The following is a 56,970-nucleotide window of genomic DNA, read 5'->3' on the forward strand; positions in this document are numbered from 1 at the left end:
AGCCAGCGCTGCGTGAGGGCAGCTTCGAGGCCTTCGAGGGCCGGCTTGTCCGGAACGTTGATGGGCGCGGTGGTGGGCGTGTCTGTACCCTGTTTATCTTCAGCCATGTGCCAATTGTTCCATGCTTGCCCGGAACGGAGCGGCGTTGCGCCGGCCGCCGGGCGGCAGCGGGCCCGGTTCATCGGGCGACACACTTTTGCGGGCCCCCGTTAGGGTGGTGCCATGACTGACGAATCACAGAACAGGGCAGCCGTAGTGACCGGTGCCAGCACGGGAATCGGCGAGGCGACAGTCCGCGCCCTCCGCGCACAGGGCTGGACGGTTTTCGCCGTGGCCCGCCGCGCTGACCGGCTGGCGGCGCTCCAGGACGCCACCGGCGCCATCGCCGTTCCCGCGGACATCACCGCGGACGACGACGTGTCCCGTCTGGTTGCCCATGTCACCGCTGCCGGGGGCATCGATACCTTGATCAACATCGCAGGCGGCGCCCGGGGGGCGGACCGCATTGCCGACGCGGGCACGGAAGACTGGGAATGGATGTACCAGGTGAACGTGGTGGGCACCATGAAACTCACCCGCGCCTTCTTGCCCATGCTCCGGGCCACGGGGGAGGGAACGGTGCTGAACCTGACGTCCACTGCCGGGCTGGTGGCATACGAGGGTGGTGGCGGTTACAACGCGGCCAAGTTTGCCCAGCACGCCATGACCGGGGCCCTGCGCCTCGAGGAGGCTGAGCACAACGTCCGCGTGATCGAGGTGGCCCCTGGGCTGGTCTACACCGAGGAGTTTGCCCTCAACCGGCTCGGCGACGAGGCTGCCGCAGCCAAGGTCTACCAGGGCGTGGACAAGCCGCTCACCGCCGACGATGTGGCTGACGTGGTCCGGTATGCCGTCAGCGCCCCGCACCATGTGAACCTGGACCAGATCGTCATCCGTCCCGTCGCCCAGGCGGCAAACCACAAACTGATCCGCAAAGGCTGAGCCGACCGCTGTGCTTACAGTGGCCACGGGCGGATCAGGGGGCCGGCAGCACCAGATCCGCCACCAGGCCGGCATGGTCGGTGCCGGGAAGGATGAAGCTCTCGACGTCTGTCACCTTCACCCCGGCACTGACCAGGATGTGGTCCACGGCGACGAACGGTGGCACCTCTGAGTTCACCGGCCAGGTAGGCGCCAGGCCCTTACCCACGGCGTGGGCTGCATCCGTGAGCCCGCCAGCCAGCAAGGCCCGGAACTCACGGTGGTCGGCGCTGGAATTGAAATCGCCCAGCAGTACCGTGGTACCGGCCGGCCCCTGCGCTGGCAAGGTCCCCAGCTGGCGCAGCTCCTGCCGCCAGTTCCAGATGAGCCCAGGGCGCGGTGACTGGACGTGGACGGCGGTCAGCTTCACCGGGGCATCCGTTCCGGGGATTGAGGCCACTGCCCGGCTTTGATGGAATTCCGTTCCCGGGACCCGCCGGCGGGGTTCCATGGCGTACTTCGAAAACAATCCGCTGCCCACCCCCACCCAGTCAACGTCCACTGACCGGTAGGGGAACAGGTCAGCCACACCCGCTTCCACCAGGGCTTCCAGGCCCTGCGGCGCCAGTTCCGGAAGGGCCAGGATGTCTACCTCCCGGTTCCGGGCTTCTGCCAGGAGCCGGGCGGCGTCCACCCCTGACTCGCCGACATTGAGGGTCATCACCCGAAGGCCAGGTCCGGGTCCCGGCCCGGCAATCTGCACCGGGCGGGCCGCCCGGGTTGCCGGGATGGCCCGGGGCAGGACAAGGGCTGACTGGGCCATCAGCAGGGCAGCCAGCAGGAGGGCCAGGACAAGCTGGCCGCCGGCCCGGTGGTGGCGCCTTGTGCCTGTCCACACCGCCAGCAGCGCCAGGCCCAGGGCAGCCGCGGTGAAGGGCAGCGTGGCGGGCAGCGCCGAGACCAGCTGGATCCACGGCGTGCCCACCTCCCAGGGAAAGAGCCGCACCCCCAGGAGGAGCGCGCCCGGCAGGCCAAACAGCACCGCGCCGGCGGCTGCCGTGGCGGATGACCAGCCCAGGACTGCAGGCAGCGGTTTCCCCGGCGAGGGCAGCGGGGACCCAAACGTCTGCATGGCCCAATATTTGTCCACAATTGCCCACGATCCCGGAGAATTGCGGCAATCTTGCGCCAGCGGTCCGGGAAATGGCCACGGATGCGGCAGGAATAGTAGACTGGGCAACGGCTATGACCCGGCAATCACCGGTGAGCTTCCGGAAGAACGCGCAACCGGCCCGGTTCGGGTTGGCAGCGCCGGTAGAACCGGACGGGTAAGCCCGTCACAGCAGTAATGAGTGGCCGGCGCTCCGGCTGTTCCCCAGGGAACAGGCTGCGCCGGTAAGTGAGGTGGTACCGCGGTTCACGCACGGTCTTCAGGCCGTGCGGCAGCCGTCCTCGCATCCTGAACGGAACCGCCCGGCGACTGCCGGCGGCTCGCCACGCTCAACCCAGGATGTCGAGAATGACGAATTACCCCAAGGCCTCAGCCGTCAGCAGCAACGGCAGTGCAGGCGTGTCCGCGTCCGTGAAGTTCCCGGAGGTCGAAGAGCGGATCCTGAAGTACTGGGAGCAGGACGGCACCTTCCAGGCCAGCATCGATGCGCGCAGCGCCGACGTCCCCGGCGGCGCACCGGGCAGCAACGAATTCGTTTTCTACGACGGCCCGCCCTTTGCCAACGGCCTGCCGCACTACGGCCACCTCCTCACCGGGTACGCCAAGGACCTGGTGGGCCGGTACCAGACGCAGCGCGGTAAGAGGGTGGAGCGCCGCTTCGGCTGGGACACCCACGGGCTGCCGGCCGAACTCGAGGCCATGAAACAGCTCGGCATGACCGACAAAACCCAGATCGAAGCCATGGGCATCGACAAGTTCAACGACGCCTGCCGGGCCTCCGTGATGAAGTACGCCGATGAATGGCGCAACTACGTGACCCGCCAGGCCCGCTGGGTGGACTTCGACAACGACTACAAAACGCTCAACGTGGAGTACATGGAGTCTGTCCTTTGGGCCTTCAAGCAGCTGCACGAAAAGGGCCTGACCTACAACGGCTACCGCGTCCTGCCGTACTGCTGGAAAGACGAGACGCCGCTCTCCAACCATGAGCTGCGGATGGACGACGACGTCTACAAAAACCGCCAGGACCAGACCGTCACCGTCACGTTCCCCATCCTTGCGGGGGAGTCCGCCCTTTCCCGCGCGCTCGACGGCGTCCAGGCCCTTGCGTGGACCACCACCCCCTGGACCCTGCCCACCAACGCCGCGCTCGCCGTCGGCCCTGCCATCACGTATGCCGTCCTGCCGGCCGGCCCCAACGGCATCAAGGCCGCCGCTCCGGACGCCCCCGTGTCGGGCAGCTTCCTGCTGGCCGCGGACCTGGTGGGCGCTTACGCCAAGGACCTTGGCTACGAAAACCACGAGGCCGCGCAGGCGGCCGTGGTGTCCACCCACACCGGCGCCGAACTGGCGGGGCTGGCCTACCGGCCGCTGTGGGATGACTTCAGCGACACCGAAAAATACGGCACCGAGAACGCCTGGCGCATCCTGGTGGCGGACTACGTCACCACCACCGACGGCACCGGCATTGTCCACCAGGCTCCTGCCTACGGTGAGGACGACCAGAAAGTCTGCGAAGAGGCCGGCATCCCGGTGGTCCTCTCCGTGGATGAGGGCGCCAAATTCCTGCCCCTGTTCCGCGGCGGCGACCTGGACGCCATCGTGGGCCTGCAGGTTTTCGAAGCCAACAAGCCCATCACCCAGGTGCTGCGCGCCCAGGGCCGCCTGGTCCGCCAGGCCAGCTACGAGCACAGCTACCCGCACTGCTGGCGCTGCCGCAACCCCCTGATCTACCGCGCGGTGTCGTCCTGGTACGTGGAGGTGACCCAGTTCAAGGACCGGATGTCCGACCTGAACCAGGACATCAACTGGATCCCCGGCAACGTCAAGGACGGCCAGTTCGGCAAATGGCTGGCCAACGCCCGTGACTGGTCCATCAGCCGTAACCGCTACTGGGGCAGCCCCATCCCCGTCTGGCAGTCCACGGATCCCGAATACCCGCGCACCGACGTCTACGGCTCCCTCGCCGAGATCGAGGCCGACTTCGGCCGGCTGCCCTTGAACAAGGACGGCCAGGTTGACCTGCACCGCCCGTTCATCGACGAACTGACCCGGCCCAACCCGGACGATCCCCGCACCCCGGAGCAGGGCCAGTCCGTTATGCGCCGTGTTGAGGACGTCCTGGACGTCTGGTTCGACTCCGGCTCCATGCCCTACGGGCAGGTCCACTACCCGTTCGAAAATGAAGCCTGGTTCGACACGCACAACCCTGCCGACTTCATCGTCGAGTACATCGGCCAGACGCGCGGCTGGTTCTACATGCTCCACATCCTTTCCACCGCCCTGTTTGACCGGCCGGCCTTCCGCAACGTCATCAGCCACGGCATTGTGCTCGGCTCGGACGGACAGAAAATGTCCAAGAGCCTGCGGAACTACCCTGACGTGTCAGAGGTCCTGGACCGCGACGGATCCGACGCGATGCGCTGGTTCCTGATGTCCAGCCCCATCCTCCGCGGCGGCAACCTGGTGGTCACCGAGCAGGGAATCCGCGACGGCGTCCGGCAGGTCATCCTGCCCCTCTGGAACGTCTACAGCTTCTTCACGCTCTACACCAACGCAGCAGGCGGCGGCGCCGGCTACGACGCGAAGCTCCGGTACGACGGCTACACCGACACGCTGGACACCTACCTGCTGGCCAACACCGGCGAGCTGGTCCGGAACATGACGTCGCAGCTGGACACCTACGACATCTCCGGTGCCTGCGACGAGCTCCGCAGCTACCTCGACATGCTGACCAACTGGTACGTCCGCCGCAGCCGCCAGCGGTTCTTCGACGAGGACCAGGACGCGTTTGACGCCTTGTTCACCGCCCTGGAAACCGTGTCCCGGGCAGCCGCGTCGCTGCTGCCCCTTGTATCCGAGGAAATCTGGCGGGGCCTCACCGGTGGGCGCTCCGTGCACCTGGCCGACTGGCCGGATGCCGCCCTGTTCCCGGCCAACCCTTCGCTGGTCGAAGCGATGGACCGGGTCCAGCAGATCTGTTCCACCGGCTCATCCCTGCGGAAAGCGGCGAACCTCCGTGTCCGGCTGCCCCTGCAGGAACTGACGGTGGTGGCGCCCGGCGCCGGCGCCCTCGCAGGATTCGCCGGTGTGGTGGCCGATGAACTGAACCTCCGCTCCGTCCGGGTCCTCGACGCTGCCGACGCCTCACCGCAGGAATTCGGAATCGAGCAGAAACTGGTGGTCAACGCCAGGGCAGCCGGTCCACGGCTGGGCAAAAACGTCCAGGTGGCCATCAAGGGCGCCAAGTCCGGCGACTGGTCAGTAGACGCGGCGGGTCTGGTGGTGGCAGGTGGCCTGGCCCTTGAGCCGCACGAGTACACGCTCGAAACCGTGGTGGCAACGGCCGACGGCGGCGCGGCAGCAACTTCGGCCGTGGCGGTCCTGCCCGGCGGCGGTTTTGTGGTGCTGGACACCGAGGTCACGCCGGAACTGGAAGCCGAAGGGCTGGCAAGGGACATGGTCCGCGCCATCCAGCAGGCCCGGAAGGACGCCGGACTTAATGTCAGCGACCGGATCCGGACCGCGGTGTCCGCACCGCAGCGCGTCGTGGATGCGCTGTTGGCCAACGCCGAACTGGTCAAGGGCGAGACCCTCACCGTGGACCTCACGGCAGAACCCGCAGATGTTGACGAACCCGCCGTTGTGGTGGCCAAGGTGGAGGTCTAGGACATGACTGACGAATTTTCCGTAGAGAGCGTTTACGCCGAACTGCTGGGCCGTGCGCCCGAGAACAAGATGGAACCCCGGCTTGCGCCGCTGTTCCGGGCCATGGACGTCCTGGGGGAGCCCAATAAGGCGTACCCGATCATCCATGTGACCGGCACCAACGGCAAAACCTCCACGGCGCGGATGATCGAATCCGTGCTGCGGGCCCACGGCCTGAGCACCGGCCGCTACACCAGCCCCCATCTGACCAAGGTCACCGAACGGATCAGTATCGACGGGCACCCCGTCCCCGATGAGACCTTCGTCCGGATCTGGGACGAAATCAGGCCGTACCTGGAAATCGTGGACGCCGAGTTGGAAGCAGACAACCAGCCGCGGTTGACCTACTTCGAATGCCTCACCATCCTGGGCTTCGCCATCTTCGCCGACCAGCCCGTCAACGTGGCCGTCATCGAAGTTGGCCTGGGCGGCATCACCGACGCCACGAACGTGGGCGACGGCCAAGTCTCCGTGATCACGCCGATCTCACTGGACCACACCGACCTGCTGGGCGACACCACCGGCGACATCGCCCTGGAAAAGGCCGGCATCATCAAGCCCAACGGCTACCTCATCAGCGCCGCCCAGCCGTTGGACGCAGCCCAGGTCCTGCTGGAAAAGGCCCGCGACACCGGCGTTCCGTTCCGGTTCGAGGGCGTGGAGTTCGGCGTTGAGGACCGCACCGTTGCTGTGGGCGGCCAGATGGTCACCGTCCAGGGCATCGCCGGCCGGTACCCGGACCTGCTGGTCCCGCTGCACGGGGCGCACCAGGCGCAGAACGCAGCGGTGGCCGTCGCCGCGCTGGAGGCGTTCTTCGGCGGGGAAAAGGAGCTCGACTTCGAGGTCCTGCAGGAAGGCTTCGCCGCTGTCACGTCGCCGGGCCGGCTGGAAGTGGTGCGCACCGCGCCGACCATCATCGTGGACGCTGCGCACAACCCGGACGGCATCAAGGCGTCCGCCGCTGCCATCCAGGAAGCCTTCACCTTCACCCGGCTGGTTCCGGTGGTGGGTGTGCTCAAGGAAAAGGACGCCGAGGAGATCCTCCGCCAGCTCAAGGAGTCCCTGGGCGGGGAAGCCGAGGAATTCTGCTTCACGCAATCAAACTCCCCGCGTGCGGTTCCCGCAGCCGAACTCGCCGAGCTGGCCATCGAAATGGGCTTCGGTGAAGACAACGTGCATGTGGCCGAAAAGCTGGACGACGCCATCGAATGGGCAGTCGAACGCGCCGAAGCCAACGATGACCTGTCCGGCGCCGTCCTGGTGACCGGCTCCATCACGTTGGTGGCTGAAGCGCGGATCCTGCTCGGGAAGACGGAGGCCTAGCGGTGGCCAAGCTGACCAAGGCGCAGCGCGACTGGCGCCCGGGCATGCCCAAAAAACGCCGGTCCACCAAGGTGATGTTCGCTTCCACGGTCCTGCTCCTGGAAGCGTTTGTGATGTTCTTCGCCACCCTGGCCGTATTCGGCCTGCGGCGGGCGGAGTTCGCCCCCGGCCTCATTTTGGGCGTGGGCATCGGCCTGAGCGTGGTGATGATCCTGGCCTGCGCTGTCCTGCGCAAACCCTGGGGCATCGGATTGGGCTGGGTCCTCCAGCTGGTCCTGATCCTGACGGGAATCTTCGAGCCCGCCATGTTCCTGGTAGGCGTGCTCTTTGCGCTTGCCTGGTGGTACGGGATCCGGACCGGCACCCGGCTGGACCGGGAAGCAGCCCAACGGGCGCGCGACCAGGCCGAATGGGAAACAGCCCACCCGGACCAGGCCGCCGGATCCAGCCCGCCGCAGTCCCCGTAGACTTATCCCGAAACCCCCACCAACGCATTGGAGCAGTTGTGACTACAGAGCGCACCCTCGTCCTGATCAAGCCCGACGGCGTCGCCCGTAACCTGACCGGCGCCGTCCTGGCCCGGATCGAAGCCAAGGGGTACACCCTGCTGGAGCTGAAGAAGGTCGAAGCCACCCGCGAACTCCTGGAGCAGCACTATGAGGAGCACTTGGGCAAGCCCTTCTACGAGCCGCTCGTGGAATTTATGCTCAGCGGGCCCGTTGTGGCGGCCATCTTCGAAGGCCACCGCGTCATTGAGGGCTTCCGCTCACTGGCGGGCACCACCGATCCCACCACCGCGGCCCCCGGCACCATCCGTGGCGACTTCGGCCGGGACTGGGGCCTGAAGGTCCAGCAGAACCTGGTGCACGGCTCCGATTCGCCCGAGTCAGCCGAGCGGGAAATCGCGATCTGGTTCTAAGTCCCCACCTGCCCGTCCCGCGAGATGACACTTAAGGCCAATGTTCCCGAGGAACATTGGCCTTAAGTGTCATCTCGCGCAGGAGAGGACGGGTGCGGTGGGTGAACGCCGGGCTAGTAGCCTGAGGTTCCGGCGAACACCTGGATGAAGGCGAAGAAGATGGTGGCGGCAACCGCCACGTAAAGCAGGGCGGTGATGATCCAGCCGGACTCACCCAGGATCCGTGCGGCACCCGCGGGCAGGCGGATCACACCGTGCGTGACGTTCCTGGCGGTGACCCAGACGGTCAGCGGGATCATGGCAGCCCACACGATCATGCACAGCGGGCACAGGATGTGGATGTCGTACAGGGCCTGGGACCAGAGCCACACCACAAACGCGAAGCCCAGGGTGACGCCTGCCTGCAGGCCCAGCCAGTACCAGCGGGAGAATTTCGCCCCGGACAGCAGTCCCATGCCCGTGGTGATGATCACGGCGAAGGCGACGATACCAATGAACATGTTGGGGAAGCCGAACAGCGAGCTTTGCCACGTGGTCATGACCTGGCCGCAGGAAATCCACGGATTAACATCGCACACCGTGGTGTGGTTGGGATCCTGCAGGACCGCCAGCTTCTCCAGGACCAGGGTCCCTGATGCCAGCCAGCCGATGGCGCCGGTGATGACCAGCAGCCACGCGAACGGCCGGTCGCGGGTCATGGTGGGCATCGACGGGGTGCGGCCGGGTTTGCGGTCCGGATCCCGGTCTGTGGCCTGACCGCCGCTGAGTGGTGAAATGCTGGGCATCGGTATGCGTCCTTTTCGTGGGGGTGCTCCTTGCCCGATTGTAACGCCGCCTGCTGGCAGGCCCCTTCAGGTCCGGCGGACGGACGGACCGGCCTCCGCCATGATTTACCCGGCGTATGAGAGAATGGTCATGGCTGGAAGCCGATCCACATTCGGCACTCCGGTCCGGTGGCTTGTTCCCAAGACCGCCAATGATGCGCAGGGTACGGTTCGGTGCTTCCGGACCAGGTTCCCGCGACGCCATTGAGCGGCACCTGGTTGTCTCGAGGAGAGCAACGGGTTTTCAGAACATCCCGCCGGCCTCCACGGGCTGCCGCACCCCAACGCCGGTGCGAACCTGGAGGTATCCACTTGACTTCTGTCAACGCCCGCGGGTTTTGACAATATATGCCCCAATGGGTGCCGGATGTGGCGGTACGTCAGGGGCAGGAGTTGCCACATATGGAAAATGAACAGGTTTCAGCCGTTACTGAAGATGCTGCGGCAGGCGAAGCCGCCACAGCGCCGAAGAAAGCAACCCGGACCCGCCGCAAGGTTGCCCCCAAGGCCGCGGCAGACACCGCCGACGCCGGCACTGCAGGAGCCGAAGAAGGTGCCACAACGGCCGCCCCGGGTTCCGACACGCCGGCCGCAGCGGAAACCAAGGCTCCGGTCCGCCGGACCCGCGCCCGCAAGAAGCCCGAGGCAGCCGAGCCGCTGCCGGCCTTCGCCGAGGACGCCGCCCCGCTGGCAGACATCCCTGCAGCCGCCGCAGCTGAGCCGGCGCCTGCCGCGACGGAGGCGGAACCGGAAACCAAGCCGGTGCGCCGCCGCCGGGTAGCCACCCGGAAGACTTCCGCACCAGCCACCGAGCCGGCCGCGCCGGCCCCGGCCACCGAATCCGTCGCCCCGCCGGCATCAGCTCCGGCCATCGCGGAGCCGGTTGTGGCGGAGCCCGTCCTCGCGGAGCCCACCCTCGAGGCTCCCGAGGTCACCGAAGAAGCCCTGAACGCGCACGTCTCGGCCGGGCCGGTTCCGGCAGCCGACGCACAGGCTCCCGACGAAACGCCCCTTAGCACCCCTCTCGAAGCCCCCGCTGCGCAGGGCTCCGACGATTCCGCCACGGCATCGCTGTCCGCCTTCGGTTCCCTGTTTATGGAGCCCGGCGCCGGTTCCTCCGTTCTTTTCCAGGCCCCGGACCTCACCACGGTGGTGCGCCCCGCTGCTGCCGTTGAAGAGCCGGATGAGGACGACGCCGAGGACGGCGACCAGGACGATTCCGCCAGCCGCCGCCGGCGCCGCAGCCGCGGCCGCCGGGGACGCAGCCGCCTGGACCGCGACGCCACCGATACCGGCGACGGTGACGATGCCGGCTCCGATGAGCAGGACGAAGACGATTCCGACGCGGCCGGCCAGCTGGACGACGGCGTGACCTCCCGCCGTCGCCGGCGCCGCCGCCGCGGCGACCAGGACCTGGAACTGACCGGAGGCGGCGATGACGACCCGCCCAACACGGTGACCCGCGTCCGCGCCCCCCGTGCAGCCAGCGAGCCCGTGGTCAACAACCGGGTGACGAGCGTTAAGGGCTCCACCCGCCTGGAGGCCAAGAAGCAGCGCCGCCGCGAATCCCGCGACACCGGCCGCCGCCGTACCGTGATCACGGAGGCTGAGTTCCTGGCCCGCCGTGAATCGGTGGACCGTCAGATGATCGTCCGCCAGCGCGACGACAGAATCCAGATCGCGGTCCTCGAGGACGGTGTCCTGGCCGAGCACTTTGTGTCCAAGACCCAACAGGATTCCCTGATCGGCAACGTCTACCTGGGCAAGGTCCAGAACGTCCTGCCCTCCATGGAAGCCGCTTTTGTGGACATCGGACGCGGCCGCAATGCCGTCCTGTACGCCGGCGAGGTCAACTGGGACGCCGTCAACCTTGAAGGCAAGCAGCGCCGCATCGAGAACGCCCTCAAGTCCGGCGACACCGTCCTGGTCCAGGTGACCAAGGACCCCGTGGGCCACAAGGGTGCCCGCCTCACCAGCCAGATCTCCCTGCCGGGCCGTTACCTGGTGTACGTGCCCGGCGGTTCCATGACCGGTATCTCCCGCAAGCTGCCCGACGTCGAACGCAACCGCCTCAAGCGGATCCTTAAGGACCGACTGCCGGAGCACGCCGGTGTCATCGTCCGCACCGCAGCCGAAGGTGCCTCCGAGGAGGAGCTGACGCACGACATCAACCGGTTGCGCGCCCAGTGGGAAGGCATCGAAAGCCAGTCCACTTCCACCAAGATCCTCGCCCCGGAACTGCTGTACGGCGAACCGGACCTCACCATCAAGGTGGTCCGCGACGTCTTCAACGAGGACTTCTCCAAGCTGATCGTCTCCGGCGAGGAAGCCTGGGACACCATCGAGGCGTACGTGACCTACGTTGCCCCGGACCTGGTGGGCCGGTTGGAAAAGTGGACCAAGGACCAGGACATCTTCGCTGCCTGGCGCATCGACGAGCAGATCCACAAGGCCCTGGAGCGCAAGGTTTTCCTGCCCTCCGGCGGTTCCCTGGTGATCGACCGCACCGAAGCCATGACCGTGGTGGACGTCAACACCGGCAAGTTCACCGGCAGCGGCGGCAACCTCGAAGAGACCGTCACGAAGAACAACCTGGAAGCTGCCGAGGAAGTGGTCCGCCAGCTCCGGCTCCGTGACATCGGCGGCATCATCGTCATCGACTTCATCGACATGGTCCTGGAATCCAACCGTGACCTGGTGCTGCGCCGCATGGTGGAATGCTTGGGCCGGGACCGGACCAAGCACCAAGTGGCCGAAGTGACCTCGCTGGGCCTGGTCCAGATGACCCGCAAACGCATGGGCACCGGGCTCCTGGAAGTCTTCGGCGAGCAGTGCGAGGCCTGCGCCGGGCGCGGTGTGGTCACCCACGACGACCCGGTGGAGCACCGCCGCGCCACGATTGTGGCAGCCGAGCACCACGTCCAGCGCGCCGACACCCGGCAGGAACACCGTCCCAACGATTTCCGCAGCCCGGAGCCCCGCCCCGAACGCGTTGACAACAACCAGCAGGGCACACGCCCGGAGCGCAAGCGCCGCCGCGGCCGTGGCGGCCAGCAGCCCGAGCTGGCGCCGGCAGCCCCGGTCCAGGCGCACACCGTGCACCCGGAACCCGTGGACCCGGAGCGGCACGCCAAGGCTGAAGCCACCCGGCTGGCCCTGGCGAACATCGCAGCAGCCGCGCACGCCGCGCACCTGCACGACGACGAAATCGCCGCCGCCAGGCAGGTACCCGCCACGCCCGTGGACGCCGGTTCGCACGACGCCGACGCTCCCGCACGCCCCGGGGCGGTGCTGACCTTCGGGGGAGAGGAAGTTGTCCTTCCGTTTGTTGAGCACGCCAGTGACCAGCAGTCGCAGCCGGCGCTCACGCTGGACCGCCTGGCCGAAGCCTTCGCGCACCTCGGCGAACCGCTGACGGCACCTGCAGCTGCTCCCGCAGCGGCAGCACCCGTTGCAGCTGCGCCGGCTGCAGTCCCCGTTGCTGCGCCCGCCGCAGCCCCGGAAAAGGACTACTCGGACCACACGCTGGAGCAGTCAACGCAGCGCCGGCCGCGCCGCAACCGCAGTGCCAGCCGTGCCCAGGGCGCAGCCAACGAAACCTCGGTGCAGCAGCACCAGAGTGCGCCGTCGGCCACCCCTGCGCACACCCATTCCGCTAAGGCACCGGAGCCCGCGGCGGCTGCCGCCGCCAAGGCACCGGCCGCTGCACCCATCATCCTGGGTGTGGGCGTTCCGGCGTCGGAGCTCTAGGGACCAGGGGCACTGCCCCACCTGCATCGGAGGCCGGGAACCGCACATCAGTGCCGGTTCCGGGGCCTCCGGCGTTTTAAGACAGGCAGCGACTTTCCCGCACCGGTGGCGGAACAGCTAGGCTGGGGACCGACACGGGGTGCCGCGCACAGGGCCGGCTGAGATCCACACCCGTTGAACCTGTCCGGTTAGCACCGGCGAAGGGATGTCTCTTGTCTTCGACCCTTACCGCGCCTGGCGCAGCCACACCTGCTGCTGCCACCACGCCTGCTGCGGACACCTCGGAAGCCATTCGCCGGGTCATTCCCCGGGTGCTCTCCATCGCCGGTTCCGACCCGTCCGGTGGGGCAGGGGTGCAGGCGGACCTTAAAAGCATCGCTGCGCACGGTGGCTATGGAATGGCCGCCATTACGGCCCTCACGGCGCAAAACACCCTGGGGGTGCAGGCTGTCCATATCCCGCCGGCGGACTTCCTGGCCCGGCAGCTTGAAGCTGTCAGCGCGGACATCACCATCGACGCCGTCAAAATCGGCATGCTGGGCGATGCTGACTCCATCCGCACCGTCCGCACCTGGCTCGAGGAGGTGCGGCCCGCCGTTGTGGTCCTTGATCCCGTTATGGTGGCCACCAGCGGCGACAGGCTGCTGCAGGCTCCGGCGGAGACAGCGCTGCGGGAACTGCTGCCGCTGGCGCACCTGATCACCCCCAACCTGGCCGAACTTGCTGTCCTGGTGGACGGCGACGTCCAACAGACCTGGGCGGGGGCACTGGACCAGGGAAGGCTCCTGGCCCTCGCCACCGGGGCCACCATCCTGGTCAAAGGCGGCCACCTGCAGGGACCGGGCTGCCCTGACGCGCTGGTGAACACGGCGGGCCTGCTTGGCCCCGAGGTGGTGGAAGTGCCGGGCGCGAGGGTGGATACCCGGAACAGCCACGGCACCGGGTGCTCGCTGTCCTCTGCCATGGCCACGGTGCAGGCGCGGCTGGGGGACTGGGAAGCCGCGCTGCGCGAAGTTAAGCCGTGGCTGGCCGGTGCCCTTTCGGCGTCGGACCGGCTGGGTGTCGGCGCCGGCAACGGACCGGTCCACCACTTCCACCACCTCACGGCCGTCCCTGCGCCCGGCCGGTTCGAGGCGCTGCTGTGGAAGGAAGCCGCCGCGGACCTGGCAGCCATCTACGAACTGCCGTTCATCCAGGGCCTGGTCTCCGGCACGCTCCCGGAGCGTGAGTTCGCTTACTACCTCTCCCAGGATGCCCTGTACCTTAACGGCTACTCGCGGGTCCTGGCCCGCGCCAGCGCCTTGGCACCCACCGAAGCCGAACAGCTGTTCTGGGCGGGCTCCGCGCAGCAATGCCTTGAGGTCGAGTCGGAGCTGCACCGGACCTGGCTGGCGTCGCGGACCATCCAGCCGGACCTTGGCCCCGTCACCAAGTCCTACGTCGACCACCTGGCCGCGGCCTCGGCGTCGGGCGGTTACGCGGTGCTGGCCGCCGCGGTCCTGCCGTGCTTCTGGCTCTACGCGGAAGTCGGCCGGACGCTCCATGCACAGTTCGTCGCGGCGGGGGAGCCGGCGGGGCACCCCTACGCGGCCTGGCTGCGGACGTACGCCGATGAGGACTTTGCTGCGGCAACCAGGCGGGCGATCGGCATTGTTGATGAAGCCGCCCGCAACTCCTCCGAAGCCGGGCGGGCAGCCATGGTGGACGCCTTCCGGCACTCCTGCCGGCTTGAAATGGAATTCTTCGACGCGCCGCGGCTGCACTCCTGAACGCGGGCCGGCTCCGGTACCGGTACTATGGTGGGGCACGGTACCGCGCCGGTACATGCCTGTGGTTGCTATCACAGGCGACCCGCCGCTGCCAGCCTCATTTGCAGCCGACGACGGAATTAGCGTATTCTTGATCTTCGGTGCTTACGCCAACACTTGGGTTATGACCCCACGGCGTTGAGGCACAGCGAGAAACCAGCCATTTACGAGTTGGATTCCGCACGCAAATTTAGTAATAAACGTCGAGAGAAGTGAGTTCCCAAGTGGTGTACGCGATTGTCCGCGCAGGCGGCCGGCAAGAGAAGGTTTCCGTTGGAGACTTCGTTACCCTGAACCGCGTCGCCGGTGGAGCTGGCAGCACCATTGAGCTGCCCGCGCTGCTCCTGGTGGATGGTGACAAGATCACCACCGCTGCTGCTGACCTGGCCAAGGTGACCGTAACGGCTGAGATCCTTCAGGACCTCCGTGGTCCGAAGATTGTCATCCAGAAGTTCAAGAACAAGACCGGGTACAAGAAGCGCCAGGGTCACCGTCAGGAACTGACCAAGGTCAAGATCACTGGCATCAAGTAACCACCCGGTTACCGTTTCGGTTTTTCAGCAGATTCCCCAGAATTTAGAGGCAGGCATTTCAGATGGCACATAAAAAGGGCGCGAGCTCCACTCGCAACGGCCGTGATTCAAACGCTCAGTACCTGGGCGTCAAGCGCTTCGGTGGCCAGGTTGTTTCGGCCGGCGAGATCATCGTCCGCCAGCGCGGCACCCACTTCCACCCGGGTGCCGGCGTAGGCCGCGGCGGCGACGACACCTTGTTCGCGCTGACCCCGGGAGCCGTTGAATTCGGCACCCGCCGCGGTCGTCGCGTCGTCAACATCGTTGCTGCTGCAGCTGCAGAGTAACACCAAGTTCTGAAGCGGTGGAGCGGGCCTGATGGTCCGCTCCACTGTTCTTTTAACCGCATTACAATCGTTTTGGCGCCCACAGGCTGCCAGGAAACAGCACTGAGGAGATCCACGTGGCCAGCTTTGTAGACCGGGTAGTACTGCACGTATCCGGCGGTACCGGCGGCCACGGGTGTGTTTCCGTCCACCGCGAGAAGTTCAAGCCCCTGGGCGGGCCCGACGGCGGCAACGGCGGCGACGGCGGCAACGTCATCCTCCGCGTCGACCACCAGACCACGACGCTGCTGGACTACCACCACGCACCGCACCGGCACGCCACCAACGGTGGACCCGGCATGGGCGACTGGCGCGGCGGCAAAAACGGCGAAACCCTGATCCTCCCCGTTCCCGACGGCACCGTGGTCAAGTCCAAGGACGGCACCGTCCTGGCCGACCTCGTTGGCGAAGGAACCGAATACGTTGCCGCCGCAGGCGGCCTGGGCGGCCTGGGCAACGCAGCCCTGTCCTCCCAGAAACGCCGCGCACCGGGCTTCGCCCTGCTCGGCATTGAAGGCGAATCCAGCGACGTTGTCCTGGAACTGAAATCCATTGCCGATATCGCCTTGGTGGGCTTCCCGTCCGCCGGCAAGTCCAGCCTCATCGCCGCGATGTCAGCCGCCCGGCCCAAGATCGCCGACTACCCGTTCACCACCCTGATCCCCAACCTCGGTGTGGTCCAGGCCGGCGAAGTCCGCTTCACCATCGCCGACGTTCCCGGCCTGATCGAAGGCGCGTCCGAAGGCAAGGGCCTTGGCCACCACTTCCTGCGCCACGTGGAGCGTTGCGCTGCCCTGGTGCACGTCCTGGACTGCGGCACCCTCGAATCGGACCGCGACCCGCTCTCCGACCTCGCCGTCATCGAAGCCGAGCTCGAAAAGTACGCTGTGGACATGAGCTACGCCGGCCAGGACGGCGAAGTTGTGCCCCTGAACCACCGTCCCCGGCTGGTGGCACTGAACAAGGTGGACCTCCCCGACGGCAAGGACATGGCCGAATTCGTCCGCCCCGAGCTGGAATCCCGCGGCTACCGCGTCTTCGAAATCTCCGCCACGAGCCACGAGGGCCTGCGCCAGCTGGGCTTCGCCATGGCTGAGATCGTCAAGGCCGCCCGCGACTCGCTGGCCGCTGCACCGCCCAAGGTGCAGCCGCCCGTGCTCCGCCCCCGGGCCGTCAACGAATCCGGCTTCAAGATCCGTCGGGAGGAAAAGGCCCTGGAGCCGCTGTTCCGCGTCATTGGCGACAAGCCGGTGCGCTGGGTCAAGCAGACCGACTTCACCAACGAAGAAGCCATCGGCTACCTCGCGGACCGGCTGGCCAAGCTGGGCGTCGAAACCGAACTGTTCAAGCAGGGCGCCAAGCCCGGCGACATGGTGGTCATCGGCGAGGACGACGGCGTTGTCTTCGACTGGGAACCCACCATGATGGCCGGCGCGGAACTCCTGGCCTCCCCGCGCGGCACCGACGTCCGCTTCGCCGACATCGGCGACCGCCCCACCCGCGGCCAGAAGCGCGACGAGCAGCAGGAACGCAAGGACGCCAGGGCCGCCACCAGGGCCGAACTCGAGGCCGAGCGCAAGGCCGGCATCTGGACCGAGTCCGTGAGCAGCCGCCGCGTAGCGAAGCCCCTCAAGGAGAGTGGACTGGGCGCAGACGATGACCAGTAGCGCCCTGCCCGGCGCGGCCCTGGACCGAAGTGTCTTCGCCCAGGCCCGCCGGATCGTGGTCAAGGTGGGTTCCTCGTCGCTCACCAGCATCAAAGGCGGCATCTCCGAGCAGTCCCTGACGGCCCTCGCTGACGCCCTGGCCGCCAAGCGCAATGCAGGCACCGAGATCATCCTGGTCTCCTCCGGCGCCATCGCGGCGGGCCTGGCGCCCCTTGGCCTGGCCAAACGCCCCCGAGACCTGGCCACCCAGCAGGCCGCGGCAAGCGTAGGCCAGGGCCTGCTGATGGCACGCTACACCCAGGCCTTCGGCGCCCACGGCGTCACTGTCAGCCAGGTGCTGCTGACCGCAGAGGACCTGATGCGGCGCAGCCAGCACACCAACGCCTTCCGCGCCCTGAACCGGCTGCTGAACCTCGGCGTGGTGCCGGTGGTCAACGAAAATGACACCGTCGCCACCCACGAGATCCGGTTCGGTGACAATGACCGCCTCGCCGCCCTCGTGGCGCACCTGGTCCGTGCGGACGCGCTGGTCCTGCTGTCCGACGTCGACTCCCTCTATGACGGGCCGCCCGCCCAGGGTGCCACCCGGATTCCCCTGGTCACCGGTCCGCGCGACCTCGAGGCAGTGTCGATCGGCAAAGCCGGCAAGGCCGGGGTGGGAACCGGCGGGATGCTCACCAAGGTGGAGGCCGCCAGCATGGCTGCCGGCTCCGGGATCCACACCCTGGTGACCTCCACACCTAACGCCGCCGCTGCGCTGCGCGGCGAGGACGTTGGCACCTGGTTCACCGTGAACGGCGCGCGCAAACCCGTCAGGCTGCTGTGGCTGGCCCATGTGGCCTCCGTCCAGGGCCGCCTGGTCCTCGACGACGGCGCCGTCCAGGCCGTCCGCCACCGCCACACCTCCCTGCTGCCGGCCGGCATCTCGGCTGTGCAGGGCGACTTCGAGGCCGGCGATGCCGTGGAGATCGCCGGTGCCGACGGCGTTGTCGTGGCCCGCGGCCTGGTGAACTACTCGGCCGTTGAGCTGCCGCGCATGCTGGGCCGGTCCACCCGGGACCTTGGGGAAGAGCTCGGCACAGGCTATGACCGGGAAGTTGTTCATGTTGACGACCTGGTGCTGGTGTAAGCCCCGTCCTCGCCTAAACTTGAAGGATGACTGAGGCCCTGACCCACACAGCTGCTGACACCTCCGAAAACACCGCCGCCGGTTTCCCGGCGGACGCCGTGGCGCCTGCCGCCGCGCCGGTGACGGTTGATGCCCCGCTGTCCGAGGCTGACGTCGAGGCAGCGGTGCATGCCATCGCTGACCGCTCCCGCAAGGCCTCACGCCGGATGGCGATGGCCAACCGGGCGTGGAAGGACCGCGGCCTCGAGGCCATCGGCAAGGCCCTGCAGGACAGCGCCGACGCCATCCTTGCCGCCAACGCCCGCGACGTTGCGGCAGGCAAAACCAACGGTACCTCCGCAGCCATGCTTGACCGGCTCACCCTCACCAGGACCCGCATCGCCGGGCTGGTGTCCGCGCTGGACAACCTTGCCGGCCTGCCCGATCCCGTAGGCAACGTGGTCCGCGGCCAGACCCTTCCCAACGGGCTGCGGCTCCGCCAGGTCAACGTTCCCATGGGTGTGGTGGCGGCCATCTACGAGGCCCGTCCCAACGTCACCGTGGACATCGCCGGCCTGGCGCTCAAAAGCGGCAACGCCGTGATCCTTCGGGGCGGCAGCGCTGCTGAAGCCACCAACGGCGTCCTGGTGCGGGTGCTGCGCGAAGCCCTGGAATCCGTGGGCCTGCCCGCCGACGCCGTCCAGACCGTGGACCAGTACGGCCGCGCCGGGGCCACGGTGCTGATGCGTGCCCGCGGCAGGGTTGATGTCCTGATTCCCCGCGGCGGCCGCGAGCTGATCCAGACCGTGGTCACCAACTCCGCGGTCCCCGTCATCGAAACGGGGGAGGGCAACGTCCACATTTTCATCGACGAGTCCGCCGGCGTGGACATGGCAGTGGAGATCCTGCTGAACGCCAAGACCCAGCGCCCCAGCGTCTGCAACACCGTGGAAACGCTCCTGGTGCACTCTGGCTCCACCGTCCTGCCCGCCGTCGCCGCTGCCCTGCAGGCCGCGGGGGTCCGGCTGCACGCCGACGAGCGGATCCGCGCCGCCCTGCCCGCGTCCATCGAGTCCGTTCCGGCCACGGACGCGGACTGGGGCACGGAGTACATGGACCTGGACCTTGCCGTCGCCATGGTGGACACCCTTGACGACGCCGTCAGCCATATCCGGAAGTGGTCCACGGGCCACACCGAAGCCATCCTGACCAACGACCTCGCCAACGCCGAACGCTTCATCGCCGAGATTGACTCCGCCGCAGTGATCGTCAACGCGTCCACCCGGTTCACCGACGGCGGGGAACTGGGCCTGGGGGCCGAAGTGGGCATCTCCACCCAGAAGCTGCACGCCCGCGGCCCCATGGGACTGACGGAGCTGACCACCACCAAATGGATCGTCCAGGGCGAAGGCCAGGTCCGCGGGTAGCAACGCGGTAATATAGACCAGAAGCCTGCAGCAGCGCGTTTGCCGCTGCCCGAAAACCTTGAGCCTTAGGGGAGAAAATGCTGTTCCAGCAGATCGCCATGTCAGTTGCCGCAGAAGGCGAAGAGCACGAACTCGCTCCGCTGTGGGCCGAGCCGTGGGTCTTCGGCGCGGTCATTTTCGGCATCCTGCTGGTGCTGATGTTCATCACCTTGTCCTACTCCAACCTGGGCAACCGCCACAGCATCACGGAGGAGCACGCGGATCCGCACCGCCAGCACCCCAACAAGCACGATCACGGGCAGGGCCACTAACATTTCCGGCGTTCTCCACCACAGCGGTGCCGCCAAGGGCAGGCTCCGGCTGGGCGTTATGGGCGGGACGTTTGATCCCATCCACCATGGACACCTGGTGGCTGCCAGCGAGGTTGCTGCGCAGTTTAACCTTGATGAAGTGGTGTTTGTGCCCACCGGGCAGCCCTGGCAGAAATCGCACAAGCAGGTCAGTGATTCTGAGCACCGCTACCTGATGACAGTGATTGCCACGGCTTCAAACCCGCGGTTCACGGTCAGCAGGGTGGATGTGGAGCGGCCCGGCCCCACATACACCATCGATACCCTCCGCGACCTGCGGGCCCAGCGCCCGGATGCGGACCTCTTCTTCATCACGGGCGCGGACGCCCTGGCGCAGATCCTGTCCTGGAAGGACATCGACGAACTGTGGTCGCTGGCCCACTTTGTGGGGGTCACGCGGCCCGGGCACGTCCTGGACGGGATGGGCCGCACGGACGTCAGCCTCCTTGAGGTGCCGGCCATGGCGATTTCGTCCACCGATTGCCGCACCCGCGTGGCGGGGAACAACCCCGTGTGGTACCTGGTGCCGGACGGTGTGGTCCAGTACATCGCCAAGTACGGCCTGTATGCGGATGAGCGTACCGCCGTCACCAATCCAACTTCCGAAGCACGTGAACCCGCCAGTACCGAATGAGTCCCTAATGAGTCAGGAACAGCCAACCTTCCGTAGCCGCCGGGAACTCCGCCAGGCAAGGGAAGCTGGACAGGTGTCCGCGCAAGTCGACCAGCTTCCCGCTGCCGGCCAGCCGGATGCTGCGCCGCTGCCTGCCACAAAACAGGCCGAAACCAAGCAACCTGACTCGGCGGCGCCTTCCGTAAAGCAGGGCCAGGGCGGGCAACCGCAGGCAAAGCGGCCCGCCGTGGCCAAGCCCGTTCCGATGAAACCGGCACCCACCAAGGCTGTTCCGGCGCCGGCAGCTCCGGCGAAGCCCGTCCCGGCCAAGCCGGCCGGCCCGGCCGCTTCATCAAAGGCTGCCGCAGCGAAACCCGCACCAGCCAAGCCGCAACCGGCCAAACCCGGCGCGGTGAAGCCTGAAGCGGCCAAGCCTGCTGCCGTGAAGCCTGAAGTGGCCAAGCCTGCTGCGGTGAAGCCTGAAGCGGCCAAGCCCGTTGCCGCCAAGGCTCAACAGGCTGAACAGGCTAAACCGGATCCGGCAAAGCCTGCCCCTGCCAAGCGAGCCGCCAACAAACCTGCTGATGCCGCACCGGAGGATACGTCCACCCAGCGGTCCTCCCAGATCCGTGCCCGCGATCGCGCGGCGCTGCGTACGCTGAAGGAGCAGGAAATAGCAGACGGGCAGCAGGCCGACGGCGGTCCGCTCACCCGCCGCCAAATCCGCCTGCAGCAGCTCAAGGAGCAGGCCCTTACGGCTGCCACGCCAATCGTTCCGGCGCCGGAGCAGGCCTCCGCAGGCCAGCTTGCCAAGCCCGCTGTCCCTGCCGCGCCGGGCACCGAGCCTGGCCCCAAGGGCATGACGGTGGAACAGGCTCTGGCAGCGCGGGCACTGATTGCCGAGCAGGCCAGGAACCAGATCGCCAAGATGGAGCACATTGCTTCACTGGACCCGAAGACCGCGGATCCCGAAGCCGTGGACCCCGCAGTCCTGGCTGAGCAAGTGGCACTTGCTGAGCGGGCGGCCGCGGTCAACCGGCGGGCCGGGGCAAGCAAGCCGGCACCGTCCACCGCAGATAACCTGGCCATGGTGACACCCCTGGAGTTTGTCGAAGTACCTGGCTTCGACCGGCCGGTCATGAAGCGCCCCGCCACGTCCCATGTTCCAGTGGTCACCCGGCCCGGTAGCAAAGCCGCCTCCGGTCCGGGCCGTAAGAACCCGCCCGGACCACGCGCCGGTCGGCCCGCCCCGGACGCCGGCACCAGCCCGTCCCAGGTGATTGCCCGGGCGGAAGCTGCCGCACGGAAAGCTGCGGCCCCCGTTCCAGGCGTTCCAGCCGAAAGCTCCCCAGACGACCTCTTTGCGGACCTGCCACGCATCCCGGCTGCATCCGCGCATGGGCTGGACCCCCTCGACGCTGCCACCGCGGGGCTCGGCAGGGCGCAGCGGAACCGCCTGCTTCAACTTTGCATCCTGGTTTTTGGCATCGTGGCACTCGTCTCGGGCATCGTCCTGATCATCAGCGGCATGTCCCGCTGACCGGCTCCGCCGAACATCACAGCTTTTAATAACAACAAGGAAGTCCCATGACTGCTACAGAATCATCCATCAGCATTGCCCGTACCGCCGCCAAGGCTGCCGCCGACAAGATCGCCCAGGACATCGTGGCTTTGGACGTCAGTGAGCGCCTGGCGCTGGCCGATGTGTTCCTGATCGCCTCGGCACCGAGCGAACGCCAGGTGAACGCCATCGTTGATGGCATCGAAGAGGAACTCGCCAAGCAGGACCTCCGTCCCGTGCGTCGCGAAGGCCGCTCCGGTGGCCGCTGGGTCCTGCTGGACTACGCGGACATCGTCATCCACGTACAGCACGAGGAAGACCGTGTTTTCTACGCCCTGGAGCGCCTGTGGAAGGACTGCCCCGTTGTGGATCTCCAGCTCGGGGATGACACGTCCGCTAAGGCTGCAGTTACGGCCGAGGGCGAATAGTTCCGCACCATCCGGGCGAATATACCCGATTTGGAATTTTCGGAATTGCTGTTCTAAGATATTTGAGTTGCTTCGGGGAAACCCGGGAAAACATCGAAGAACAGCAGTAGTTCGGGGCTGTGGCGCAGCTGGTAGCGCACCTGCATGGCATGCAGGGGGTCAGGGGTTCGAGTCCCCTCAGCTCCACCGAACGGTCCGCCGGAATCATCATGATTCCGGCGGACTTTTTTGTATCCGCGAACGCCATCATGGTCTCCACGACCAGCAGCGATACATCGCCGGCCTCCCGCAACCTCAGCGGGGCATGGCGGGGCCATCGACAGATCACGTCCGTGCCGGGTGCTGGTGGCAGGAAACGGTAAATACGCCCCTGAGTGAACCTCCGATTGGCGCGGAACACCAAAGTGCATTAAGCTGATCAGGTTGCTTCGCGGGTTACCGTTGAGGCGGCAGGTTTTGGGGCTGTGGCGCAGCTGGTAGCGCACCTGCATGGCATGCAGGGGGTCAGGGGTTCGAGTCCCCTCAGCTCCACCAAACAACAAAGGGAACCACCGGCGCCGGTGGTTCCCTTTGTTGTTGCCGGCGGCAGCGACCGGTTCAGAGCCATTCCGTCCGCCGCAGCGGCGGCTCCGCCCCGCCGGGCCGCCGGACCAGCACCTGGTTGACGCCGGTCAGGTTGTTTTCAAAGCCCAGGGCGCTGGACGCCATGTAGAGGCGCCAGATCCTGGCCCGGCCAGGGCCGGCGAGCTCCACCGCACGGTCCCAGCCGGCCTCCAACCGGTTGACCCACGCCCGCAGTGTCAGCGCGTAGTGCCTGCGCAGCGCCTCGACGTCAAGGATCTCGAAGCCGGCGGTCTCCAGCGCCGCCGCCATCTCCGCGAGGCTGATCATTTCCCCGTCAGGAAAGACATACCGGGGGATAAACGAGTCCGGGTCCGGGCTGGTGACCCCGGCGTTCCAGGAAATCGCGTGGTTCAGCAGCCTCCCGCCGGGCTTGAGCAAACCGAACAGCGTGGCCGCATAGCCAGGCGTCCCGGCCCGCCCGACATGCTCCGACATGCCGATTGAGCTGATGGCGTCAAACGGGCCATCCGGAACATCGCGGTAGTCCTGGACCCGGATGTCCACTGCGTCCGCCACGCCCGCATCCGCAGCCCGTTCGCGGGCCCGCTTAGCCTGCTCCGCCGAGAGGGTGACACCCACCACCGTGGCGCCATACCGGCTGGCAGCATGCAGGGCGAAGCTGCCCCAGCCGCAGCCCACGTCCAGCACCCGCATGCCCGGCTGCAGCCCGAGCTTGCGGCACACCAGGTCCACCTTGGCTTCCTGGGCGGCGTCCAGACCTTCAACCAGGCCGTTGCCTGTCCCGTGGCCGTCCGCACCGTCCGCCGGAATCCCCTCCCACACCGCGCAGGAGTACACCATGGACGGGCCCAGGACCAGTTCGTAGAAGTCGTTGCCCACGTCGTAGTGATGGGAGATGGCCGCGGAGTCCCGGCGGCGCGTATGCAGCCGCCCCGTCCGGCGGACCTTCGCCTCCTCGGCTGGCGGCGCAGGGTTGGGCCCCAGGGCGCCGAGCCGGACGGCTGCCCGGACCAAAACCAGCAGTTCCCCTGCCGTGGGTCGGCGGAACGGGCCCGGTTCGGCGAACTTTCCTGCCGAGCTCAGCGCCGTGAAGGCAGCGAAGATATCGCCCGGGGTGTCGATTTCGCCGGCCACGTAAGCGCGGCTGAGCCCCAGCTGGCCTGGCGACCACAAAATCCGCCGGAGCGCGCGCCGGGACCGGAACTCCAGGATCGGTGCACCCAGGGGCCCTGCCTCTGAACCGTCCCACGCGCGCAGGCGCAGCGGAATGCCTTCCGTGCCCAGCACCACCCCCAGTGCTGCGGCAAGCCGGTCAGCATGTCCAGTCCCTGCGGCCACGGCGGTCCTGCCTTCCCGGACGGCCTCCCCGCCGCTGGCCAGTACCCTCGGCAACCGTCATGCACGTCCTTGGGCCAACACTAAGGCCGGTCCCCGCCGTTGTCAGCGCCCCTGGAGCAGGGAATTTTCCGGTGTCGGGACGCGACTATCATGGGGGAGTGAACCCTGCCCTTGCCGACGTTGTGGTCATCGGCGCCGGCCAGGCCGGCCTGTCCGCCGCGTACCACCTGTTGCGGCGCGGCCTGGACCACGTGGTCCTGGACGCCGAAGACGGTCCGGGCGGCGCTTGGCGGCACCGGTGGAAAAGCCTTCGGATGGGCACCGTGAACGGCATCAGCGACCTGCCGGGTGCGGCCAAGCCCCCGGTGGATCCCGCGGAACCGAGTTCGGAGTTCCTGAGCCGCTACTTCGGCGGATATGAGGAGGAACTGGCACTGGCCATCAGGAGGCCCGTCAAAGTCCGTTCCGTCAGCAGGGAAGACAGCAACCCCCTCGGCAGGCTGCGGATCACCACTGACGACGGCGTGTGGTCCGCCCGGGCGGTCATCAACGCCACCGGCACCTGGACAAGGCCGTTCTGGCCCATCTACCCGGGCCAGGCCGGCTTCCGTGGCCGCCAACTGCACGTGGCCGACTACGTGGCGGCGGAGGAATTTTCGGGCCGCCACGTTGCGGTGGTGGGCGGCGGGATTTCAGCGGTGGGCCTGCTCGCCGAAATCTCGCTGGTCACCAGTACCAGTTGGTTCACCCGCCGCCCGCCCGTATGGCGGGACAGCGGCTTCGATGGCCGGGCCGGCCACGACGCCGTGGCGCTCGTGGAAGAGCGGGTGCGGCAGGGCCTGCCGCCGCAAAGCGTTGTGTCGGTGACCGGCCTGCTCTGGACCCCCACCCTCCGTGCCGCAGCCGCCAGGGGAGCCCTGGACCGGCAGCCCATGTTTACGTCCCTAACGCCCGACGGCGTCCGCCTCGCCACCGGGGAGCTGCTGAAGGTGGACGTCATCTTGTGGGCCACCGGCTTCCGCGCCGAACTGGAGCACCTTGCCCCGCTTCACCTGCGGGGACCCGGCGGCGGAATTGCGATGGCCGGAACGCAAGTGGCAGCCGAGCCGCGCGTGCATCTCGTGGGGTATGGGCCGTCGTCGTCCACCATCGGCGCGAACCGGGCGGGCCGGGCGGCAGTGGCAACGCTCCTCAAGCTGCCGCAGCTGGCCGCACCGGCGCAAGGACGGCAGCAATGACCACCGAGGGAGAACCCGAAAACAGCATGGACCAGCCAGCACACATCAGTGATGACCTTTTCGCCGGCCTGCGCCGGCGGCCCGACGTGGAAGCGGCAAACCTCCATGCCTGGGACGCCACCGACCGGCTCCTGCTCGAGACCGCGGCTGCCGAAGGACGCGCGGGCACCCGGATCGCCGTGGTCGGGGACCGCTATGGTGCCCTGACCCTCGGCGCCGGCGCCGTGCTGGAACCGGAGGACCTGCGGGTGCACCAGGACCTGGTGACCGGCGAGCGGGCGCTGCGCCTCAACGCCGGACCCGGTGCCCGGTTTGAGCAGCTCCCCCTCGGGGCGGACCTGCTGGCCGGTGCGGGGACGGTGCTCCTCCAATTGCCTAAGACCCTGGCCGAACTGGAGGAGATCGCCGCGGCCGTGGCACTGCATGCGGACCGGGACGCGGTGGTGCTGGCCGGCGGCCGGGTGAAGCACATGTCGCTGGGCATGAACCGGGTGCTGGAACAGTACTTCACCACCGTCCAGCCGCAACTGGCGCGGCAGAAATCCCGGGTCATCCTGGCATCCTGGCCGCGGCCGGATGCGCCGGCCACCAAGTTCCCCGTGCTGGAACACCTGGCGGAGCTGGAACTGGCGGTCGCCGCCCACGGTGCCGTGTTCGCCGGCCCGAAGCTGGACATCGGCACCCGGTTCCTGCTGGACTTCCTGCCCGACATGCCCGCAGCGGCGCACGCGGTGGATCTGGGCTGCGGCACGGGCATCCTGGCGGCAATGTATGCCCGCAGGTTCCCGGGGGCAGTGGTCACCGCCAGCGACCAGTCAGCGGCCGCCGTGGCTTCAGCGCTCGCAACGGCCCGCGCCAACAACCTGGCGGACCGGATCAGTGTCCTGCAGGACGATGCACTCAGCACCCTGCCGGCGGGCAGCGCGGACCTGGTCCTGCTGAACCCGCCCTTCCACGTGGGCGCTGGAATCCATGCCGGTGCCGGCCTGAAACTGATCAGCGCCGCCGCACGCGTCCTGGCACCGGGCGGTGAACTCTGGACCGTCTACAACCGGCACCTCCCGTACCTGCCGGCACTCGAACGCGAGGTGGGGGCCACCGATGTCCGGGGGCAGAACCCAAAATTCCTGGTGGCACGGACCGTGCGGCGGGCCTTGCGCTGACCGCTGAATTACCGCGCGCCGCGCCGTCGGACAGACGTATGGCCTGCGGGAGGGCGTAACGTACGATTCAAGAATCACCACTGCAACGCAGTAAAGGTATAGGGGAAGAAGTGACTGAGATCCGCCCATCCTCACCGAGGCGCGGAACCAACCTGCCCAAAATGGGGGACTTCAACCTCACGGTGATCGTTGATGCCATCCGCAGGTCCTCCGGCGGGATGAGCCGGGTGGAGCTGGCCCAGATTGTGGGCCTGTCCCCGCAGACCATCTCCAATATTTCCCGCCGGCTCCTTGACCAGCACCTCATCATCGAAGCCGGCAAGGAAGGCAGCGGCCCCGGCAAGCCGCGGACCATCCTGCGCCTCAACCCTGCCGGCATGTACGCCTTGGGGGTCCACCTGGACCCGGCCGTCACCACCGTGGTGGTGCTGGACCTCGTAGGGGCGGTGGTGCAGCATTCCCGCATTGCCACGCCGGGCGGCAGCGACCCGGCCGCCGTCATCGCCACCATTGCCGCGGAGATCGCCGCCGTTGTGGCTGCATCCGGGGTGGACCAGAGCCTGATAGCCGGCCTGGGACTGGCCACTCCCGGGCCGATCGACCTGGATAACGGCACGGTGGTTGACCCGCCACTGCTTCCCGGCTGGGACCGGGTGGAACTGCGCAACGCCCTCTCCGCAGCGACGGGCTACTCGGTCCTGGTGGACAAGGACGTGACCAGCGCCGCCGTGGCCGAGACCTGGGCCGGCGGCCCCAGCGGTTCCGGCAGCTTCATCTTTATGTACATGGGCACCGGTATTGGCTGCGGCATCGTCCTCAACGACGAAGTGGTCCGTGGCACGTCAGGCAACGCCGGCGAGATCGGCCACATCATGGTGGATCCGGACGGCCCGCCCTGCGACTGCGGCCAGCGCGGCTGCGTCAAGTCCTCCTGCATCCCGCAGGTACTGGTCGCGGAGGCCCAGGCCGCCGGAATCCTGGATGGTCCGCCGGCGGGCAGCAGCGGAGCCGAAATCCAGCAGCAGTTCTCGCGGCTGTGCAGCCTGGCAGCCGAGGGCAACGAAAAGGCTTCCGCCATCATCGACAAATCCGCCGTGCTGGTGGCGCGGGCGGTGTCTGTTGTCGCCAACACCCTGGACATTGAACGGGTGGTTTTCGGTGGCCCGTTCTGGAGCGGACTGTCGGAGCGCTACCTGGAACTGCTGCCCCCGCTCCTTGACGCCAGCAGCGCCGCCCGGCTGATCCACCCCATCGATGTGGTGGGAACCGGCGTTGGCGAGGACGTCGGGGCCATTGGTGCCGCGTCGCTGGTCCTGGAACACACCTTGGCCCCCCGCGCCCAGCGCCTCCTGCTGGAAAACTGACATCAGGAGGTCGGGCACAGCAGCCGGACAGGCCGGCTAGTCGATGTCCTCGAGGACAACCCCGAACGGAAGGGTCTCATCGAGGTGCGCCTGGTGGCCGGTTGAGCCGGGGTTGTACACCACGCGGACCCCGTGCAGTCCATCCGCAGCAGACTGCTGCAGGACCGGCTTGACGGTGTTCACGAACATCTCGCTCTTGTCGGCGAGAAACTCCTTGTAACTGGCTGGAAGCTCGCTCATGGCATCAGGATAGACCTGCCGGGCGCGGATGGGGAGTGGTCCCCATTGCCGCCTCCACCGCATCCGGCTTGGATAGGATGGCGGGCGGAGTGCAGGCGCCCGCCAGTACCCATCAACCAGCCAGCCAGGGGGACCACCAGTGCAGCAGACCCGTGCCGCCGCAAGGATTGAACCGGCGGAACTGGCCAGGGCACAACAGGTCGCGGCCAACATCACCAGGAGTTTCGAAACCAAAGTGGTGGGCCAGTCCCGGCTCCGCGAATCGCTGTTGGTGGGACTGCTGACCGGTGGCCACGTGCTCCTGGAAAGCGTTCCGGGCCTGGCCAAAACTACCGCGGCCCAAACGGTGGCCGAGGCCGTCAGCGGCGACTTCCGCCGGATCCAGTGCACCCCCGACCTGCTCCCCAGCGACATCGTCGGCACCCAGGTCTACGACGCTTCCACCGGGACGTTCTCCACGCAGCTGGGCCCCGTCCACGCCAACATTGTGCTCCTCGACGAAATCAACCGGTCCAGCGCCAAGACCCAAAGCGCCATGCTCGAGGCCATGCAGGAACGGCAGACGTCCATCGGCGGCCGGGACTACCCGCTGCCGGCGCCCTTCCTGGTGTTGGCCACGCAGAACCCCATCGAGCAGGAAGGCACCTACCAGCTGCCCGAGGCGCAAATGGACCGGTTTATGCTCAAAGACGTCCTGGACTACCCCACACCGGCGGAAGAGGCGGAAATCATCCGGCGGATCGACGCCGGCGTGTACAGCAAGGAGCAGGCACCGCCCGCCGCCGCGTCCCTGGCCGCCGTGTCCGCTGTGCAGGACACCGTCCGGCGGATCTACCTCGACCCGGCCATCGTCAATTACATCGTGGGCCTGGTCTTCGTTACCCGCAATGCCGCCCAGTACATCGATCCCCGCCTCGCCGGGTACATCGAATTCGGTGCGAGTCCCCGCGCCAGCATCGCCTTCAGCCAGGCCGTCCGGGCGCGTGCCCTGCTGGAAGGGCGAGACCACGTGATCCCCGAGGACGTGAAGGCCCTGGCCCACCGGATCCTCCGGCACCGCCTGATCCTGGGGTTCGACGCCGTCGCCGAGCAGGTGCCGGTGGAAACCGTGATCGACGCGGTGGTCAATGCCGTGCAGACGCCGTAGGGCTGCATGACTGCACTCCTGCACCGGGTGAAGTCGAAGATGTTCATCTTCGCCCACCGGAAAGCCCGTGGCCTCCTGGACGGGGAATACGGCTCGGTCTTCAAGGGCCGCAGCCTGGACTTCGACGACCTGCGGGCCTACGTTCCCGGCGACGAAGTCCGCGACATCGATTGGAAGGCCTCCGCACGGCACGGCTCGCCACTGATCCGGCGCTATGTGGCAGTCCGGCAGCAGCAGGTGCTGCTGGTGGCGGACACCGGCAGGAACATGGCGGCCGAGTCCCTGGGCGGCGAACCCAAGAAGGACATCGCCGTGATGGCGCTGGGGGTGCTGGGGTCCCTGGCGCTGAACCACGGCGACCCCGTGGGGCTTGTCCATGGCGATACCACCGGCACGCGGGCCCTGCCGGTCAAGGCCGGCGAAGCCAACCTCGAGCGGATCCTCCGGAAAGTGGACGACGTCGGCCGCCACAGCGCGCCCAGTGCCCCCGGGGAGCAACTCGGGTTCGTCGAGCGCACCTTCCGCCGCCGGATGCTGCTGTTTGTGGTGGCGGACGAGGGCGCCGTGGCGGAGACCACGGAACGCCAGCTCCGGCGGCTTCGTGCCCAGCACGAAATCCTGTGGCTGACCATCCGGGACGCGGACCTGACCGCACCGGCGCCCGCTGCGGACCCGGCCGGGCGCGGGACAGCACTGCGGGATGTGGTGGGGCGGGCCGCCGTCGTCCATCCCGTGGCAGCCTCGCCCAAGGTGCTGGCCGCATATCAGCTGGCCCGGACGGAGCGGGATGCGTCCCGCAGCGCCATGCTGCGCCGGGCCGGTATCACCGAAGGGTACGCGGGCTCCAGCCATGAGGTGGTCCCCGCCATCTTCTCGCTTCTGGAAAGCCACCGCCGTGGCGGATGACCAGGGCTTCTACGCGCCCCTGGGCTACAGCCCGCTGTGGTTGTGGGCAGGCCTGCTCCTGGCTGCGCTCGCGGTGGGGTGGATTGTTGCCGTCCTGGCAGCCACCCCGCAACCCCGCGCGCGGACCGCACCGGACAGCCCCGCCGCCATGCTGCCGGCTGCCGGGTTGAAGGAGCATTACCTGGCCCGGATCCACGAGGTGGAGACAGCGGCCGGAACCGGGGCGCTCCCGCAACGCGCCGCACACCAGGAGCTCAGCCTCCTGCTGCGCCTCTTCATCCGGGATGCCACCGGTCAGGACATGACCCGGATGACGCTGGCGGACATCCGGGAGCAGCCATTGCCCGGGGTGGCCGAGGCCATCGGCAGGATCTATCCGGGCGAGTTCGCCGCTGAACCGCTGCCGTCCGTTACGGCGTCCGCAGCAGCGGCCCGGGAAGCGGTGCGGGCATGGAGCTGATGTACTGGTGGATTCTCCCGGCGGGGATCCTGGCAGGCGCTGCAGTGGCCTGGTGGTTCATCCGCCGGGACAAGGACGGCCGGCACCGGGCTGTGGCGCATACGGACCGGCTGACCGCCTTGCCCGAGTACCGGGATGCCCTGCGGCGCCACCGCAGGATGCTGGTGGTGATGGCCGGTGCTGCCGTGGTGCTGCTGCTGGCGGCCCTGGCTGCTGCCGCGAGGCCGGTGAGCGCCACCGTGACCACACCGGCGGAGCACAGCCGGGACATTATGCTGTGCCTGGATACGTCAGCCTCCATGGCCAGCGCCGATGCCGCCATCGTCGGGGTGTTCCAGGACCTGGCCCGGGAGTTCGACGGCGAACGCATCGGCCTGATGATGTTTGACTCCTCCGCAGCCCAGGTCTTTCCGCTGACGGATGACTACCAGCTGGTGGCGGAGCAGCTGGTGCGGGCGCGCAACGCCTTCGAGGGCGGTCCCGGCGACGCTGCCTTCTTCGCCGGGACAGGGGTGGCGCCGGGGTCGTCGCTGATCGGTGACGGCGTGGTTTCGTGCAGCCAGGGATTCCCCGGACCGGACGATGGCAGCCGCTCACGGTCGCTGGTGCTGGCCACGGACAACTTCATCTCCGGCGACCCTATTTTTACGCTGGCCGAGGCCGCAGCCTTGGCCAGGGACAAGGGCATCAGGATCCATGCACTGAACCCGGCGGACTTCGACTACGGCGACAAGCCCGGGCAGGAAGGTGCCACCCTGCGGGCGGCGGCCGAGTCCACCGGTGGCGCGTATTACCCGGTGGACTCTCCGGCGGCAGTGGGGTCGATTGTCCGCGAGGTGCAGCGCACGGAAGCGGCGGCACGCCAGGGTGCACCGCAGCGGGTGGTCACTGACGAGTCCGCATGGCCGTTGGGTGTTGCCCTGCTGGCGGGCCTGGTGCTGGTGGGCCTGGCCTGGCGGGTGGACCGATGAGCCTCCTTCCGATCCTGCCCTGGTGGCTGCTGGCCCCCCTGATGGCCGTCGCGACGGCGGGCATTGTGTGGCACCTCCACCGGAACCGGTCGTCACCGGCAGCGGCGCGGGACTGGGCCGCTCGCGGGGTCCTGCTGGCGCTGCTTTTTGCCGCCGCCCTCCGCCCGGGGGTGGGCGGCGCAGCTACCCAGGCAGCGCCCGCCGACGTCGACGTATTCCTGGTGGTGGATACCACCAGCAGCCTCGCCGCCGAGGACTTCGGCAGTGAACCCCGCCTGGCCGGAGTCCAGCGTGACGTCGCCGCGGTGGCCACGGGCCTGGCCGGCGGCAGGTTCTCCCTGATCACCTTCGATGCTGCAGCCGTGGTGCGGCTGCCGTTGACCACCGATGCCGGCGCACTGGCTGCGGCCGCCGGGGTGCTGGCGCCGGAAATCACCGACTACGCCCGGGGGAGCAGCATCACCGCAGCAGGGCCGGTGCTGGCCCAGCGCCTGCAGGCCGCCCGGGACAGCCATCCCGAGCGGCTTCGGTTTGTGTTTTACCTGGGGGACGGGGAACAGACCAGCGCTGCTCCGGCCGGTCGGCTCGGGGTGGACAGCGGCCTGGTGGATGGGGGAGCGGTGCTGGGGTACGGAACGGCCGACGGCGGCCGCATGCGCACGTACGAGGGTGGCCGGACCGGCTCGGCCGGGACCGCCTATATCCAGGATGGATCGGCGGCGGGCGGCGGCGACGCGGTGTCCCGGATCGACGAGGACGCGCTCCGCTCGATTGCGGACACCCTTGGTGTGCCGTACGTCCACCGCACGCCCGGCGACACTGCGGATGCGCTGCTGCAGGAAGCCAACCCCGGCAGCATGACGGTGGCTGACAGCGCTGGAGGAGAGGTCCCGGACCGCGGGGAGGTGTCCTGGCTGCTGGCGCTGGCTGCCTTTGTGCTGGGCCTGCGGGAACTGGTCCTCTCCGGCCGGCGGCTCCGCGATACGCGGCTGCCCGCCGGCGGGCGAGGGGGCAGGTTATGACGGGACAGGTCTTGAGGAGGCATTCAGTGCGGAGACCGGGGAAGCGGCGCCGGCTGCTGCTGGTTTCCGCGCTTCCTGTCCTGCTGGTGCTGGTCATCGCGGCCAAGCTGGTCAGCGTCAGCCTGATTGCCGATGCCGCCGCCGGGGCGTTCGGCCGCGGGGATTCCGCAGGTGTGTCGTCGGCTGCCCGCGGACTGCTCACCGGTAACGTTATCGAACCCCACAAGGCAGTCTTTGCTGCCGGGGACGGTGAAGTCCTGGCCGGCAACTTCGCGGCCGCCCGGGAACACTTCCAGGCGGCACTGGAGCTGAACCCCGGGCCGGATGAATGCAAGGTCCGCGTCAACCTGGTGCTGGCCACGGAACGCCTCAGCGAAGGCGCTGCCGACCCCGCACAAAAGCACCAACTGCTCACCGAGGCGCTCGCCGCCGTCGAACAGTCCCCGGCCGGGTGTTTCACCGACGCCGGCAACGGCTCCGGGTACAACGACGCCGGCGAGGGCAGCCGGCTGGCCGAAGCCCAAGACCGGCTCAGTGCCGCACTTGCCGCCGGTGACGGGGGCGAAGATGCAGGGGAGGAACCCCAAGGGGAGGAACAACCGGAACAACCGGACGCCTCCCGGCTGCAGCAGCTGGAACAGCAGGCCCGGGACGCGCTGCGGGAGCGGCTGGAGAGCGGCGCACGTAACGAATACCTCGACCGGCCGGACACCGGGCCTGGGGTGGACAGGCCATGGTGAGGCAAATCCCTGCGGTAATCCCGGCCACAGGAAAGCGCCCAGGCGACCGGGCTAGGCTCGGTACATGGGGAAAACAACAACAGCATCTGCACGGAACATCAGTCACGGCCGGGGGCCCGTCTGGCTCACCTTCGTCGCCGCGCTCGCGGCCACCGCCGGATTCTTCGCGTACGGCTGGTCCCTCTATCCCGGCCTGCCGGACATGTCCTTCACGCAGTTCCTTGCCGCGGGCATGACGGTTTTCCTGGCCGGGCTGGCTGCCGTGTCAGTGCGAGCCTTCCCGCCCCGGCCGGAGGCGACTGCCTGGGAACTCCACCGCCGCGAAGGCATGGCCCGCGGCACCATCGCCGCGCTGGGACTCACTTCCCTGGCCCTTGCTGTCACCCTCGGCCTGCAGGGTCCCCAGGGAGGGACCGGACCGGACAGGCCCACAGCGCCCCCGGCTCTCCTCTCCATCCCGCTGTTCCTGCTGGTGGTCATCGGTTCGTACGCTGTTGCCGCCAGGTGGGCTGCCCGCGCCGCTGCGCGGGCAGGTGTTGCCCCCACTGCGCAGGAAGCCGCGGCGGACCGCTTGTGGATCAGCGGCATCATCTACAACAACCCCGAAGATGCGCGCCTGCTGGTGCCGAGGCGGGAGGGGGCAGGTTACGGACTCACCATCAACCTGGGCAACCGCGCAGGCAGGATCGGTGCCATCTGCTTCGTGGCGCTGGTGGTCCTTGTCCCGCTGGCGCTCGGGGTGCTGGCCTGGCAAAGCTGACAGGCCCGCCCCGCCCGCTGGGCGAAGAAAATTCCGGGCCCGGGCTACTCAAGGCGTCAATGTGCGTCTTAATTCGGCGGCAGACTTGAAAGCGCCCCCGCACGCTCATAGAGTCATTACCGAGTTACCCTGGTAACGTGTCAGCGATCCTCCGGTTCGGAGGGTGTGGGTGCCCCCATGTGGGCCTGACATTTGCTCACGGACAACGTCAAAACAGGCTTAACAGTCCCGGCTGTGTTCCTGTGGAGTTTTCCCGTGATCCCCGAACTCAATTCATTGCCGGCAGGTCCCACCCAAAAAATGTGGAACTGCCTCCAATGGCAAAGCCAAGGACGCAAATGTCACCACCAAGCCTTATTGACACACATCCGAACCTCTCCGACGCCGCCCCGGTGGCGCTTTCGTACGAGCTGTTCCCGCCCCGGTCGCCTGCCGCCGCGGAAACTCTTTGGACCACGATCCGTGAGCTGGAGACCACGTCTCCGGACTACGTCTCCGTCACCTACGGTGCCAGTGGCTCCAACCGGGACACCGCCGTCGAACTCATCAACCGCCTCGTGGTTGAAACCACCCTGCGGCCGTTGGCGCACCTGACCTGCGTTGGCAACACGCCGCAGGAACTGGCAGCCATCATCGGCCAGCTCCTGGATACCGGCGTGCGGGGCATCCTTGCCCTGCGCGGCGACCTGCCCAAGGACAGCGGGGCGCCGATCGCCGGTTCGCTGCGCTACGCCCAGGACCTGATCGAACTGATCCGCCGCGTGGAACAGCGCCGGTCCGCGATGCTTTGCGCCGGCAAGATCGCGGTGGGTGTGGCGGCCTACCCCACACGGCACCCCGAGTCGCCCAGTGAAGCCCACGATGTGGAGGTACTGCTGGCCAAGCAGCGTTCCGGCGCCGACTTCGCCATCACGCAGGTCTTCTTCCACACCGCGCAGTACGCGGACCTGCTCACCCGGGCCCGCCGCGCCGGCGTGACCATCCCGATCATCCCCGGCGTGATGCCGCTGACCAGCGTGCGCCGCGTCACCCGCCTTGGCGAGCTGGCCGGCGTCGAACCCGCACCGGAGCTGATGGCGCGGCTCGCTGCCGCGGACAGCGACTCCGAGCGTCGCCGGATCGGTGTCAGCGCCACTATTGACCTGGCGAACGCAGCCCTGGACGCCGGCGCCCCCGGCCTGCACATCTACACCTTCAACGAGCACCAAAGCGCGCTCGAAGTCCTGGACAAGCTTGCGCTGCCCCGGCACTCCCGTAACGGCCTGCTGGCAGACGCAAAGTAGCAATTCTTCGCTGACAGCATAAAAGTACGACGCCGGCCGGTCACCAGGGTGACCGGCCGGCGTCGCTTTCCAAAATGGGAGCCTCAGGACTCCCAGAGGATTTCGTCGTCCACCACGCCGTCCTCATCGGCCGAGGCCACAAGGACCTCGTCCGTAAAGTGCTCACCCAGGGTGAAGTCAAGCACGAAGTAGCGTTCCGGCTGCCCGGGGTAGATGGCCACGTGGCCCAGCTTCAGGGCCTTCAGGAAAACGTCGTTGGTGAGCTGGCTGCGTTCCTCCACGCCGAAGACCTTTTGCAGGTGCTCATCCTTAAGCGCATTGCAGTGGAAACGGAGATACTCCTGGGGGCTGGTGCCCTCCTGGCCGAGTTCCTCGGCGATCATGTCGCGGACCTCATCAACGAGCTCGGGCAGGAACCGTAGCCGGTAATCCACCTTGTGCATCGCGGCCTCGTCGAAATGGTCATGGGCGGTGATGTTGAGGTCAAGTTCCAGGGGATGTCCGCGCAGTTCGTGCTTCGCGGCGAAGTTATGGTCCCTGCCGTGATTGAGCTCGACTTCGCCGAAATGCTGGCTCGCTACCCTGTTCATATTCTCAACATAGACCCGAACAGCGGTGCATTCCAGCATTCGGCCTAATTGACTGCCGTGCGCATTCCGGCGAGGGTTTCCGCCAGCAGGTCCACAAAAAGCTGGACCCGGGCGGTTTTGCTGTCGTTGATCACCAACGCGAAAACGTTGCGGGCCAACCGGATTTCGGGGACGTCCAGCACCACCACGCCTGCCGGCTTGTTCCGCAGCGCGAGTTCGGGGACCAGCGCCGCGCCGAGTCCCGCTGCAGCCATCTCCAGGCTGGCGTGGAAGTCGTCGCTGTGGGCCACCACGCGGGGATGCAGGTTGCAGCCGGCGAAGAGCCGCTCGATCACCATGGCGTCGCTGGTGCCGGGGTGGTGCATGATCCACGGCATCTCGGAGAGGTGGTCTGCAGCCACCTTGGCGTCCGGGCCGAAGCCCCAGCCTGCGGGCAGCACCACCCGGAAGTCGTCGTCACCGATCCACTGCCGGTTGATGGTGTTGGGCCACGCCAGCCCGGTCTGGCCCACCTGGAACACCAGCGCCAGGTCCAGGTCCCCGCCGGTACGCAGGCCCTGGATGGTTTGCCCGGGTTCGGCTACGGAGACCTTGAGGTCAATGCCCAGGTCCTTCCACGCCGGGTTCTTCAGGATCCGGGGGAGGACATAGGTGGCCAGGCTGGGAAAGATGCCCAGCCGCAGTTCCTGGCTGGCGGTGTCCTGGGTTTTGGAGGCGGCGGCCATCAGCGCCCCGATGTCCGTGAGGACCTTCGCGGCATGGCGGGTCATCACGACGGCGGCTTCCGTAGGGACCACGGCCCGCGCCGACCGCTGGAAAAGAACCACGCCGGTATCGCGTTCCAACGCGGACATCTGTTGGGAGACCGCGGAGGCGGTATAGCCCAGGGTTGCCGCCGCCGCCGCGAAAGAGCCGAGGCGCGTGACTTCCAGGAGGGTCTTCAGATGTACCGGATTCACCACCTGCCCACACTACTCTGCCTGCGCCCGGTCAAAAACCGGTCCGTGGTGCGCCCATCCGATCCTGCCGCCGCTTCGAAGTACCCTTTGAAAACACCGGCCCGGCGGGCCAATGTTCAGCAGAGGAGCAGCAGTTGTCACCGAACGCAGCAGTGAGCAGGACCGTGAGGCGCCGCGTAGCAGTGGTGGGAAGCGGAGTGGCAGGACTCACCGCCGCCTACATCCTGAACCGGCACGACGACGTGACCCTCTTCGAGGCCGACTCCCGCCTGGGCGGCCACGCCCACACCCACGACATGCCGCAGCCGGACGGCTCCTTCCTCGGCGTCGACACAGGCTTCATTGTCCACAACGAGCGGACCTATCCCACACTGCTGCGGCTGTTTGCCGAACTGGGCGTCGAAACCCAGGATTCCGAAATGAGCATGTCCATCCGCTGCGACGGCTGCGGCCTCGAGTACGCCGGTGCCCGCGACGGTGCCAAGGGTATTTTTGCCACCCCGGCCAATCTCTTCCGCGTGCAGTACCTTAAAATGCTCGCCGAGGTGGCCAGGTTCTACCGCAAGGCCCGGATCCTGCTGAAGACCGCGCCAGCCAGCGCCGTGGGTGCCGGCAGCACTTCCGAGTTGACCCTCGGTGAGTTCCTGGCCCGGGAAAAATTCAGCCCCTACTTCATCTCCCACTTTATGACCCCGGTGGTCAGCGCCGTATGGTCCTGCGATCCCACCACGGCCCTGTCCTACCCGGCACGGTACCTGTTCACGTTCCTGGGCCATCACGGCATGTTGGGCGTCAAGGGCTCCCCGCAGTGGCGCACAGTGACCGGAGGCTCCCACCGGTACGTGGAGAAGCTTGCCGCGACGCTCCCTGACATCCGGCTCAACACGGCCATCACGGCCATCCGGCGCATCGCCGATGGTGTGGAGATCGCCACGGACTCCGGCCTGGATGACTTTGACGCCGTGGTCATCGCCACCCACCCCGCCCAGGCGCTGGGTTTCCTGGCCGACGCCACACCGGCCGAAAAAGAGGCGCTGGGCGGCATGCCCTACTCCGTCAACCACACCGTGTTCCATCGCGACCCGGCCGTGCTGCCGGCGGCGGACAACGCCAAGGCGTCCTGGAACTACCGGCTGCCCGCCTGCGATGCCCGCCCGGACAACGTCCTGGTCAGCTACGACATGACCCGCCTGCAGCGGCTGGAGCACGCCGACAGCCGGCCCTACATCGTCAGCCTGGGGGAGTCGGACCTGATCGCACCGGACGCCGTCCTGGAACGCATGGTTTACGAGCACCCGCAGTACACCCCGGAGTCCCTGAAGGCGCAGCAGGCAATTGCCGCGCTCAGCGATGGCCGGGTGGCGTACGCCGGCGCGTACCTGGGCTGGGGCTTCCATGAGGACGGCGCGTTGTCCGGCCTCCGCGCCGCCGAATCGCTGGGCCGCACGTGGGTCAGCCCGACTGGCAACGTCGACCCTTCCGGTGACGGGGAGCGCGAACTCCTCGCGGCCGGTGAGCCTGCATGAGTGCCGGGGCGGTCATCTACCGCACCTCGATCGCCCACGTGCGGGAGTCGCCGTTGAAAAACAGGTTCACCTACCGCAGCTACAGCTGGTTTGTGGACGTGGACAACCTGCCCCTCCTGCCGCGCCTGCTGCGGCCGCTGGCGGTCTTCAATGCCGGGGACCATCTGGGGGACCCGGCGGAGAGCATCCGGACCAACGTGGAACGCTACCTGCGCACCCAGGGGATGGAGCCCGACGGCGGCGCCATCCGCATGCTGACCAGCGCCAGGGTCTTTGGCCACGTGTTCAACCCGCTCAGCCTCTTCTGGTGCTACCGCTCCACCGGGGAATTGGACTGCGTCATCGCCGAGGTCCACAACACTTACGGCGAACGGCACTGTTACCTCCTGCGGACCGACGCGTCAGGGCGGGCCTCGGTACCCAAGGCCTTCTACGTTTCGCCGTTCAATGACGTGGACGGGCAGTACCGCATGAAGCTGCCGGCGCCGGACGAACGGCTGGCGGTCTCGATCGTCCTGGAACGTGAAGGGCAGCGTCCGTTCGTAGCCACCATGGATGGCCGGCGCAGGCCGGCCACCATCAAAAACATCCTCGCAGCGGCGGTGGCGGTTCCGGCCGCACCGCTGCTGGTATCCGCACTTATCCGGGTACAGGGCATTAAGCTCTGGGCAAGGCGCCTTCCGGTCGTCACCCGGCCACACCACACCTCACAGGAGGCAGTTCAATGACAATGACGGACGATAACGGGACCACCGCAGCTGCGGCAGGGGCCCACGCGGCCACCTCCGGTGCCGCCGCCTGGACCGGAACTGGAGTTCCGGCGTCGCCCGCCACCATCGATCCCGAGATCTGGCCGGGAGTGGCCCAGCCGCCGTCGGGCGCCAAGGCGCTGGTGGCGGGCAAGGCCGCCGGGTTGCTGTTCAAGGGCGCCGTGAAGCGGCTGCCCATCCGGGTTGTCTACCCGGACGGCACCATCCTGGGCACCGGCGGGACCGACGCTCCGGTGCTGACAATGGTCCGGCCGGATGCATTCGAGGCCCGCATCGGGGACAACGGGCTGATCGGACTGGGCGAATCCTTTATGGCCGGCGACTGGGAGGCCAGCGACCTCGCCGACGTCCTGGAAGTCTTTGCGGCTTCCGTGGACACCCTGATTCCCATGCCGCTGCAGAAACTCCGGACCCTGTACCTGCCCCGCACGCCGCGCCAGGAACGCAACGCCGAGCAGAACACCCGCAGCAACATCTCGCGGCACTACGACCTGTCCAACGACCTGTTCTCGAACTTCCTGGACACCACCATGAGCTACTCCTCGGCGCTGTTCCCGGCCGAGGCAGGCCACCTGGCCACCGTCGGCTTCGAGGGGCTGGCGGCCGCGCAGCAGGCCAAGATCGACAGGCTGCTGGACCGGGCGGGCGTCAGGGCCGGGACGCGGCTGCTGGAGATCGGCACGGGCTGGGGTGAACTGGCGCTGCGGGCCGCAGCCCGGGGCGCCACTGTTTACAGCGTGACCCTTTCCAGCGAGCAGCAGGCGCTGGCGCAGGACCGTATCGCCGCCGCCGGCTACGCGGACCAGGTCACGGTTGCCCTGCAGGACTACCGCGCCGTGGAGGGCGAGTTTGACGCCGTGGTGTCCGTGGAGATGATCGAGGCGGTGGGCTACGAATACTGGCCCATCTACTTCCAGACCATCGACCGGGTGCTGGCTCCCGGCGGCAAGGTGGCCATCCAGGCCATCACCATGCCGCACGGCCGGATGCTGGCCACCCGCAACGCCTACACCTGGGTGCACAAGTACATCTTCCCGGGCGGCTTCCTGCCGTCCGTGCGGGCCATCGAGAGCGTCACCCAGAAGCACACCACCCTGCGCGTCCGGGAGCGGATGGGCATGGGCGACCACTACGCGGCCACGCTGCGGCTGTGGGAGGAACGGTTTATGGCCCGGTCACGTGAAGTGGGCGAGCTGGGCTTCGACCCGGTCTTTCAGCGCATGTGGCTGTTCTACCTGTGCTACTCCCGGGCCGGCTTCCAGTCGGGTTACCTGGACGTGCAGCAGGTGGTGCTGGACCGCCGGGAGGCGCAGCTCTGACATCCCTGCCCTGACGGCAGTGCCGTTGGTCACCAGGAGGGGTTCCGAATCTCACTTCGGGGCCCCTTTTTGGTGTTTCCGTGCAGTTCCTTTGCCGGCTTGGCATTCGGCGACACGCCGCCAAAACCGCGACACGCACGGGGTTAATTGTGCAGAACTTCATCCACAGGGTGTGGACAGGAGGGCCCGGATCGGCGGATTCCCGGCCAATTAGGGGTGCCGGACCTGTGGATTAAAAGTGCAGGGAATGACATACTTGTAATACATCATCTAGGGGTCGCTGCGGCCGCCCTGCACTAGATGTAGTATCAATTTACGGATCGGGCACCAAGCAGAAACAGCCCGGACAAATGCATACAACGTCCCAGGAAGCAACCGGCGCATCAGCCGGGCCAACCGGGCCGGCATCGGAGACGGACGTCAAAAGACCCGGGCTCCAGCAACGGTAGAAGACTTACAAAGGGGATTGGGAACATGACCGTCACGGTTTACACGAAGCCGGCCTGCGTTCAGTGCAACGCCACTTACCGCGCGCTCGACAAGAAGGGCATTGCCTACGAGAGCGTCGACATTTCCCAGGACGCCGAGGCCCTGGAACGCCTCAAGGCCCTTGGCTACATGCAGGCGCCCGTTGTGGTCACGGACCAGGACCACTGGTCAGGTTTCCGCCCGGACAAGATCGCGGAACTCGCCGAATCGGCAGTTTCTTCCGTAGCCTGATTTTCCCTTTTTTCCAGCACTGAACCGAGGTACCTCCCGTGGCTGCATTGACGGTTGAAGCCACCACCACGGACAGCCCGCTGATCTGCTTTTCATCTTCATCAGAGAACACCCTGCGGTTCGTCCGGAAGCTGGGCATGGATTTCGCCCGGCTTCCGTTGTACGCCAGGGATGCACCCCTGCTGGCCACCCGGCCTTTTATCCTGGTCCTTCCCACCTACGGGGGAACCGGGGGTGAAGGCTCCGTGCCCAAGCAGGTCATCCGGTTCCTCAATGAACCCCGGAACAGGGAACTGATCCGCGGCGTCATCGGGGCCGGCAACACCAACTTCGGGGACAACTATTGCCTGGCTGCGGACATCGTGGCCGCCAAGTGCAAAGTGCCCCAACTTTACAGATTTGAACTCATGGGAACACCGGAAGATGTGGCCAGGGTTCACCACGGATTGGAGACGTTTTGGACACGACAGTCACAGACTCAGAGCTAGCCACCGGGGGAGTCGACTCCCTGCCGGCAGCCGCCGTCGACAAAGCCGGAATGCCCGCCGCCTACAAGGGCCTTGGTTATCACGAGCTGAACGCGATGCTGAACCTGTACGGTCCCAACGGCGAAATCCAGTTCGAGGCTGACCGGGAAGCTGCGCACCAGTACTTCCTGCAGCACGTGAACAACAACACGGTGTTCTTCCACGACCTGGAAGAGAAGCTCGAATACCTGGTGAAGAACGAGTACTACGAGCGCGAGACGCTGGACCAGTACACGATGAACTTCATCCGCGACCTGTATAACCGCGCCTACAAAAAGAAGTTCCGCTTTGAGACCTTCCTGGGCGCCTTCAAGTTCTACACCTCGTACACGCTGAAGACCTTTGACGGCAAGCGTTTCCTGGAGCGCTACGAGGACCGTGTCTGCATGGTGGCCCTGCACCTGGCCCGCGGCAACGAACAGCTCGCGCTGCAGATGGTGGATGAGATCATCGAAGGCCGCTTCCAGCCGGCCACCCCCACGTTCCTGAACGCCGGCAAGAAGCAGCGCGGCGAGCTGGTCTCCTGCTTCCTGCTCCGCATCGAAGACAACATGGAGTCGATCGGCCGCTCCATCAACTCGGCACTGCAGCTGTCCAAGCGCGGCGGCGGCGTGGCCTTCGCGCTGACCAACATCCGCGAAGTCGGCGCGCCCATCAAGCAGATCGAGAACCAGTCCTCCGGCGTCATCCCCGTGATGAAACTCCTCGAGGACAGCTTCTCCTACGCAAACCAGCTCGGTGCCCGCCAGGGTGCCGGCGCCGTTTACCTGCACGCCCACCACCCGGATATTTATCGGTTCCTGGACACCAAGCGGGAGAACGCGGACGAGAAAATCCGCATCAAGACCCTCTCCCTGGGTGTTGTTATCCCGGACATCACGTTCGAGCTGGCCAAGAAGGACGAGGACATGTACCTGTTCTCGCCGTACGACGTCGAAAAGGTCTACGGCATGCCGTTCTCCGACGTCTCGGTCACCGAGAAGTACTACGAGATGGTGGACGATTCCCGGATCAAGAAGACCAAGATCAAGGCGCGCGAGTTCTTCCAGACCCTCGCCGAGATCCAGTTCGAATCCGGCTACCCGTACATCATGTTCGAGGACACCGTGAACCGGGAAAACCCGATCGACGGCAAGATCATCATGTCCAACCTGTGCTCGGAGATCCTCCAGGTTTCCCAGCCCACCACGTACCACGATGATCTTTCCTACGACGCCACCGGCAAGGACATCTCCTGCAACCTGGGCTCGCTGAACATTGCCAAGGCCATGGACTCGCCGGACTTCGGCCTGACCATCGAGACGGCCATCCGGTCCCTCTCGGCAGTGTCCGACATGTCCAACATCACCTCGGTGCCTTCCATTGCCCGCGGCAACGACCAGAGCCACGCCATCGGCCTGGGCCAGATGAACCTGCACGGTTACCTGGCACGGGAACGGGTGCACTACGGCTCCGAAGAGGGCCTGGACTTCACCAACATCTACTTCTACTCCGTGGTGTTTCACGCGGTTCGGGCCTCCAACCTGCTCGCCATCGAGACCGGCCAGACGTTCGGCGGCTTCGAGAAGTCCAAGTACGCGTCCGGTGAATTCTTCGACAAGTACACCGAGCAGGAATGGGTACCGCAGACGGCCAAGGTTGCGGAGCTGTTTGACGGCATCCACATCCCCACGCAGGATGACTGGCGCGAGCTGAAGGCTTCCGTCATGGAGCACGGCATCTACAACCAGAACCTGCAGGCCGTCCCGCCCACGGGCTCCATCTCCTACATCAACAACTCCACCTCCTCGATCCACCCGGTGGCGTCCAAGATCGAGATCCGCAAGGAAGGCAAGCTGGGCCGCGTGTACTACCCGGCTCCGTACCTGACCAACGACAACCTGGAGTACTACCAGGACGCGTACGAGCTGGGCTACGAGAAGGTCATCGACACCTACGCCGCGGCAACGCAGCACGTGGACCAGGGCCTGTCCCTGACGCTGTTCTTCAAGGACACCGCCACCACCCGCGACATCAACAAAGCGCAGATCTACGCATGGCGCAAGGGCATCAAAACCATCTACTACATCCGTCTCCGCCAGCTCGCGCTGGAGGGCACGGAGGTGGACGGCTGCGTCAGCTGCATGCTTTAATCTTCAACTAAACATCGGCAGTACGACGGCGGGCGCCCACCCGCCGTCGTACGCTTTAAGTAAGTACCAACCCAAACTTTTAGGGGATGACATGACCGAAAAGGTCAAGCTGCTCAGCCACGTCGAGGCCATCAACTGGAACCGCATCCAGGACGATAAGGACGTTGACGTTTGGAACCGCCTGGTCAACAACTTCTGGCTGCCGGAGAAGGTGCCGCTGTCCAACGACGTCCAGTCGTGGAACACGCTGACCCCGGCGGAGCAGCAGCTCACCATGCGCGTTTTCACGGGCCTGACCCTGCTGGACACCATCCAGGGCACCGTGGGCGCCGTCTCGCTCATCCCCGACGCGATCACTCCGCATGAAGAAGCCGTGTACACCAACATCGCCTTTATGGAATCGGTGCACGCCAAGAGCTACTCCTCGATCTTCTCGACGCTGGCCTCCACCAAGGAGATCGACGAGGCGTTCCGCTGGTCCACTGAGAACGCCAACCTTCAGAAGAAGGCGCAGATCGTGATGGACTACTACCAGGGCGACGATCCCCTGAAGCGCAAGGTAGCCTCCACGCTGCTGGAGTCTTTCCTGTTCTACTCGGGCTTCTACCTGCCCATGTACTGGTCTTCACGCGCCAAGCTGACAAACACGGCTGACCTGATCCGCCTGATCATCCGCGATGAGGCCGTGCACGGCTACTACATCGGCTACAAGTTCCAGAAGGGCCTGGAAAAGGTCTCCGAGGAGCGCCGCCAGGAAATCAAGGACTACACCTTCGAACTGCTTTTTGAGCTGTACGAAAACGAAGTCCAGTACACGCACGATCTTTACGACGGTGTTGGCCTGGCCGAGGACGTCAAGAAGTTCCTGCACTACAACGCCAACAAGGCGCTGATGAACCTGGGCTACGAGGCCATGTTCCCGGCCTCCGTCACCGACGTTAACCCGGCCATCCTGTCAGCCCTGTCACCGAACGCTGACGAGAACCACGACTTCTTCTCCGGGTCCGGTTCTTCCTACGTCATTGGCAAAGCTGTCAACACCGAGGATGACGACTGGGATTTTTAGCCTCTGAAGGCAGAGAAACCCGGTCGCGACGGCAATCGCAACCGGGTTTCTGAAGCAGAGTCTGATGGCTCTCCAGCCATTCGACCGTGATGATTGCACCAACTGCCTCTTTGTTCTCTTCTACGCGAACATAGAGACTTTAGCTCCGAATACTACGACACGCCAAAAACTGTCGCATGGAGTGGTGTTGATCGTCGAAGCTACCGCATATCGCTCGCAGTAGCAGACCATCTAACAATCACGAAGGACACGTTTTGAAAAGTTTCTACGCCGAAGAGTTCAGCACCAGGGTCCTGGACCGCTTCGACACCCTGCGCAATCCTCTCGTTCTCAAGTCACGATCCGTTGCTGAATCCCTTCAGACAGGGCACCCACTCTACAACCGGCTCGAGGTAGGACAACGGGAATCATGCGAGATGGCGTCGGTGTTTCTTGATCTCACAAATTTCACCGGACGTACGTTTTGGGATGAACCGGGAGAGGTCGCGGACCTCGCACATGCGGTTTTGAGCGGTTTTACTGGCATCGTGCACAGTCTGGGCGGCCACGTGCTTGGACTACGGGGCGACGGTCTTTTTGCCGGATTTGGGCCACATGCTGACCCACGCGTCGCTGTAGCGCTAGCTGCCCTGGCTTCTGCCGCTTCCTTGGATGCGGTCCAAACCACCCTGAACCCCGCACTCACGCAACGTGGGCTGCAGCCTGTGCAGGCCCGAGCAGGCTGTGACTACGGAGAAGCGGTTTTTATGCGCACCGGTACAGACCAGATAAGTGAAATCAACGTCATCGGCTTCGCGTCAAATTTCGCCGCTAAGTGCGAGAAGACAGCACTGTCATGGGAAGTCGTCGTCGGGGAGCGGTTCGCTGAGTACATGGACAACGATGCCCTGCTCACCCACCACAGGAAGTCACCCAAGACTTACACACGGGAGGGAGAGGACTGTAGGTACAGGTTCTTTGATTACAGGTGGCGTCCCCTGCTACCCGAGGTAGACAGCACCATCCATGAGCTCGCGGGCCGCGCACTCGAGACTGTCTAGGAGGCAATCATGACCATACTCAATGTCTTGAAGCACCATGGTTACAACGTAGAACGCAGGGTAACGCCTTCCGGCAGAATTGTTTTTTCTGCCGCCTCCGCAACTCCTATCGCGTTCGGAATGCCAATGAAGCCTCATACTTTTCACGGAGGAACTAACCCCGTCGAACATGTACCTGCGGCGCTCCCTTGGTGGAAAAACCGAGAGTCGATCTCCCTGGATCGCGATGCCATGTCCCACTACTTCCCCGGATTCGCTGAGGTCGGTGGAAATGATGAGCATCCCCCTGCCTGGGTGGGAGCTATAGACACTGGCTACGGAAAGTTCACCGTCACCCTTCAACACCGAGTTGATCACGGCCTTCCGCACGTCATACCAGGCAGACCGAAAACCGGACGGCTCGGACGACATTCGGTTGCATCGCCGCACACGTTCATGAATGGCAACCTTTGCGTAGCTGCCCAGGAAGACTGGGACCCCGTGGTGGACACGATGGCCACAGCTGTTGGATGGGCGGCCCACTGGCACGCTGCGTACGTTGAATGGCTCTTCACAGGCACTTGGCCAATGGAGGGGTATGCGAACCATGCCGTTGCTTAGGAAACAGAAAACATTTGGCGAGTCGAAGGACTGGGAAGACGCGAAAGTAGCCATGCAGGAGTCAGGCAGTTGGATTAAGAATGCCGACACGAAGGTGACTATCTTGGCTGCGGTGCTTGGCGTATCGCTGACAACACTCGCCGGCCAGTCTAGCCGAATCGCCAACGCACTTCAGCGACAGGACGTCCACGTCGTTGTCCCAATGACATTTGCCCTGGCCGGTGTAGTTGTAACATCGGTACTGACCGTGTTCTTTGTGGGGGAGTGTCTCCGGCCACGAACTGTGAAAGTGTCAAAAGACAACCGTTTCGCTTGGCCCTCATTGGCCGGTCGTAGCTCAGCTCCACTTAGTTTTCCTTCGGCAAGCCGCGTTGCAGAGGCATGGGAGCAGGCGTTCGCCCTCTCGAAAATCGTCGAGGCCAAATACCGGTCTTTCAGGTGGGCGCTTCGCATGTTTCTCGGGTTGATTTTCTTCATTGTGGTCGTGCTGATACTTTCGGCCATGCCCCACCTGTGACGGTCAGCCGAGCGACGCGCTTTTGGCGTACTCCGTCGCTCGGCGTCCCGCTACCTCCTAGCGTCAGCAAACCGGGGCGCCATGGACTCCATCTGCTCCATGACGAGCTTGATGGCTTCGGGCCGCTTGTCCGGTGGATAGCCAAATCGGACCAGGAGCCGCTTGATCGAGGAACGCAGCTTCGCACGGAGGTCGTCGCGTACGGTCCAGTCCGTCCGAATATCGCGCCGCATGACTGAAACCAGTTCGCGCGCTATGTCGGCCAGAACGCCCTCGCCTTGGACCTCCACCGCCGATTCATTTGAAGCCACGGCGTCGTAGAAGGCCAGCTCGTCAGAGTTCAGCGGGGGAGTGAACTGCGCACCGCGTTTACCTTCGGCGGCAACCTCCCGGGCCAATTCCACGAGCTCGGCGATTACCTCGGCCGAAGTGAGCTGCTGGTTGGTGTACTTCTTCATCAGCTCTGTTATCCGCTCGGAGAATGCCCGTTGTCGGATCACGTTGTTCCACGTGGATGCTGCGGACTCGTCCGCAATGAGCTTCCGCAATGCCTCAATGGCCAGCTGTGGGTTCCGTGCTTTCTGCGTCGAGGCGACGAACTCCGGCGTCAAGTCATCCAGGGACGGCTACGGCATGCCCGCGGCGTCGTAGATATCCAGCACTTCGCCTGACGATGTGGCGTTGGCGATAAGCTGACCCAGTAGCCGCTGGATTTCCTCTGGGACCGGTTCGCCGCTGGCCTGCCGGTCGGCCGCGTTGTACTTCGCCATCCAGACGCGAATCTCCTCGTACACCTGGATCTCCGGCCGCAACTCGGCCAATGTATCCGAACCTGAGCACAGCGCCCACAGGAAGCTGGATCACCGGGACAGCCAGCACTGTCGGAGAAGGAGTCGCTACGGGTGCCTCCGCCGTGGGATCGGGGGTCGCGAATGCCGCTGCTGCGGTGTCCCGCCCGTTCCGAGCCGTGGACGTCGACGGCGACGGGATACCCGACGAGCCGCAGGCCCTCACCGCGGTAAAGGGCCTTGGGGGTGCCCTTGCTGGAGCCACGGGTGCTGCGAGCGGAAAAGTTGCTGGGTTGTTCAAATCCCGGAAGCGAGACATGGCTGATGCGCCGGAGAAGGCGCCCGAGAAATGAACTCAGAGGCTTACGGTGCAGAACTGGCTGCGGCCATTGAGGCTGGATTTAGAAGGAACGCCAACACAGGCGAGCATTGCCACAGCCTTGCCGACGCCTACATGGCTTCACTGGCAAGGAGTTCACTTCCAGAGGACATAGAGGGGCATAAAAAGTACGACCACCTCGTTGCATGGTCCCTGCAGAAGTCCAACGCGTCGCCGGGAGAAGTCGTGAAGACGTTCAACCACATCCGAGTTAAAGCGGTTCGAGTGGCCATGCAAATTGCTCAGCGGCGCGGCGAGATCGGCCAGCACGAGGATCTGCCTTGAAACCAAAGGTCCTCAAGCAGCGCAATCCCGAATATCCTCCAAGCCGGCAGGCCCGCTGTATTACCGGTCACGCGGTACAAACTTCCACATGAACCGAACGAGATCGTCGTCTCCAGAGACCTTGTCACCGCACGATCGGCCGTACCCTGTTGGAAGTTGCTCCAATTCGACCGGCAACTCACACCATTAGCAATTCAGCATCGAGTTAGTCAAAAGCGCCCGGCCATGAGCCGGGCGCTTTTGTGTTGACAGGTGTCCCTACACAAGTGCCCGGTTAGCCCGTTGTCGGCAGTTCGACACGGCAAGCACCTCTGAATTTCTGCTGTTTGGCGCGTCGTATCGCGGTGGGGATGGTCGCTGGTGCGGCTGTTGGGGTGGGTGGTCGCTGGATACGTTGCGTGCCGGGCGGTGGGGGTGCGGTTGAGTGGTAGGTGTGGCCGGTGGGGGTGGTGAGTTGGGTGTGGTGCCTGGGTCGGCCTTGGGGTGGGGCGATGGGTGTGCTGGGTTTGGGTGGTGTGGTGGTGGTGTTCCAGCCGGGGAGTTCTTTGGTGTGGTTGCAGGCTTCGCAGAGTCCGGCGCCGTTCTCAACTGTGGTGGGTCCGCCGTTGTGCCAGGGCAGGACGTGGTCGTGGTGGCGGATGGGGGCGTCGCAGTAGGGGGTGCGGCAGGTGTCGTCGCGGACTTCGATAAGCCGGCGCAGGGCCGGTGGGAAGAGGCGGGCTTTGGAGTCCATGGCGATGATGTCTCCGGTGCTTGGGGCTGTGTAGAGCCGCCGGATCCAGGTCTTCAACTTTGCCGCGTCGGGGTTGCGGGTTTTTGTCCCGTGGCGGGCGAGGTGCCTGGCCCAGCCGGCGGGGATGGTTCCGTAGCCGGGGAGCCGGGCGGGTTCGCTGTCGGCCTGCAGGAGGGTCCGGTCGGTCATCACGAGGTTGATGGTGATCCCGGTGATTCCGCCGGGGGTGCCGGTGATGCGTTCGACGAGGGTGTCGGCCATGATCTGGGCGCGGGTCCGGGGATCGCCGGTGGACTTTAGGGTGTCGGCTTCCCGGGTGAGGGCGGTGTAGGCTGCCACCCCTTCGGCCACGGGCAGGAGGGCGGTGAGGAGGGTCATGGTGTCCGGTGCGGGGCGGAGAGTGACGCGTCTGCCGTTGGCGGCGCGGGCGGCGCGTTGGGTGACGGAGAGCGGGTCGAGCCGGTACGCGGCGGCTTTGGTGGCGGTGGTGATGGTCCTGTTTCCGGCTCCGTGGAAGGTTCCGGTGTCCGGGGCGAGTTCTTCGTCGACGGCGGCCCGGTCCGCGGCGGTGAGGCAGGCTGTTTCCTTGGCGATCAGGGTGGCCCGCCATTCGCTGAGTTGGCCGGTATCCAGGGCGGTAAGGGTGTGCGGCATTTCCGTCACGAGTGCGCGGGCCAGTCCCAGGTAGCGGCTGCCCCGGTTGGGGGATTCGCGTCGGGCCAACGCGATCTGCGCTGCGACGCCTTGGCCCTGCTCTGCGGCGGGCACCCCGGCCCCGGCCTGGCGCTGCCGTTCGAGGTGGTCAAAGGCGATGCTAAGGCGGGCCTGCGCCGCGGCTGCAGCGGATTTGAGGTCCTCCAACCCACGGATCTGGTCAATCAGGCCCGCACCCGTGGCCGCCGGCCGCAAGGACCGCACCCCGGCCACCAAATCCGGTACCCCGGCCCCATGGGCGGCTGGCCGCACCGAACCAGCCCCGGCAACGATGCCCTGCACTCCCGCGCCGTGGAAAGCGGCGGTGCCACTCGGCGTCGTCGGCGTCAGGTAATCCTGGGGCCCTTCCATACCTGAATTCTCCCAGCACCCTACGACAATTCAGGGGCACCCGATAGGCGTTAGCCCGAGCATTCTACGCCACCAGCCGCAGCGGCCTGCCGCCCAGAACCACAGTGATTTCCTGCCCCCAGGACGCGGTCAGCCGGTCGTTTTCCATCCCGTCGCCGAAAACCACCAGCTGGTCCGACGCCACGGTGATCCGCAGCGATTCGCCGGCCGCCAAAACACCTTCGGTGAGTGAGGCTCCCGTGGTGGGGGAGGGCCAGGCTTCCCGGACAAACCACGCGAGTGCAGGGTCCGTCGGGGCCGGCAAAGAACGCCCGCCGCGGTCCCCGGCAATCGAGGCGCACCAGCCCGTGGCTCCGGTCCCGGTGGAAACAATCAGGCCGGAGGAGGACTGCCGCTCGGCCCGGCCATCCGGCGTCGACAGCTGGTAGCGGGCCGATTGATGGGACGCGTGGCCGATGAAGACCTCGTTCAACGCCGAGATTTCCTGCCCGTCGTCGAGCCGTGCCGTCACGGTGGCCAGGTCCAGGCAGGCCAGCCCCGCATCCCCGGCCTCGGAAATCCTGCCCAGCAGCGCGGCGGCGGCTTCGGGGGAGTGCCGCACCAGGATCCCGGGGTTTGCGCCCGGCTCCGGGTCGATGCCGATCACCGGCTGGCCTGACAGGTACTTGGCCGTGTTGGCCACCAGCCCGTCCTGCCCCACCACGGCAATAACGTCCTCCGGCGTCAGCAGGAACCGGCTCAGGTCCGCCCGCTCCACCTCAGCCTGGCGCCATTCGGCCGGAATCGCAGCCCGGACCGTGACCAGGGCGGCGGTGATCCGGTCGTGCCGGGCCTGGACATCGGAGATGCTGCGGCCCCGCGTGCGGAGGAAGAACTCAGCCTGCCCCCGGGTGGCGTGCCGGTCCAGCAGTTCCTGCAGTTCGGTGCGGCGGTGGACTATGACCAAACGCGGTGTCGCCATGGGATGCCCCTACTTGGTGATGGTTGCCGGAGCTGCACCAGCAGGCTCCTTGAACAGCCCGGCCAGTGCGCCGCTGAGCAGGTCAGGCGTGATGGTCAGGTTCCCGATGTTGGGCAGCGACCCCGCAGCCTCACGCAGTGCCAGGGCCAATAGCGTGGCCTGGTCCATCCCCTGGTATACCTCCATGGTGGCCGCCTCCCGGGCCGCCGCGGCTTCACCCACCCGCCGGATCTGGTTCGCCTCCGCATCCGTGCTGATGGTTTGCCGCTCTGCCAGGGCCCGCGCGTCGATCAGGCCGGCCGCCGCCTTCTCCTCGGCCGCACGCCGGGCATTGGCACCTTCCTGCGCCACCAGGTGCTCGCGCCGGGTGGCCAGTTCAATCTGGCTGGCCATCTCGTTCTCGGAAATGGTCCGTTCGCGTTCGACGGCGACCGCCCGCCTTTCGTACACGGCCCGGTCCGCTTCGGCCTGGAGCTGTTCGCGCACGGGCGTCTGCAGCGCCCGCTCAACATCCGACTCCGGCCGCACCGCCAAAACCTGCACCCCCAGGATCTCGATACCCGTGGACTGCAGCCGGGCGTCGCCCCGGAGCGCCTCGGTGAGGACAGCGCGGAGCTGGCTGACGCCACGTGCCAGGGCTTCGGCGAGCGTGGTGGTGGCGATCTGGTCGATCGCGTGGCTCTGGCAGAGCTGGCCAATGATGGTGGCCACCTGCTCCTTTCCCGTTGCCGGGCCGGACCCTGCCGGCTGCAGCCCGAAGTCGAGCCGGCTGGAGACGGCGACTGGATCGATGAAGCGGTACGTCACGTTGGCCTGGATGCTCACATCCTGGTGGTCCCGCGTGATGGCGTGGAAGAGGGTGGGCAGTTCCTGGTCGTCCACAGGTACCTCGCTGAGCACCGAGTTGGCCGGGCGGTACCAGAAGGCCTGGCCCACACCCTGGTGCCGGACGGTTCCCTTCTGCAGGTGCACCACGTAACCCGTGGGGCTGCCCAGGAAGTGGCTGATCCAGGGGCAGCGCTTGATGCTGGCCATGATGTTCTCCTCGCTCGGAATCTCGTCAACTTGACGATAAGGAAACGCTAACCGCCGTCGGGCTTTATTGTCAACCTGACGATAACTATTTAGGATGGAGGCATGAGCGAAACCTCCGCGCCGGCACGCTTCCCGGTTACTGTCGACGTTGTTGCCCTCACTGTGGTGAATGACCGGCTCAACGTTCTGCTGATCACCCGGCTGATTGAACCCTTCCGGGGGTCCCTCGCCCTGCCGGGCGGCTTTGTTCTTCCCGGCGAGGACCTGGTGGGCGCAGCCGCCCGGGAACTGGCCGAGGAAACCGGAGTGGCGCGCATGCCGGGCCACCTGGAACAGTTGGGCAGCTACGGCCCCGGCGGCCGGGACCCCCGCGGCGATGTTCTCACCGTGGCCCACCTCCTGCTCGCGCCCAACTTTCCGGTCCTTGCCGCCGGCAGCGACGCCGAACACGCCGGCTGGTATCCGGTGGACCAGGCCCTCGAAAGCCTGGACCTGGCCTTCGACCACCGCCGGATTCTGGTGGACGCCCTCGAGCGGGCCAAATCGAAAATCGAATACTCGCCGTTGGCTGCAGTGTTTTGCGGCGAGGAATTCACGGTGGCCCAGCTCCGTGGGGTCTATGAGGCTGTCTGGGGAACCAGGCTTGATCCCCGGAATTTCCACCGGAAAGCCACCGGAACAGCTGGCTTCCTCGAAGACACGGGCCGGATGACAACCGGGGATACCGGGCGGCCGGCGGCCTTGTTCCGGTTGGTGGACGCAGCCCGTCCGGCTCCTGGCCAGCCCACCCGGGCCGTGTTGAATCCACCGCTGATGCGGCCCCGGCCCTAACCGGTGGACCGCAGTGGAAAGCCACAAAGCATTCCGCCCGCCCGCCGGCGGCACGTAGGGTGGAATGGCACCTGACATTTGATAAGGGGAAAAATGATTATTGGGGGAACCCTGGCGGTCCTGTTGATCGCCGGAGGAGCAGTCCTGTTGCTGCTCATCGCAGGATTTACGTTCTACACAAAAAGCATCCGGTTCGCCAAGCCCAACGAGGCCATGCTGATTACCGGCAAAAGCGATCCAAACACTACAAATGAAACGTCGGACGACCAGTCCCGCGTCATCATCAACAACCGGGCCTTCGTAAATCCGATCACCGAACGCGTCAGCCACATCTCGCTGTCCTCGCGCCAGGTTGAGGTCACCATCGAGGCGATCTCCAACAACGGCATCCAGCTCAAGCTCACCGGCGTTGCGCAGGTCAAGGTAGGCGGCGACAAGATCTCCGTCCGCAAGGCTGCACAGCGCTTCCTTGACCAGCAGGACGCTATTGACCACTACACGCAGGAAACCCTGTCGGGCTCCCTGCGTTCCATTGTGGGTACCCTAAGCGTTGACGCGATCATCAAGGACCGCGCCCAGTTTGCCGCTTCCGTCAAGGAGGAAGCCGAGCACTCGATGACCAATCAGGGCCTGGTCATCGATACCTTCCAGATCAAGTCCGTTGATGACACCGGCGGCTATCTGAAGAACCTGGGCCGGCCCGAGGCCGCCCTGGTGGCCCGGAACGCCAGCATCGCGGAGGCGAACTCCCAGCGTGAAGCTGCGGAAGCCAAAGCCCTCGCGGATCAGAAGACTGCTGAGGCTGAGCAGAAGCTGGCCCTTCGCCGTGCTGAGCTGAAGCAGGAAACGGACGCGCGGCAGGCCGAAGCCGACGCTGCGGGCCCGCTGGCCCAGGCGGACCAGCAGGAAGCCATCATCCTCAAGAACCAGCAGGTGGTGGCCCGCCAGGCAGAATTGCGCGAGAAGGAACTGGACATCGAGGTCCGCAAGCCCGCGGACGCCGCCAAGTACAAGGTGGAAACCGAGGCGGCGGCAGACCTTGAGCGCCGTACCCGGATCTCGGAGGCCACCAAGGTGGAGGCCGCCGCTGAGCTGGAAACCCGCAAGCTGCGCGCCACCGGTAACGAGGTGGAGGCTAAAGCCCTGGCTGCCGCCAACACCGCCAAGGGCAACGCCGAGACGGAGATCAACAAGATCCGTGGCCTGGCCGAGGCCGAGGTGACCAAAACCAAGGGCATCGCCGAAGCCGACGTCATTGGCCTTCGCGGTACGGCCGAGGCCGAGGCCATTGAAGCCCAGGCCAAGGCCTACAGCGAGTTCAATGAGGCCGCCATCCTGAACAGGCTGCTGGAAGTCCTGCCGTCCATCGCGAAGGAAATTGCCGCGCCGATGGGTGCCATCAGCAACATGACCGTCATCTCCAACGACGGCGCCGGGCAGGTCAGCCGGAACGTTTCTGCGGGCGTGCACGAGACCGCGCAGCTCCTCAAGGACACCACCGGTTTCGACATCATCGAAATGTTGAAAGGCTTTGGCCAGTCCACGGCCGGCGCTCCGGCGAAACCCGCCACGCCGGCAGCGGCACAGCCCGTTGCCGCCACCGGCAACGGCGTGGTCCGGAACCAGGCCCCGACGCAGGGAACCGAACCGGAGTAGGGCACTGAACCGGAGTAGGGCACTTGGTTCCGGCTTGGCCGGTTAGCCAAAAACGCCGCGGTCACCCTGAAAGGGGGTCCGCGGCGTTTTGCCGTTTCCGGGAGCTAAATGGGTTCCTTCGCCAGGGCTTTGGTCCTGGCCGGCGTTTCCCGGCCCAACCGTTCATCAAGGGTGACCCGGAGCCGGGCCGCTGCCACCTGGACGCGGTGTTCAGCCGGAGTGGATTTCCGGGGTGCCTGCTTGGCCGCGGCGCTCCGCGGAGTGTGGATAAACCGGTGTTCGGATGATGCAGCGCTCATGGTCCAGCCTCCTTGGTCCTGCCGATGTCCGTGGTTCCATTCTCGCCCATGTTGTCCTCAACGTCCACGCGCGGGATCCCGGGTGTGCCGCCGTCGGCCTCCCCGTTCTCTTCACCCGCCACATTTTTCCAGGCGATATCGAACAGTTCCAGCTCTTCCTCGCGGGCCAGTTCACTGCGGGCCAGGACATCCAGGGTGGCCAGGCCCAGGGCCTTGGTCCCCTGGTCATCATCCAGGGCGCGGTCCAGCGCCCACTGCGTCCGCCGCCACCACTCGGCCCGGCTGTCCGCCTCGGTTTTCTGCCGCAGCGCCTGCGCGTCGGCTTCCCGCTTCTGCTCGAGGGCGGTCCGGTCCGCGGCAGTGCGCTGTTTGAGGGTGCGCCAGTTGATGTAAAAGGCAAGGAGGGCTGCCACCAGGACGGCCAGTGGGCCCAGGCCGGCCAGGACCACCCACCAGTCAACGGGGCCGGACTGCACCATCACGGTGATGGGGCCGGGGGAGGGAACGGGAGTCACGCCACCAGTGTAGGTGCCGGGAGCGACACCGGTGGGCAGGGCGGTGCCGGAGGGGGGACCGGCACCGGCCCGCTTTTCACCGGATCGCGCCCAGGGCGTCTCCGATGGCGTGGAGCCGGCGCGTGGACGCCAGGCCAAGGTGGTAGACGTGCAGTTCAGCGGCCCCTGACTCCACCAGCGCCTGCCACTGCGTGGCGAGGTCGCCGCCGTCGGCCGGTTTGGGCGGCAAAGCCAGCACGTATGCGCCAATCCGGGCGTCCGGCGCGGCAGCGCGCAACGCCCGCACGGCGGCAGTGCTTTGCTCCAGGTCAGCCCAGCAGGCGACGACGGCGGTCACCGGGGCCATCTCCGGCCACAGTTTGCTGCGGCGCAGGGCAGCCGTGGGGACAAAGGGGCCCGTGGACCAGGGATCGGGGGAGGTGTGCAGCGAGATCCGGGGGTGGGCGCCGGACGCTTCGACAGCTTCGAGGCATTGGTCGAGGAGCGCCGCGGTGGCGTCCCACCGCACGTCGAGCAGCGGCAGGAAATCCCCGGCACCGGGGGCGGTACCGGGGGCAGCCTCGGGGTCAACGGCTGCAAGGACCGCCTGCCGGACCCGGCTCCGGAACTCCTGGACCGGCAGCCCCCGGGCTTCGCAGGCAGCCAGGCAGGCTTCGCAGAAGCACAGCGAGAGCAGGGCCTGCACCCACGGCGAATACTCCGCGCCGTCGGTCTTTTCGTGCTGGTTCTGGTGGCCGAAGCCCAGTGGCCCAACGGCCTCGAGGATCAATCCGTCCGGCTTGCCCTCCGCCAGTACCTGCGCCACCAAGGCGGCGGCGTAGGTGCGGACCTGCGGCTGCGACGGGCAAAGCGCGTAGCGGTAGACCTCACCGAAAGCATTCCGGACGCAGAGGTCCGGGTTGTTGCCGCCCACAGCGCTCGAATG

Annotated in this window: 53 protein-coding genes, 2 tRNA genes, 1 pseudogene and 1 riboswitch (2 of these 57 only partly in view); of the genes and pseudogenes, 42 read left to right on the forward strand and 14 right to left on the reverse strand. The window is 66.3% G+C overall.

What is annotated here, in order from left to right; genetic code table 11:
• Nucleotides 1-107, reverse strand: the start of a protein-coding gene (gene valS, locus QRN07_RS00670; protein ID WP_050684724.1) for a valine--tRNA ligase. 2,515 nt of this gene lie to the left of the window's left edge; 107 of the gene's 2,622 nt are visible here — the first part of the coding sequence; it begins with the start codon at nt 105-107; its stop codon lies off the left edge, out of view.
• A 115-nt stretch (nt 108-222) separates the two neighbouring features.
• On the opposite strand from valS, the gene QRN07_RS00675 reads away from it, so the two are divergent.
• Complete coding sequence (locus QRN07_RS00675) at nt 223-981, forward strand: SDR family oxidoreductase (RefSeq protein ID WP_285240123.1); 759 nt, start codon at nt 223-225, stop codon at nt 979-981.
• A gap of 34 nt (nt 982-1,015) precedes the next feature.
• Here the strand turns inward: QRN07_RS00675 and QRN07_RS00680 are convergent, their stop codons facing one another.
• Nucleotides 1,016-2,092, reverse strand: coding sequence for an endonuclease/exonuclease/phosphatase family protein (locus QRN07_RS00680; RefSeq protein ID WP_285240124.1), 1,077 nt, complete (start codon nt 2,090-2,092; stop codon nt 1,016-1,018).
• Between the two features lie 387 nt (nt 2,093-2,479).
• Between QRN07_RS00680 and ileS the strand changes: the two genes are divergently transcribed.
• Genes ileS through ndk form a run of 4 tightly spaced genes read left to right on the forward strand, consistent with a single transcriptional unit; the run spans nt 2,480 to nt 8,081 of the window.
• Nucleotides 2,480-5,800, forward strand: coding sequence for an isoleucine--tRNA ligase (gene ileS, locus QRN07_RS00685; protein ID WP_285240125.1), 3,321 nt, complete (start codon nt 2,480-2,482; stop codon nt 5,798-5,800).
• Between the two features lie 3 nt (nt 5,801-5,803).
• Complete coding sequence (locus tag QRN07_RS00690) at nt 5,804-7,162, forward strand: bifunctional folylpolyglutamate synthase/dihydrofolate synthase (protein WP_285240126.1); 1,359 nt, start codon at nt 5,804-5,806, stop codon at nt 7,160-7,162.
• Nucleotides 7,163-7,164: 2 nt separating this feature from the next.
• Nucleotides 7,165-7,629, forward strand: coding sequence for a DUF4233 domain-containing protein (locus QRN07_RS00695; RefSeq protein ID WP_050684719.1), 465 nt, complete (start codon nt 7,165-7,167; stop codon nt 7,627-7,629).
• A gap of 38 nt (nt 7,630-7,667) precedes the next feature.
• Nucleotides 7,668-8,081: a nucleoside-diphosphate kinase gene (gene ndk / locus QRN07_RS00700; RefSeq protein WP_285240127.1), complete on the forward strand. Its 414-nt coding sequence runs from the start codon at nt 7,668-7,670 to the stop codon at nt 8,079-8,081.
• A gap of 113 nt (nt 8,082-8,194) precedes the next feature.
• On the opposite strand, the gene QRN07_RS00705 is transcribed toward ndk, so the two are convergent.
• Entirely contained in the window at nt 8,195-8,866 is a 672-nt protein-coding gene (locus tag QRN07_RS00705) for a vitamin K epoxide reductase family protein (protein ID WP_285240128.1), read from the reverse strand.
• A gap of 441 nt (nt 8,867-9,307) precedes the next feature.
• On the opposite strand from QRN07_RS00705, the gene QRN07_RS00710 reads away from it, so the two are divergent.
• From QRN07_RS00710 to QRN07_RS00770, 13 genes are all read left to right on the forward strand, one after another.
• On the forward strand, nt 9,308-12,655 hold the full coding sequence (locus QRN07_RS00710; protein ID WP_285240129.1) for an Rne/Rng family ribonuclease: 3,348 nt from the start codon (nt 9,308-9,310) through the stop codon (nt 12,653-12,655).
• Nucleotides 12,656-12,780: 125 nt separating this feature from the next.
• Nucleotides 12,781-12,878: riboswitch (TPP riboswitch) on the forward strand.
• The gene (thiD, locus tag QRN07_RS00715; protein WP_502934769.1) at nt 12,868-14,424 is read left to right on the forward strand and encodes a bifunctional hydroxymethylpyrimidine kinase/phosphomethylpyrimidine kinase; all 1,557 of its coding nucleotides are present in this window, start codon (nt 12,868-12,870) and stop codon (nt 14,422-14,424) included. It overlaps the preceding riboswitch by 11 nt.
• Before the next feature lie 263 nt (nt 14,425-14,687).
• Nucleotides 14,688-14,996, forward strand: coding sequence for a 50S ribosomal protein L21 (gene rplU, locus QRN07_RS00720; protein ID WP_015937330.1), 309 nt, complete (start codon nt 14,688-14,690; stop codon nt 14,994-14,996).
• Between the two features lie 62 nt (nt 14,997-15,058).
• The gene (gene rpmA / locus QRN07_RS00725) at nt 15,059-15,322 is read left to right on the forward strand and encodes a 50S ribosomal protein L27 (protein ID WP_009372867.1); all 264 of its coding nucleotides are present in this window, start codon (nt 15,059-15,061) and stop codon (nt 15,320-15,322) included.
• A 116-nt stretch (nt 15,323-15,438) separates the two neighbouring features.
• Nucleotides 15,439-17,028 carry a GTPase ObgE gene (obgE, locus tag QRN07_RS00730; protein ID WP_050686662.1) on the forward strand — a complete coding sequence of 530 codons (1,590 nt, stop codon included), beginning with the start codon at nt 15,439-15,441 and terminating at the stop codon, nt 17,026-17,028.
• On the forward strand, nt 17,018-18,157 hold the full coding sequence (gene proB / locus QRN07_RS00735; protein WP_050686660.1) for a glutamate 5-kinase: 1,140 nt from the start codon (nt 17,018-17,020) through the stop codon (nt 18,155-18,157). Before obgE ends, proB begins: the two co-directional genes overlap by 11 nt.
• 26 nt (nt 18,158-18,183) lie before the next feature.
• Complete coding sequence (locus tag QRN07_RS00740) at nt 18,184-19,563, forward strand: glutamate-5-semialdehyde dehydrogenase (RefSeq protein ID WP_050686658.1); 1,380 nt, start codon at nt 18,184-18,186, stop codon at nt 19,561-19,563.
• Nucleotides 19,564-19,640: 77 nt separating this feature from the next.
• The gene (locus tag QRN07_RS00745; protein WP_050686656.1) at nt 19,641-19,874 is read left to right on the forward strand and encodes a hypothetical protein; all 234 of its coding nucleotides are present in this window, start codon (nt 19,641-19,643) and stop codon (nt 19,872-19,874) included.
• 1 nt (nt 19,875) lies between these two features.
• On the forward strand, nt 19,876-20,547 hold the full coding sequence (nadD, locus tag QRN07_RS00750; RefSeq protein WP_082178350.1) for a nicotinate-nucleotide adenylyltransferase: 672 nt from the start codon (nt 19,876-19,878) through the stop codon (nt 20,545-20,547).
• Nucleotides 20,548-20,620: 73 nt separating this feature from the next.
• Nucleotides 20,621-22,066 (forward strand): hypothetical protein, encoded by a 1,446-nt coding sequence (locus tag QRN07_RS00755; RefSeq protein ID WP_285240130.1) that lies wholly within the window; start codon nt 20,621-20,623, stop codon nt 22,064-22,066.
• 47 nt (nt 22,067-22,113) lie between these two features.
• Complete coding sequence (rsfS, locus tag QRN07_RS00760; protein ID WP_056597818.1) at nt 22,114-22,515, forward strand: ribosome silencing factor; 402 nt, start codon at nt 22,114-22,116, stop codon at nt 22,513-22,515.
• Nucleotides 22,516-22,628: 113 nt separating this feature from the next.
• A tRNA-Ala gene (locus QRN07_RS00765) sits at nt 22,629-22,701 on the forward strand.
• Nucleotides 22,702-22,973: 272 nt separating this feature from the next.
• Nucleotides 22,974-23,049 (forward strand) — tRNA-Ala (locus tag QRN07_RS00770).
• 63 nt (nt 23,050-23,112) lie between these two features.
• Here QRN07_RS00770 and QRN07_RS00775 read toward each other — a convergent pair.
• On the reverse strand, nt 23,113-24,438 hold the full coding sequence (locus QRN07_RS00775) for a class I SAM-dependent methyltransferase (RefSeq protein ID WP_050687071.1): 1,326 nt from the start codon (nt 24,436-24,438) through the stop codon (nt 23,113-23,115).
• Between the two features lie 158 nt (nt 24,439-24,596).
• Here QRN07_RS00775 and QRN07_RS00780 point away from each other — a divergent pair, with 158 nt between their 5' ends.
• The 3 genes from QRN07_RS00780 to QRN07_RS00790 all read left to right on the forward strand — a co-directional run bounded on the left by QRN07_RS00780 (nt 24,597) and on the right by QRN07_RS00790 (nt 28,203).
• Complete coding sequence (locus QRN07_RS00780; protein WP_285240131.1) at nt 24,597-25,676, forward strand: FAD-dependent oxidoreductase; 1,080 nt, start codon at nt 24,597-24,599, stop codon at nt 25,674-25,676.
• Between the two features lie 26 nt (nt 25,677-25,702).
• Nucleotides 25,703-26,839 carry a class I SAM-dependent methyltransferase gene (locus QRN07_RS00785; protein ID WP_502934771.1) on the forward strand — a complete coding sequence of 379 codons (1,137 nt, stop codon included), beginning with the start codon at nt 25,703-25,705 and terminating at the stop codon, nt 26,837-26,839.
• A 161-nt stretch (nt 26,840-27,000) separates the two neighbouring features.
• Entirely contained in the window at nt 27,001-28,203 is a 1,203-nt protein-coding gene (locus QRN07_RS00790) for an ROK family protein (protein ID WP_285240175.1), read from the forward strand.
• A gap of 36 nt (nt 28,204-28,239) precedes the next feature.
• Here the strand turns inward: QRN07_RS00790 and QRN07_RS00795 are convergent, their stop codons facing one another.
• Entirely contained in the window at nt 28,240-28,443 is a 204-nt protein-coding gene (locus QRN07_RS00795; RefSeq protein WP_231686111.1) for a hypothetical protein, read from the reverse strand.
• Nucleotides 28,444-28,582: 139 nt separating this feature from the next.
• Between QRN07_RS00795 and QRN07_RS00800 the strand changes: the two genes are divergently transcribed.
• The 8 genes from QRN07_RS00800 (at nt 28,583) to QRN07_RS00835 (ending at nt 35,732) form a co-directional block, all read left to right on the forward strand.
• On the forward strand, nt 28,583-29,590 hold the full coding sequence (locus QRN07_RS00800; protein ID WP_285240133.1) for an AAA family ATPase: 1,008 nt from the start codon (nt 28,583-28,585) through the stop codon (nt 29,588-29,590).
• A gap of 6 nt (nt 29,591-29,596) precedes the next feature.
• Entirely contained in the window at nt 29,597-30,496 is a 900-nt protein-coding gene (locus QRN07_RS00805; protein ID WP_285240134.1) for a DUF58 domain-containing protein, read from the forward strand.
• Nucleotides 30,486-30,956, forward strand: coding sequence for a hypothetical protein (locus tag QRN07_RS00810; protein WP_285240135.1), 471 nt, complete (start codon nt 30,486-30,488; stop codon nt 30,954-30,956). Before QRN07_RS00805 ends, QRN07_RS00810 begins: the two co-directional genes overlap by 11 nt.
• Nucleotides 30,947-31,927 carry a vWA domain-containing protein gene (locus tag QRN07_RS00815; RefSeq protein ID WP_285240136.1) on the forward strand — a complete coding sequence of 327 codons (981 nt, stop codon included), beginning with the start codon at nt 30,947-30,949 and terminating at the stop codon, nt 31,925-31,927. The genes QRN07_RS00810 and QRN07_RS00815 overlap by 10 nt, the downstream gene beginning before the upstream one ends.
• Nucleotides 31,924-32,949, forward strand: a complete 1,026-nt coding sequence (locus tag QRN07_RS00820) for a VWA domain-containing protein (protein WP_285240137.1) — start codon at nt 31,924-31,926, stop codon at nt 32,947-32,949. The genes QRN07_RS00815 and QRN07_RS00820 overlap by 4 nt, the downstream gene beginning before the upstream one ends.
• 26 nt (nt 32,950-32,975) lie before the next feature.
• The gene (locus QRN07_RS00825) at nt 32,976-33,689 is read left to right on the forward strand and encodes a TRAP transporter TatT component family protein (protein WP_285240138.1); all 714 of its coding nucleotides are present in this window, start codon (nt 32,976-32,978) and stop codon (nt 33,687-33,689) included.
• 64 nt (nt 33,690-33,753) lie between these two features.
• Entirely contained in the window at nt 33,754-34,449 is a 696-nt protein-coding gene (locus QRN07_RS00830) for a hypothetical protein (protein WP_285240139.1), read from the forward strand.
• Between the two features lie 338 nt (nt 34,450-34,787).
• Nucleotides 34,788-35,732, forward strand: coding sequence for a methylenetetrahydrofolate reductase (locus QRN07_RS00835; protein WP_050684343.1), 945 nt, complete (start codon nt 34,788-34,790; stop codon nt 35,730-35,732).
• 83 nt (nt 35,733-35,815) lie between these two features.
• Here the strand turns inward: QRN07_RS00835 and QRN07_RS00840 are convergent, their stop codons facing one another.
• Nucleotides 35,816-36,322 carry a DUF2004 domain-containing protein gene (locus tag QRN07_RS00840; RefSeq protein ID WP_050684342.1) on the reverse strand — a complete coding sequence of 169 codons (507 nt, stop codon included), beginning with the start codon at nt 36,320-36,322 and terminating at the stop codon, nt 35,816-35,818.
• A 44-nt stretch (nt 36,323-36,366) separates the two neighbouring features.
• A complete protein-coding gene (locus QRN07_RS00845; protein ID WP_056597836.1) occupies nt 36,367-37,284 on the reverse strand; it encodes a LysR family transcriptional regulator in 918 nt (305 codons plus the stop codon).
• Nucleotides 37,285-37,415: 131 nt separating this feature from the next.
• Here QRN07_RS00845 and QRN07_RS00850 point away from each other — a divergent pair, with 131 nt between their 5' ends.
• The 10 genes from QRN07_RS00850 (at nt 37,416) to QRN07_RS00890 (ending at nt 47,498) form a co-directional block, all read left to right on the forward strand.
• The gene (locus QRN07_RS00850) at nt 37,416-38,807 is read left to right on the forward strand and encodes an NAD(P)/FAD-dependent oxidoreductase (protein WP_285240140.1); all 1,392 of its coding nucleotides are present in this window, start codon (nt 37,416-37,418) and stop codon (nt 38,805-38,807) included.
• The gene (locus QRN07_RS00855; protein WP_285240141.1) at nt 38,804-39,535 is read left to right on the forward strand and encodes a DUF1365 domain-containing protein; all 732 of its coding nucleotides are present in this window, start codon (nt 38,804-38,806) and stop codon (nt 39,533-39,535) included. Before QRN07_RS00850 ends, QRN07_RS00855 begins: the two co-directional genes overlap by 4 nt.
• The gene (locus QRN07_RS00860) at nt 39,532-40,896 is read left to right on the forward strand and encodes a class I SAM-dependent methyltransferase (protein WP_285240142.1); all 1,365 of its coding nucleotides are present in this window, start codon (nt 39,532-39,534) and stop codon (nt 40,894-40,896) included. Before QRN07_RS00855 ends, QRN07_RS00860 begins: the two co-directional genes overlap by 4 nt.
• A gap of 474 nt (nt 40,897-41,370) precedes the next feature.
• On the forward strand, nt 41,371-41,616 hold the full coding sequence (nrdH, locus tag QRN07_RS00865) for a glutaredoxin-like protein NrdH (protein ID WP_050684338.1): 246 nt from the start codon (nt 41,371-41,373) through the stop codon (nt 41,614-41,616).
• 38 nt (nt 41,617-41,654) lie between these two features.
• Nucleotides 41,655-42,104 carry a class Ib ribonucleoside-diphosphate reductase assembly flavoprotein NrdI gene (gene nrdI, locus QRN07_RS00870; protein WP_050684337.1) on the forward strand — a complete coding sequence of 150 codons (450 nt, stop codon included), beginning with the start codon at nt 41,655-41,657 and terminating at the stop codon, nt 42,102-42,104.
• Between the two features lie 50 nt (nt 42,105-42,154).
• Nucleotides 42,155-44,275, forward strand: coding sequence for a class 1b ribonucleoside-diphosphate reductase subunit alpha (nrdE, locus tag QRN07_RS00875; protein ID WP_050684336.1), 2,121 nt, complete (start codon nt 42,155-42,157; stop codon nt 44,273-44,275).
• A 91-nt stretch (nt 44,276-44,366) separates the two neighbouring features.
• Complete coding sequence (nrdF, locus tag QRN07_RS00880; protein ID WP_050684335.1) at nt 44,367-45,341, forward strand: class 1b ribonucleoside-diphosphate reductase subunit beta; 975 nt, start codon at nt 44,367-44,369, stop codon at nt 45,339-45,341.
• A gap of 254 nt (nt 45,342-45,595) precedes the next feature.
• Nucleotides 45,596-46,381 carry an adenylate/guanylate cyclase domain-containing protein gene (locus QRN07_RS00885; RefSeq protein ID WP_285240143.1) on the forward strand — a complete coding sequence of 262 codons (786 nt, stop codon included), beginning with the start codon at nt 45,596-45,598 and terminating at the stop codon, nt 46,379-46,381.
• A gap of 231 nt (nt 46,382-46,612) precedes the next feature.
• Nucleotides 46,613-46,981, forward strand: a complete 369-nt coding sequence (locus QRN07_RS19815) for a type II CBASS E2 protein (protein WP_502934772.1) — start codon at nt 46,613-46,615, stop codon at nt 46,979-46,981.
• Nucleotides 46,959-47,498, forward strand: coding sequence for a Pycsar system effector family protein (locus QRN07_RS00890; RefSeq protein WP_285240144.1), 540 nt, complete (start codon nt 46,959-46,961; stop codon nt 47,496-47,498). Before QRN07_RS19815 ends, QRN07_RS00890 begins: the two co-directional genes overlap by 23 nt.
• 50 nt (nt 47,499-47,548) lie before the next feature.
• Here QRN07_RS00890 and QRN07_RS00895 read toward each other — a convergent pair.
• Nucleotides 47,549-48,346: pseudogene (locus QRN07_RS00895) on the reverse strand (DUF3387 domain-containing protein); the annotation flags it as partial.
• A 289-nt stretch (nt 48,347-48,635) separates the two neighbouring features.
• On the opposite strand from QRN07_RS00895, the gene QRN07_RS00900 reads away from it, so the two are divergent.
• Nucleotides 48,636-48,950: a hypothetical protein gene (locus QRN07_RS00900; RefSeq protein WP_285240145.1), complete on the forward strand. Its 315-nt coding sequence runs from the start codon at nt 48,636-48,638 to the stop codon at nt 48,948-48,950.
• Nucleotides 48,951-49,224: 274 nt separating this feature from the next.
• Here QRN07_RS00900 and QRN07_RS00905 read toward each other — a convergent pair whose 3' ends face one another.
• The 3 genes from QRN07_RS00905 to QRN07_RS00915 all read right to left on the reverse strand — a co-directional run bounded on the left by QRN07_RS00905 (nt 49,225) and on the right by QRN07_RS00915 (nt 52,744).
• On the reverse strand, nt 49,225-50,748 hold the full coding sequence (locus QRN07_RS00905; protein WP_285240146.1) for an HNH endonuclease: 1,524 nt from the start codon (nt 50,746-50,748) through the stop codon (nt 49,225-49,227).
• 64 nt (nt 50,749-50,812) lie between these two features.
• Entirely contained in the window at nt 50,813-51,709 is an 897-nt protein-coding gene (locus QRN07_RS00910; protein WP_285240147.1) for an NAD(+)/NADH kinase, read from the reverse strand.
• Nucleotides 51,710-51,718: 9 nt separating this feature from the next.
• Nucleotides 51,719-52,744, reverse strand: a complete 1,026-nt coding sequence (locus QRN07_RS00915) for an SPFH domain-containing protein (protein ID WP_285240148.1) — start codon at nt 52,742-52,744, stop codon at nt 51,719-51,721.
• A 102-nt stretch (nt 52,745-52,846) separates the two neighbouring features.
• Between QRN07_RS00915 and QRN07_RS00920 the strand changes: the two genes are divergently transcribed.
• Both QRN07_RS00920 and QRN07_RS00925 read left to right on the forward strand, forming a co-directional pair.
• Complete coding sequence (locus tag QRN07_RS00920) at nt 52,847-53,575, forward strand: NUDIX hydrolase (protein ID WP_285240149.1); 729 nt, start codon at nt 52,847-52,849, stop codon at nt 53,573-53,575.
• A 93-nt stretch (nt 53,576-53,668) separates the two neighbouring features.
• Nucleotides 53,669-55,231: a flotillin family protein gene (locus QRN07_RS00925; RefSeq protein ID WP_285240150.1), complete on the forward strand. Its 1,563-nt coding sequence runs from the start codon at nt 53,669-53,671 to the stop codon at nt 55,229-55,231.
• Nucleotides 55,232-55,335: 104 nt separating this feature from the next.
• On the opposite strand, the gene QRN07_RS00930 is transcribed toward QRN07_RS00925, so the two are convergent.
• The 3 genes from QRN07_RS00930 to QRN07_RS00940 form a co-directional block, all read right to left on the reverse strand.
• Nucleotides 55,336-55,530, reverse strand: coding sequence for a hypothetical protein (locus tag QRN07_RS00930; protein ID WP_050686201.1), 195 nt, complete (start codon nt 55,528-55,530; stop codon nt 55,336-55,338).
• The gene (locus tag QRN07_RS00935) at nt 55,527-56,045 is read right to left on the reverse strand and encodes a hypothetical protein (protein ID WP_231686077.1); all 519 of its coding nucleotides are present in this window, start codon (nt 56,043-56,045) and stop codon (nt 55,527-55,529) included. Before QRN07_RS00935 ends, QRN07_RS00930 begins: the two co-directional genes overlap by 4 nt.
• Before the next feature lie 76 nt (nt 56,046-56,121).
• Nucleotides 56,122-56,970: the 3' portion of a hypothetical protein gene (locus QRN07_RS00940; RefSeq protein WP_285240151.1), read on the reverse strand. Its footprint extends 342 nt past the window's final position; only the last 849 of its 1,191 coding nucleotides appear in the window; its start codon lies off the right edge, out of view — the gene reads right to left on this strand; its stop codon occupies nt 56,122-56,124.

The sequence above is a fragment of the Pseudarthrobacter sp. MEB009 genome, from assembly GCF_030208875.1.
Taxonomy (GTDB): domain Bacteria; phylum Actinomycetota; class Actinomycetes; order Actinomycetales; family Micrococcaceae; genus Arthrobacter.

What these genes read in the sequence shown, in the direction of transcription:
- QRN07_RS00675 (WP_285240123.1), top strand. Translation starts at nt 223, where the DNA reads ATGACTGACGAATCACAGAACAGGGCAGCCGTAGTGACCGGTGCCAGC.
- QRN07_RS00680 (WP_285240124.1), bottom strand. Translation starts at nt 2,092, where the DNA reads ATGCAGACGTTTGGGTCCCCGCTGCCCTCGCCGGGGAAACCGCTGCCT.
- ileS (WP_285240125.1), top strand. Translation starts at nt 2,480, where the DNA reads ATGACGAATTACCCCAAGGCCTCAGCCGTCAGCAGCAACGGCAGTGCA.
- QRN07_RS00690 (WP_285240126.1), top strand. Translation starts at nt 5,804, where the DNA reads ATGACTGACGAATTTTCCGTAGAGAGCGTTTACGCCGAACTGCTGGGC.
- QRN07_RS00705 (WP_285240128.1), bottom strand. Translation starts at nt 8,866, where the DNA reads ATGCCCAGCATTTCACCACTCAGCGGCGGTCAGGCCACAGACCGGGAT.
- QRN07_RS00710 (WP_285240129.1), top strand. Translation starts at nt 9,308, where the DNA reads ATGGAAAATGAACAGGTTTCAGCCGTTACTGAAGATGCTGCGGCAGGC.
- rpmA (WP_009372867.1), top strand. Translation starts at nt 15,059, where the DNA reads ATGGCACATAAAAAGGGCGCGAGCTCCACTCGCAACGGCCGTGATTCA.
- proB (WP_050686660.1), top strand. Translation starts at nt 17,018, where the DNA reads ATGACCAGTAGCGCCCTGCCCGGCGCGGCCCTGGACCGAAGTGTCTTC.
- QRN07_RS00740 (WP_050686658.1), top strand. Translation starts at nt 18,184, where the DNA reads ATGACTGAGGCCCTGACCCACACAGCTGCTGACACCTCCGAAAACACC.
- QRN07_RS00745 (WP_050686656.1), top strand. Translation starts at nt 19,641, where the DNA reads ATGCTGTTCCAGCAGATCGCCATGTCAGTTGCCGCAGAAGGCGAAGAG.
- rsfS (WP_056597818.1), top strand. Translation starts at nt 22,114, where the DNA reads ATGACTGCTACAGAATCATCCATCAGCATTGCCCGTACCGCCGCCAAG.
- QRN07_RS00785 (WP_502934771.1), top strand. Translation starts at nt 25,703, where the DNA reads ATGGACCAGCCAGCACACATCAGTGATGACCTTTTCGCCGGCCTGCGC.
- QRN07_RS00790 (WP_285240175.1), top strand. Translation starts at nt 27,001, where the DNA reads ATGGGGGACTTCAACCTCACGGTGATCGTTGATGCCATCCGCAGGTCC.
- QRN07_RS00795 (WP_231686111.1), bottom strand. Translation starts at nt 28,443, where the DNA reads ATGAGCGAGCTTCCAGCCAGTTACAAGGAGTTTCTCGCCGACAAGAGC.
- QRN07_RS00805 (WP_285240134.1), top strand. Translation starts at nt 29,597, where the DNA reads ATGACTGCACTCCTGCACCGGGTGAAGTCGAAGATGTTCATCTTCGCC.
- QRN07_RS00815 (WP_285240136.1), top strand. Translation starts at nt 30,947, where the DNA reads ATGGAGCTGATGTACTGGTGGATTCTCCCGGCGGGGATCCTGGCAGGC.
- QRN07_RS00820 (WP_285240137.1), top strand. Translation starts at nt 31,924, where the DNA reads ATGAGCCTCCTTCCGATCCTGCCCTGGTGGCTGCTGGCCCCCCTGATG.
- QRN07_RS00830 (WP_285240139.1), top strand. Translation starts at nt 33,754, where the DNA reads ATGGGGAAAACAACAACAGCATCTGCACGGAACATCAGTCACGGCCGG.
- QRN07_RS00835 (WP_050684343.1), top strand. Translation starts at nt 34,788, where the DNA reads ATGTCACCACCAAGCCTTATTGACACACATCCGAACCTCTCCGACGCC.
- QRN07_RS00840 (WP_050684342.1), bottom strand. Translation starts at nt 36,322, where the DNA reads ATGAACAGGGTAGCGAGCCAGCATTTCGGCGAAGTCGAGCTCAATCAC.
- QRN07_RS00855 (WP_285240141.1), top strand. Translation starts at nt 38,804, where the DNA reads ATGAGTGCCGGGGCGGTCATCTACCGCACCTCGATCGCCCACGTGCGG.
- QRN07_RS00860 (WP_285240142.1), top strand. Translation starts at nt 39,532, where the DNA reads ATGACAATGACGGACGATAACGGGACCACCGCAGCTGCGGCAGGGGCC.
- nrdH (WP_050684338.1), top strand. Translation starts at nt 41,371, where the DNA reads ATGACCGTCACGGTTTACACGAAGCCGGCCTGCGTTCAGTGCAACGCC.
- nrdE (WP_050684336.1), top strand. Translation starts at nt 42,155, where the DNA reads ATGCCCGCCGCCTACAAGGGCCTTGGTTATCACGAGCTGAACGCGATG.
- nrdF (WP_050684335.1), top strand. Translation starts at nt 44,367, where the DNA reads ATGACCGAAAAGGTCAAGCTGCTCAGCCACGTCGAGGCCATCAACTGG.
- QRN07_RS19815 (WP_502934772.1), top strand. Translation starts at nt 46,613, where the DNA reads ATGTCCCACTACTTCCCCGGATTCGCTGAGGTCGGTGGAAATGATGAG.
- QRN07_RS00890 (WP_285240144.1), top strand. Translation starts at nt 46,959, where the DNA reads ATGCGAACCATGCCGTTGCTTAGGAAACAGAAAACATTTGGCGAGTCG.
- QRN07_RS00900 (WP_285240145.1), top strand. Translation starts at nt 48,636, where the DNA reads ATGAACTCAGAGGCTTACGGTGCAGAACTGGCTGCGGCCATTGAGGCT.
- QRN07_RS00905 (WP_285240146.1), bottom strand. Translation starts at nt 50,748, where the DNA reads ATGGAAGGGCCCCAGGATTACCTGACGCCGACGACGCCGAGTGGCACC.
- QRN07_RS00910 (WP_285240147.1), bottom strand. Translation starts at nt 51,709, where the DNA reads ATGGCGACACCGCGTTTGGTCATAGTCCACCGCCGCACCGAACTGCAG.
- QRN07_RS00915 (WP_285240148.1), bottom strand. Translation starts at nt 52,744, where the DNA reads ATGGCCAGCATCAAGCGCTGCCCCTGGATCAGCCACTTCCTGGGCAGC.
- QRN07_RS00920 (WP_285240149.1), top strand. Translation starts at nt 52,847, where the DNA reads ATGAGCGAAACCTCCGCGCCGGCACGCTTCCCGGTTACTGTCGACGTT.
- QRN07_RS00925 (WP_285240150.1), top strand. Translation starts at nt 53,669, where the DNA reads ATGATTATTGGGGGAACCCTGGCGGTCCTGTTGATCGCCGGAGGAGCA.
- QRN07_RS00930 (WP_050686201.1), bottom strand. Translation starts at nt 55,530, where the DNA reads ATGAGCGCTGCATCATCCGAACACCGGTTTATCCACACTCCGCGGAGC.